This is a genomic window from Acidiphilium sp. 34-64-41 (genome assembly GCF_002282635.1).
GTDB classification, from domain to species: domain Bacteria; phylum Pseudomonadota; class Alphaproteobacteria; order Acetobacterales; family Acetobacteraceae; genus Acidiphilium; species Acidiphilium rubrum.
On sequence record NZ_NCJX01000015.1, the window covers coordinates 1 to 56,667 of the forward strand.

Annotated in this window: 52 protein-coding genes and 2 pseudogenes (1 of these 54 only partly in view); 35 read left to right on the top strand and 19 right to left on the bottom strand. The window is 63.4% G+C overall.

The annotated features are described in order from the left end of the window. Positions 1–298, top strand: a pseudogene (locus B7X49_RS04540) (hypothetical protein); the annotation flags it as partial. Positions 299–748: 450 nt separating this feature from the next. Continuing rightward, positions 749–1,957 carry a Hint domain-containing protein gene (locus tag B7X49_RS04545; protein WP_286703998.1) on the top strand — a complete coding sequence of 403 codons (1,209 nt, stop codon included), beginning with the start codon at positions 749–751 and terminating at the stop codon, positions 1,955–1,957. Positions 1,958–1,973: 16 nt separating this feature from the next. On the opposite strand, the gene B7X49_RS04550 is transcribed toward B7X49_RS04545, so the two are convergent. Continuing rightward, positions 1,974–3,638, bottom strand: a complete 1,665-nt coding sequence (locus B7X49_RS04550; RefSeq protein WP_286703999.1) for an NAD+ synthase — start codon at positions 3,636–3,638, stop codon at positions 1,974–1,976. A 171-nt stretch (positions 3,639–3,809) separates the two neighbouring features. On the opposite strand from B7X49_RS04550, the gene B7X49_RS04555 reads away from it, so the two are divergent. The 4 genes from B7X49_RS04555 to B7X49_RS04570 all read left to right on the top strand — a co-directional run bounded on the left by B7X49_RS04555 (position 3,810) and on the right by B7X49_RS04570 (position 5,761). Next, the gene (locus B7X49_RS04555; RefSeq protein ID WP_286704000.1) at positions 3,810–4,133 is read left to right on the top strand and encodes a hypothetical protein; all 324 of its coding nucleotides are present in this window, start codon (positions 3,810–3,812) and stop codon (positions 4,131–4,133) included. Between the two features lie 82 nt (positions 4,134–4,215). Continuing rightward, positions 4,216–4,584 carry a YidB family protein gene (locus tag B7X49_RS04560; protein ID WP_286704001.1) on the top strand — a complete coding sequence of 123 codons (369 nt, stop codon included), beginning with the start codon at positions 4,216–4,218 and terminating at the stop codon, positions 4,582–4,584. Between the two features lie 5 nt (positions 4,585–4,589). Further along, positions 4,590–5,144 carry an NADPH-dependent FMN reductase gene (locus tag B7X49_RS04565; protein ID WP_286704002.1) on the top strand — a complete coding sequence of 185 codons (555 nt, stop codon included), beginning with the start codon at positions 4,590–4,592 and terminating at the stop codon, positions 5,142–5,144. Between the two features lie 224 nt (positions 5,145–5,368). Then, positions 5,369–5,761: a hypothetical protein gene (locus tag B7X49_RS04570; RefSeq protein ID WP_286838425.1), complete on the top strand. Its 393-nt coding sequence runs from the start codon at positions 5,369–5,371 to the stop codon at positions 5,759–5,761. Between the two features lie 151 nt (positions 5,762–5,912). On the opposite strand, the gene B7X49_RS04575 is transcribed toward B7X49_RS04570, so the two are convergent. From B7X49_RS04575 to B7X49_RS04595, 5 genes and pseudogenes are all read right to left on the bottom strand, one after another. Beyond that, a complete protein-coding gene (locus B7X49_RS04575; protein WP_286704004.1) occupies positions 5,913–6,293 on the bottom strand; it encodes a hypothetical protein in 381 nt (126 codons plus the stop codon). Further along, positions 6,290–7,390 (bottom strand): nicotinate phosphoribosyltransferase, encoded by a 1,101-nt coding sequence (locus B7X49_RS04580; protein WP_286838461.1) that lies wholly within the window; start codon positions 7,388–7,390, stop codon positions 6,290–6,292. The genes B7X49_RS04575 and B7X49_RS04580 overlap by 4 nt, the downstream gene beginning before the upstream one ends. 57 nt (positions 7,391–7,447) lie before the next feature. Then, positions 7,448–8,812 (bottom strand): annotated as a pseudogene (locus B7X49_RS04585) (class II 3-deoxy-7-phosphoheptulonate synthase); the annotation flags it as partial. Between the two features lie 48 nt (positions 8,813–8,860). Further along, positions 8,861–10,234 carry a glutathione-disulfide reductase gene (gene gorA / locus B7X49_RS04590; protein WP_286838428.1) on the bottom strand — a complete coding sequence of 458 codons (1,374 nt, stop codon included), beginning with the start codon at positions 10,232–10,234 and terminating at the stop codon, positions 8,861–8,863. Between the two features lie 180 nt (positions 10,235–10,414). Continuing rightward, entirely contained in the window at positions 10,415–11,416 is a 1,002-nt protein-coding gene (locus tag B7X49_RS04595; RefSeq protein ID WP_286704007.1) for an SDR family oxidoreductase, read from the bottom strand. 153 nt (positions 11,417–11,569) lie between these two features. On the opposite strand from B7X49_RS04595, the gene B7X49_RS04600 reads away from it, so the two are divergent. Next, entirely contained in the window at positions 11,570–13,339 is a 1,770-nt protein-coding gene (locus tag B7X49_RS04600; RefSeq protein ID WP_286704008.1) for a monovalent cation:proton antiporter-2 (CPA2) family protein, read from the top strand. 67 nt (positions 13,340–13,406) lie between these two features. Further along, a complete protein-coding gene (locus B7X49_RS04605; RefSeq protein ID WP_029311694.1) occupies positions 13,407–14,075 on the top strand; it encodes a glutathione S-transferase family protein in 669 nt (222 codons plus the stop codon). A 160-nt stretch (positions 14,076–14,235) separates the two neighbouring features. Here the strand turns inward: B7X49_RS04605 and B7X49_RS04610 are convergent, their stop codons facing one another. Genes B7X49_RS04610 through B7X49_RS04620 form a run of 3 tightly spaced genes read right to left on the bottom strand, consistent with a single transcriptional unit; the run spans position 14,236 to position 17,089 of the window. Beyond that, on the bottom strand, positions 14,236–15,243 hold the full coding sequence (locus B7X49_RS04610; RefSeq protein WP_029311693.1) for a substrate-binding domain-containing protein: 1,008 nt from the start codon (positions 15,241–15,243) through the stop codon (positions 14,236–14,238). A 29-nt stretch (positions 15,244–15,272) separates the two neighbouring features. After that, entirely contained in the window at positions 15,273–16,298 is a 1,026-nt protein-coding gene (locus B7X49_RS04615; protein ID WP_286704009.1) for an ABC transporter permease, read from the bottom strand. Beyond that, positions 16,295–17,089 carry an ATP-binding cassette domain-containing protein gene (locus tag B7X49_RS04620; protein ID WP_286704010.1) on the bottom strand — a complete coding sequence of 265 codons (795 nt, stop codon included), beginning with the start codon at positions 17,087–17,089 and terminating at the stop codon, positions 16,295–16,297. Before B7X49_RS04620 ends, B7X49_RS04615 begins: the two co-directional genes overlap by 4 nt. Positions 17,090–17,337: 248 nt before the next feature. Between B7X49_RS04620 and B7X49_RS04625 the strand changes: the two genes are divergently transcribed. The 3 genes from B7X49_RS04625 (at position 17,338) to B7X49_RS04635 (ending at position 20,236) form a co-directional block, all read left to right on the top strand. Further along, positions 17,338–19,110, top strand: a complete 1,773-nt coding sequence (locus tag B7X49_RS04625; RefSeq protein ID WP_286704011.1) for a cytochrome c — start codon at positions 17,338–17,340, stop codon at positions 19,108–19,110. An 11-nt stretch (positions 19,111–19,121) separates the two neighbouring features. After that, positions 19,122–19,418, top strand: a complete 297-nt coding sequence (locus B7X49_RS04630; RefSeq protein WP_139334100.1) for a high-potential iron-sulfur protein — start codon at positions 19,122–19,124, stop codon at positions 19,416–19,418. Positions 19,419–19,543: 125 nt separating this feature from the next. Next, positions 19,544–20,236: a YoaK family protein gene (locus B7X49_RS04635; protein ID WP_286704012.1), complete on the top strand. Its 693-nt coding sequence runs from the start codon at positions 19,544–19,546 to the stop codon at positions 20,234–20,236. Between the two features lie 30 nt (positions 20,237–20,266). Here the strand turns inward: B7X49_RS04635 and B7X49_RS04640 are convergent, their stop codons facing one another. Continuing rightward, positions 20,267–21,133 carry an NUDIX hydrolase family protein gene (locus tag B7X49_RS04640; protein ID WP_286704013.1) on the bottom strand — a complete coding sequence of 289 codons (867 nt, stop codon included), beginning with the start codon at positions 21,131–21,133 and terminating at the stop codon, positions 20,267–20,269. A 34-nt stretch (positions 21,134–21,167) separates the two neighbouring features. Here B7X49_RS04640 and B7X49_RS04645 point away from each other — a divergent pair, with 34 nt between their 5' ends. The 9 genes from B7X49_RS04645 (at position 21,168) to B7X49_RS04685 (ending at position 28,858) form a co-directional block, all read left to right on the top strand. Beyond that, positions 21,168–23,030: an ABC transporter ATP-binding protein/permease gene (locus tag B7X49_RS04645; RefSeq protein WP_286704014.1), complete on the top strand. Its 1,863-nt coding sequence runs from the start codon at positions 21,168–21,170 to the stop codon at positions 23,028–23,030. Positions 23,031–23,115: 85 nt separating this feature from the next. Further along, on the top strand, positions 23,116–23,355 hold the full coding sequence (locus B7X49_RS04650) for a hypothetical protein (RefSeq protein WP_029311686.1): 240 nt from the start codon (positions 23,116–23,118) through the stop codon (positions 23,353–23,355). Between the two features lie 299 nt (positions 23,356–23,654). Beyond that, entirely contained in the window at positions 23,655–24,764 is a 1,110-nt protein-coding gene (locus B7X49_RS04655; RefSeq protein WP_286704015.1) for a sugar ABC transporter substrate-binding protein, read from the top strand. A gap of 61 nt (positions 24,765–24,825) precedes the next feature. Beyond that, the gene (locus B7X49_RS04660; protein WP_029311684.1) at positions 24,826–25,647 is read left to right on the top strand and encodes an ATP-binding cassette domain-containing protein; all 822 of its coding nucleotides are present in this window, start codon (positions 24,826–24,828) and stop codon (positions 25,645–25,647) included. Beyond that, complete coding sequence (locus B7X49_RS04665; protein ID WP_286704016.1) at positions 25,644–26,840, top strand: sugar ABC transporter permease; 1,197 nt, start codon at positions 25,644–25,646, stop codon at positions 26,838–26,840. The genes B7X49_RS04660 and B7X49_RS04665 overlap by 4 nt, the downstream gene beginning before the upstream one ends. 57 nt (positions 26,841–26,897) lie before the next feature. Continuing rightward, positions 26,898–27,110 carry a hypothetical protein gene (locus tag B7X49_RS04670; protein ID WP_029311682.1) on the top strand — a complete coding sequence of 71 codons (213 nt, stop codon included), beginning with the start codon at positions 26,898–26,900 and terminating at the stop codon, positions 27,108–27,110. A gap of 86 nt (positions 27,111–27,196) precedes the next feature. Then, entirely contained in the window at positions 27,197–27,415 is a 219-nt protein-coding gene (locus B7X49_RS04675; RefSeq protein ID WP_286704017.1) for a type II toxin-antitoxin system PrlF family antitoxin, read from the top strand. Further along, complete coding sequence (locus tag B7X49_RS04680) at positions 27,402–27,752, top strand: type II toxin-antitoxin system PemK/MazF family toxin (RefSeq protein WP_286704018.1); 351 nt, start codon at positions 27,402–27,404, stop codon at positions 27,750–27,752. Before B7X49_RS04675 ends, B7X49_RS04680 begins: the two co-directional genes overlap by 14 nt. Before the next feature lie 74 nt (positions 27,753–27,826). After that, positions 27,827–28,858, top strand: coding sequence for a magnesium transporter CorA family protein (locus B7X49_RS04685; RefSeq protein WP_286838438.1), 1,032 nt, complete (start codon positions 27,827–27,829; stop codon positions 28,856–28,858). Positions 28,859–28,900: 42 nt separating this feature from the next. Here B7X49_RS04685 and B7X49_RS04690 read toward each other — a convergent pair whose 3' ends face one another. Then, the gene (locus B7X49_RS04690; RefSeq protein ID WP_286704021.1) at positions 28,901–30,007 is read right to left on the bottom strand and encodes an FAD-dependent oxidoreductase; all 1,107 of its coding nucleotides are present in this window, start codon (positions 30,005–30,007) and stop codon (positions 28,901–28,903) included. A 6-nt stretch (positions 30,008–30,013) separates the two neighbouring features. Continuing rightward, positions 30,014–30,691: a cupin domain-containing protein gene (locus tag B7X49_RS04695; RefSeq protein WP_286704022.1), complete on the bottom strand. Its 678-nt coding sequence runs from the start codon at positions 30,689–30,691 to the stop codon at positions 30,014–30,016. Positions 30,692–30,829: 138 nt separating this feature from the next. Here B7X49_RS04695 and B7X49_RS04700 point away from each other — a divergent pair, with 138 nt between their 5' ends. The 5 genes from B7X49_RS04700 to B7X49_RS04720 all read left to right on the top strand — a co-directional run bounded on the left by B7X49_RS04700 (position 30,830) and on the right by B7X49_RS04720 (position 36,509). Continuing rightward, positions 30,830–33,139, top strand: coding sequence for a xanthine dehydrogenase family protein molybdopterin-binding subunit (locus tag B7X49_RS04700; RefSeq protein ID WP_029311676.1), 2,310 nt, complete (start codon positions 30,830–30,832; stop codon positions 33,137–33,139). Then, positions 33,103–33,558: a DUF1489 family protein gene (locus tag B7X49_RS04705; RefSeq protein ID WP_286704023.1), complete on the top strand. Its 456-nt coding sequence runs from the start codon at positions 33,103–33,105 to the stop codon at positions 33,556–33,558. Before B7X49_RS04700 ends, B7X49_RS04705 begins: the two co-directional genes overlap by 37 nt. A gap of 13 nt (positions 33,559–33,571) precedes the next feature. Continuing rightward, on the top strand, positions 33,572–34,399 hold the full coding sequence (locus B7X49_RS04710; protein WP_286704024.1) for a S49 family peptidase: 828 nt from the start codon (positions 33,572–33,574) through the stop codon (positions 34,397–34,399). A gap of 12 nt (positions 34,400–34,411) precedes the next feature. Further along, positions 34,412–34,879 (top strand): GNAT family N-acetyltransferase, encoded by a 468-nt coding sequence (locus tag B7X49_RS04715; protein ID WP_286704025.1) that lies wholly within the window; start codon positions 34,412–34,414, stop codon positions 34,877–34,879. 88 nt (positions 34,880–34,967) lie between these two features. Further along, a complete protein-coding gene (locus B7X49_RS04720; protein WP_051657310.1) occupies positions 34,968–36,509 on the top strand; it encodes a protease pro-enzyme activation domain-containing protein in 1,542 nt (513 codons plus the stop codon). 50 nt (positions 36,510–36,559) lie between these two features. Here B7X49_RS04720 and cydC read toward each other — a convergent pair whose 3' ends face one another. After that, on the bottom strand, positions 36,560–38,197 hold the full coding sequence (gene cydC / locus B7X49_RS04725) for a thiol reductant ABC exporter subunit CydC (RefSeq protein ID WP_286704026.1): 1,638 nt from the start codon (positions 38,195–38,197) through the stop codon (positions 36,560–36,562). After that, positions 38,197–39,882, bottom strand: a complete 1,686-nt coding sequence (gene cydD, locus B7X49_RS04730) for a thiol reductant ABC exporter subunit CydD (protein WP_408735572.1) — start codon at positions 39,880–39,882, stop codon at positions 38,197–38,199. The genes cydC and cydD overlap by 1 nt, the downstream gene beginning before the upstream one ends. Before the next feature lie 255 nt (positions 39,883–40,137). Between cydD and panC the strand changes: the two genes are divergently transcribed. The 9 genes from panC (at position 40,138) to B7X49_RS04775 (ending at position 50,621) form a co-directional block, all read left to right on the top strand. Further along, the gene (panC, locus tag B7X49_RS04735; RefSeq protein ID WP_286704028.1) at positions 40,138–40,974 is read left to right on the top strand and encodes a pantoate--beta-alanine ligase; all 837 of its coding nucleotides are present in this window, start codon (positions 40,138–40,140) and stop codon (positions 40,972–40,974) included. A 134-nt stretch (positions 40,975–41,108) separates the two neighbouring features. Then, positions 41,109–42,029, top strand: a complete 921-nt coding sequence (locus B7X49_RS04740) for an EAL domain-containing protein (protein WP_286704029.1) — start codon at positions 41,109–41,111, stop codon at positions 42,027–42,029. A 129-nt stretch (positions 42,030–42,158) separates the two neighbouring features. Continuing rightward, positions 42,159–42,449, top strand: a complete 291-nt coding sequence (locus tag B7X49_RS04745) for a DUF3253 domain-containing protein (RefSeq protein WP_286704030.1) — start codon at positions 42,159–42,161, stop codon at positions 42,447–42,449. After that, a complete protein-coding gene (locus B7X49_RS04750; RefSeq protein WP_286704031.1) occupies positions 42,446–42,937 on the top strand; it encodes a DUF1499 domain-containing protein in 492 nt (163 codons plus the stop codon). Before B7X49_RS04745 ends, B7X49_RS04750 begins: the two co-directional genes overlap by 4 nt. After that, a complete protein-coding gene (locus B7X49_RS04755; RefSeq protein ID WP_029311666.1) occupies positions 42,934–44,712 on the top strand; it encodes an ABC transporter ATP-binding protein/permease in 1,779 nt (592 codons plus the stop codon). The genes B7X49_RS04750 and B7X49_RS04755 overlap by 4 nt, the downstream gene beginning before the upstream one ends. Further along, positions 44,709–45,659, top strand: coding sequence for a glycerophosphodiester phosphodiesterase family protein (locus B7X49_RS04760; RefSeq protein ID WP_286704032.1), 951 nt, complete (start codon positions 44,709–44,711; stop codon positions 45,657–45,659). Before B7X49_RS04755 ends, B7X49_RS04760 begins: the two co-directional genes overlap by 4 nt. A gap of 795 nt (positions 45,660–46,454) precedes the next feature. After that, positions 46,455–47,501, top strand: a complete 1,047-nt coding sequence (locus tag B7X49_RS04765) for an HlyD family secretion protein (protein ID WP_286704033.1) — start codon at positions 46,455–46,457, stop codon at positions 47,499–47,501. After that, positions 47,498–49,063: a DHA2 family efflux MFS transporter permease subunit gene (locus B7X49_RS04770; RefSeq protein WP_286704034.1), complete on the top strand. Its 1,566-nt coding sequence runs from the start codon at positions 47,498–47,500 to the stop codon at positions 49,061–49,063. Before B7X49_RS04765 ends, B7X49_RS04770 begins: the two co-directional genes overlap by 4 nt. Beyond that, positions 49,053–50,621: an efflux transporter outer membrane subunit gene (locus B7X49_RS04775; RefSeq protein ID WP_286704035.1), complete on the top strand. Its 1,569-nt coding sequence runs from the start codon at positions 49,053–49,055 to the stop codon at positions 50,619–50,621. Before B7X49_RS04770 ends, B7X49_RS04775 begins: the two co-directional genes overlap by 11 nt. Positions 50,622–50,691: 70 nt before the next feature. Here the strand turns inward: B7X49_RS04775 and B7X49_RS04780 are convergent, their stop codons facing one another. The 3 genes from B7X49_RS04780 to B7X49_RS04790 all read right to left on the bottom strand — a co-directional run bounded on the left by B7X49_RS04780 (position 50,692) and on the right by B7X49_RS04790 (position 53,849). Further along, on the bottom strand, positions 50,692–51,357 hold the full coding sequence (locus B7X49_RS04780) for a PEP-CTERM sorting domain-containing protein (RefSeq protein WP_286704036.1): 666 nt from the start codon (positions 51,355–51,357) through the stop codon (positions 50,692–50,694). A 196-nt stretch (positions 51,358–51,553) separates the two neighbouring features. After that, positions 51,554–52,564: an LLM class flavin-dependent oxidoreductase gene (locus B7X49_RS04785; RefSeq protein ID WP_286704037.1), complete on the bottom strand. Its 1,011-nt coding sequence runs from the start codon at positions 52,562–52,564 to the stop codon at positions 51,554–51,556. A 55-nt stretch (positions 52,565–52,619) separates the two neighbouring features. Beyond that, on the bottom strand, positions 52,620–53,849 hold the full coding sequence (locus B7X49_RS04790; RefSeq protein WP_029311658.1) for an NADP-dependent isocitrate dehydrogenase: 1,230 nt from the start codon (positions 53,847–53,849) through the stop codon (positions 52,620–52,622). A gap of 138 nt (positions 53,850–53,987) precedes the next feature. Between B7X49_RS04790 and B7X49_RS04795 the strand changes: the two genes are divergently transcribed. Beyond that, positions 53,988–54,716, top strand: a complete 729-nt coding sequence (locus tag B7X49_RS04795; protein ID WP_029311657.1) for an orotate phosphoribosyltransferase — start codon at positions 53,988–53,990, stop codon at positions 54,714–54,716. Here B7X49_RS04795 and B7X49_RS04800 read toward each other — a convergent pair whose 3' ends face one another. Both B7X49_RS04800 and B7X49_RS04805 read right to left on the bottom strand, forming a co-directional pair. Beyond that, on the bottom strand, positions 54,717–56,450 hold the full coding sequence (locus tag B7X49_RS04800; protein WP_286704038.1) for a TadE/TadG family type IV pilus assembly protein: 1,734 nt from the start codon (positions 56,448–56,450) through the stop codon (positions 54,717–54,719). Further along, a protein-coding gene (locus tag B7X49_RS04805) for a TadE/TadG family type IV pilus assembly protein (protein ID WP_286838453.1) crosses the window boundary here: on the bottom strand, positions 56,447–56,667 show its 3' portion. It continues 586 nt past the right edge of the window; only the last 221 of its 807 coding nucleotides appear in the window; its start codon lies off the right edge, out of view — the gene reads right to left on this strand; the stop codon is at positions 56,447–56,449. Before B7X49_RS04805 ends, B7X49_RS04800 begins: the two co-directional genes overlap by 4 nt.

A 56,667-nucleotide genomic window follows, 5' to 3' on the forward strand; every position in this document is an offset into this window, starting at 1 on the left:
CCTGCCGCGCCGGGAATCCTGGCTCTACCGTCTGCTCCCCGAAACCGGCTTCGCCCGCTTCAGCCTGCAACACCTCCTCGGCGACCCCGAATTCGCAGGCCTCCTGCAGGCCAACCCAAAACTCATCCGCATCCTCGCCCCGCTCTACAACGCCATGGGCATCGACCTGCCGTCCGAGCCCCCCTTCGGCCCCGACCCACCGCCAGACTCCCGGCGCCACATCCTCTTCGGCGCGCCGGAACCCAGCCACGACGACGCCCCAAACCCACCCCCCGATTTCAAAATGCGACCCGCCTGAACCCCCAATCGTCGCACGTCCATAACGTTACGATATAGCAACGAAAAGAATGAATTCCCGTCGGAGCCCCCGTCCTCGTGCAAGCAATCTAACGCTGACTGTTATGTCCAATACCTCCGGCCGCTGAACAAGGATCGATTGCAGGCCCTCATCCCCCGACCAGCAACAGCGGCGTCGATACCATTTTCTAACCGGATCACCGCGCCGATCCCGCCATCCAAAACCACAACGAAATATAGGGTATCGATAAACGCTTGATATAACGTATTTATATGGCCACTAATTAGCGGGCTGATCTCGAATGCAATAACAAGCCAATTATTTTATAGATATCTCTATAAATAAATTACTTGCTAAAAGTTAGCATTAACAAAAATTAAAAAGATTGAAACCGATTCGTGTTACTGGTACGTATTCCTGATACTCGTTAACACATTCCAGGAGCGCGCCATGAGCGGGACCACGTTAACAACGGTAGCGGCACCCGGAACCGGTACGGTCGACACCTCGGGTAGCTATAATGTCGATACCGGGCTTGCCTCCACCGCAGATATTCAGGATTCATCGACTACACCAATCACGGTATCAGTCAACGAGGCTGTCGGTGTCGATCTTACCGTCTGCTTCCTCGAAGGGACCCGCCTGCTTGGCCTGTACGGCGATATCGCGGTCGAGGACATGGAACCCGGCGACCGCCTGATCACCGACAGCGGCGCCATGCGCCCGGTCAAATGGGTCGGCCGCCGCACCATCGATGCCACCCGCCACCCCCGCCCGGAAACCGTCTGGCCCATCCGCATCGAAGCCGGTGCCATTGATCACGGCCTGCCGGACCGTACCCTCTACCTGTCACCCGACCACGCCTTGTTCATCGACGGCTGCCTGATCCCCGCCAAAATCCTGATCAACGGGCGCTCGATCGTTCAGGAACCGCGTGACCGGATCAGCTATTTCCACGTCGAACTCGAAACTCACGATATCCTGCTCGCCGAATCCCTCCCCGTGGAATCCTACCTCGAAACCGGCAACCGCAACTTCTTCGAAAACAGCGGCGCCGCCATGGTCCTGCACCCCCACATGGCGCAGGCCCAACGCCGGGCCGAAGGCTGTGCGCCCTTCCTCGAATCGGGCGATGTCGTCACCCGAATCCGCGACCGCCTGCTCGATCGCCTGTCCAAACTGCGCCAGACCCAGGATTACCGCCTCGGTGCCGTGACCGACCAGGGCGCCCTGCCGGTCACAATGGTCGACAGCCGGACCTACCGGATCGATCTGATCCAGCCGGGCGCCAATGTCGTGCTGATCTCCAGCGCCATGGTCCCCGCCGAGCACGATGCCGCCTCGCGTGACCGCCGCCGCCTCGGCCTCGACATCGCGTCCCTCGAAGTCGAAACCGCCGGCGGCAGCCGGACCATCAAGCTCGACGAACCGAATTTGCGCTCCGGCTGGCACAACGACGAGGATACCCACCGCTGGACCAACGGCGAGGCCCTGATCCCATCCAGCCTGCTGGAAGGCGGCCAAGCCCTCGTCATCCGCCTGAACGCCGTCGTCCCCTACGCCGCAGACCCAGCCGCCGAGCGCGATGCCGCGCGCGTAGCCGACCTCGTCATGGTCCGCCAGATGTCCGCGCTGCGCCGCCTCGGCCTGCTGGAATGACCAACATCCGGCGCGATCAGGTCACCAGCGTGGTAAACCCGTTGGTGATCGGATAGCGCCGGTCGCGGCCGAACGCCCTGGGGGTGATCTTCACCCCCGGCGGCGCTTGGCGCCGCTTGTATTCAGCCCGGTCGAGCAGCCGCCACACCCGCGCAACCGTCGCCCGGTCGTACCCCGAAGCCACCACATCCTCGATTGCAGCCTCGCCCTCGATCAGCGCCGCCAGAATCGCATCGAGCACCTCATAGGGCGGCAGGCTGTCCTGGTCGGTCTGATTGTCGCGCAACTCCGCACTCGGCGGCTTGCTGATCACCCGCTCCGGCATCACCATCCCCGCCGGCCCCAGCGCATTGTCCGGCCGATGCGCATTCCGCCAGCGGCACAAATCAAACACGGTGGTCTTGTAGACATCCTTGAGCACCGAATACCCGCCGCACATGTCACCATACAGCGTGGCGTAGCCGACCGACATTTCCGATTTATTCCCCGTCGTCAGCACCATAGCACCCAGTTTGTTCGACAGCGCCATCAAAATCAGTCCTCGCGCGCGTGACTGGATGTTCTCCTCGGTAATATCCGGCGCAAGCCCCTCGAACAGCGGCGTCAGCACCGCCTCGAACGCGCCGGTCGCCGCGCCGATCGGCACGGTATCGCAGCGTATCCCCAGCAGCGCCGCGCAGGCCGCGGCATCCTCCAGACTATGCGCGCTGGTGTACCGGCTCGGCATCATTACCGCCCGCACCCGGTCGGCCCCCAGCGCATCGACCGCGACGGTCGCGGAAATCGCACTGTCGATCCCGCCCGAGAGCCCCAGAATCACCCCCGGAAAGCCGTTCTTGTTCACATAATCCGCAAGCCCCATCACCATCGCCCGGTATACCAGGTCGAGCCGCTCGGGATCGGGCGGGATCGCATGCGGCGCACACACCAGCCCGGCATTGCCGCGCCGCCACTGCGTCACCGCCAGCCCGGCCTCGAAATGCGCCATCCGCAGCGCGATCGAACGATCCGCATTGAGCGCGAACGAAGCGCCATCGAACACGATCTCGTCCTGCCCGCCGGTCAGCGCCGCAAAAATGAACGGCAACCCGGTTTCGACCACCCGGTTGAGCGCCAGCTGAATCCGCCGCCCCTGCTTGCCGTCCTCGAACGGCGAGGCATTGGTCGAAATCAGAATCTCCGCCCCGGATTCCGCCAAGGTCTCCGGCACCGCCGGAAACCACCAATCCTCGCAGATCAGCACGCCGAGCCGAAACCCGCGAAACGGCACCGGCCCCGGCGCCGGCCCGGCCACGAACACCCGCTTTTCGTCGAACACGCCGTAATTCGGCAGTTCATGCTTGGCCCGCCGCGCAATGATCGCGCCGCCATCCATCACGAATGCCGCATTATGCAGCGCCCCGTCGGCCAGCCAGGGCAGGCCGGCCACAATGCCCGGCCCGCCATCGGCGGTATCGGCCGCCAGCGCCTCGGCCGCCGCATGACAGGCGGCGATGAACGCCGGTTTCAGCACCAGGTCCTCGGGCGGATACCCGGCGATGCTGAGCTCCGGCGTTACCAGCAGATCGGCCCCGGCCAGTGCGGCTTGCGCGCGGGCCGCCCTGATCGCGGCCAGATTTTTGTCGATCGCGCCGACGTGCAGGTCGAGCTGGGCAATCGCGATGGTGAGCGTTTCGGTCATGCGACAATGATAGGCGGAAATCGTGGCTTCGTCATGATCGTCGGCGGAGAGCCGCCTTGTTTTAGCCGCAACGCGGCGGTAATGCGGCTCACGCGCTCGTGAGGTCCCAACGATCCGGGCGCGCGGCGTCCAATCCTGCTCGGCTTCACGCAACTCACGGAGATTATCCCTATGACGATCACCAAAATCCTACGGGCAACGGTGCCTGCCCTGGCACTCGCCTTCACCATGGGTGCCATCGGCACCGCCCATGCCAGCACCAAAAAGAAGACCACCGAGAGCCACATGAGCCACATGAGCCACACCAAGCTGCCCGGTTACAAAACCGAAGCCGAGGCCAAGGCCGCTTGCGGCATGGGCGGCGTCGTGTGGCACGCCACCGGCAGCAAGGCCTACCACACCGCGAAATCGAAATATTTCGGCAAGACCAAGCACGGCGCCTACGTGTGCGAAAAAGCGGCGATGGAAGACCATCTGCACGCCGCCAAAAATTAATTACGACATCCGTCGCGTTTGTTGACTCGCGACCGGATTTGCCTGTCTGATCCGGTCGCGATTTCATTCAAGGGGGGGTATCATGGGCTTGTTCGATCAGATTTCCGGCATGGTCAGTTCCGCACTCGGCGGCGGCGATGCCCCAGCCGGCGATGCCCCGGGCGGCGACGTCCAGGCCCAGGTGATGAGTGTGCTGCAACAGCACGGCATCGATGGCATGTCCGGCGTGATGCAGCAGTTCGAGCAATCGGGCATGGGTGCCCACGTCGCCTCATGGATCGGCAACGGCCAGAACCTGCCCATCTCGGCGGATCAGGTGCAGCAAGCACTCGGCAGCCCGGTCATCGCCTCGATCGCCGAGCGATTCGGCATCGATCCCAGCACGGCCGCCAACCTGCTCGCCCAACACCTGCCAGCCGCGGTCGATCAGGCCACGCCGGACGCATCGTAATACCCATGGCCGTGTTCAATATCCTGGGTCTGTGCGGCAGTCTGCGGCAGGGATCGCTCAACATGGCCGCCCTTCGCGCGGCAGCCGACCTAGTGCCCGAAGGTGTCGCGATCGAGATTGCCACCATCGCCGACATCCCCCTCTATAACGATGACATCCGCGCCATCGGCATGCCCGCGCCGGTCCTCGCCCTCGCCAGCCAAATCGCCGCGGCGGATGCGGTGCTGATCGCAACCCCGGAATATAATTATTCGATTCCCGGCGTACTTAAAAACTCCATCGACTGGCTGTCCCGCTGCGACCCCCAGCCGTTTCGCGGCAAGCCAGTCGCGATCATGGGGGCCAGCCCCGGCATGATCGGCACCGCTCGCGCTCAGTACGATCTGCGCAAAGTGTTCGTCTTTCTTGATGCGCATGTGCTGAACAAGCCGGAAATCATGGTCGGCGGCGCCGGTCAGAAATTCGACGGCGCCGGCATGCTGACCGATGCGACGACGCGCCAGTTCATCGCCCAGCAGATATCGGCATTGCGCGACTGGTCGCTGCGTCTGCGCGACTGAAACGGCAATCGCCCGAACCGCGGGGCGGCTCGGGCGATCGGGTCGAGACTTTATGCTTGGCGCGGCGATCCCACCGATCCGCCTTTACCGCCCGCTCGACGCGGGTTTTCGCGACTTTCGGGCGATAGAGCGGATTGGTCAGCAAATCCCGCGCCATGGGGTTGCGTTTGCGTGCCATGACGAAGCTCCTGCGTGGTCGGTGCCGATAGGGCCGATGTCACCTGATGGTCAAGATGGTCTGGCGAGCCGCGCGGCGCCGGCGCCACCAAGTACCGAGCAGCACGAACGTGATCGTGCCGCCAAGCAGTATGACGCTCGCCGATGACACGTTCGGCAGCCTGAGCGAAACCGGCATCGTTGCGGCCGCATCATTTTGTGCGGGACTGCTGAGTGTGGCGGTGAGCAGGAAATTGGTCTGTACTGGCATCACGCCTGGCTCCGGTTCATTGAATGTCTGCGGCACGGCGCGCGCCTACGTTGTGCCCGGCTGCAGAGAAGCAAATTCCGTGCCGCTGTTTGAATTCAATATGTTAGCCGGCCATCCGGCGACAAATGTAAAATTTTCTGACACCATCGTAACGTCGGGCACATCATTGCGCCGGTGTTGGCATCGCTAGGCGGTACCGCCAGCTTTCACCACCGCCGAACGCCGCCGGCTAGACGACGCTCTCGATCAGCCTGCCGCCGTTGCGCAGAATCACCTGTTGCGAGGCGCTGTTGGCAGGATCGGTCGTGATATCGACATGGCGCAATCCGACCAGCGCCGCCTCATGCACAGTGCTGCGGTCGCAATCCCAAGGCCACGTTGCGTGGCGACAATATTGTAGCCGATATGGCCAAGCACATGCGGCGGCAGGGCTTCGGTGCCGGGCTGCCAGCGCAGGCTGATGCTGCCGCGAAATCCGGTCCGAAAATCCAGCGCCAGAAACCGGGCAGGCGAGGGGCAAGCGTGCCGCGGGGCAGGCGGATCGGTGGTCTTTTGGCTGCGGGATCATCCAGGCTCGCGACGAACCCGGCCGCATCGGCCTCGATCTGCGCGATTTCGTGGCGGAAATGCTCCGGGTCCAGATTATTCGGTGAATATCCGGCCTCAAGCGCGCGGCGATCCTGCGGCAAATCGGCCAGAGTCGGTTTGCGCAGCGTGATCATGCCCGATCGCGCAGCAGGAACTCCCGGCCGATCTTCACCCGCGGTTCACCGTCATACGCAACGATATCGGCGGTCGCGTAGGTCTCGCCCCAGGTCTCGGGGATGAAACTGCCGGTGCCGACCACGTCGATCGGCGTATGGGCATCCGCCAGCACGCTGCATTTCTCGACGCCGAACCCCGATGACGCGACGATTTTCACCCGGATGAACCCGGCGTCGTCGAGCGTCTCGCGCATCCGCCAGATCGCGGCGGCCGATACGCCGGTGCCGATCAGATAGCGTAGCTCATTATGGCTGCGATAGCGGCGGATCGCCCCCGGCGCATGGCGTTCCATCACGGCGTAGCTGGCTTGCGGATCGAGCCCTTCGAGAAACCGCCCGCCATGGGTATCGAGCCGCACCGACAGCCGGCCCGCCGCCGCCAGATCGGGAAAGCGCTGGCAGACCGCCAGCGCATCGGTGATTTCCATGCCAAAATAATCAGTCAGCACCGTCAGATCGGTGTCGGGGAAGGTTTCGCGGAACATTTCAGCGGCGCGCAGCGTCGAGCCGGCATAGCCGATCAAGGCGTGCGGCATGGTGCCATACCCGTGCGGCGCGCCGAAATAATGCGCGGTCGCATCATTGGCATTCCCAATAAAGCCGCGCGCGCCCTCGGCCTGCGCGGCACGCGAGCCGACCGAGGCGGCATAGGCCATCATCTCCTGCATCTCCGCCCCGGCGCAATGGCGCGCCTCCATCGCGAGAAAGGCGGATTTCGGCAGCGCCGCACACATTTGATAGGCGTTATGCGCGGCGACACAGGCGGGGCCGAGTTTCTGCAGCAAAATAGTCTCGAGATCGACCAGCGTGATGAGACTGCCCGTGATATAAGCGATCGGCTCGCCCGCGCCGACCCAGGCGCCTTCGGGGTGCGGTAGTTCGATATCGACGGTCTCGCCCCGCGCCGCCACGACCTCGTTCAACCAGCGCAGCATCAAGGCCGGGGCGGACACCACCGGGCGGCGCAGAAAATACGCGTAGGTCACCCGGCTATCGCCGAATTTCTCGACGATCGCTTTGGTGCGGTTGAAATATGCATCGGTCCGCGCCACGATCGCAGCATCGAGATCGGCCCGTGTGCCTGTGGTCGCAGCGCTCCGGCGGGTGACCCGGCTCAGCTCCGCCGCGATCAGGAAGGCGAGTTCGAGCGATTGCTCGGCGTTCAACCGCGGGTCGCAGAAGGTTTCGTAGCGCGCAGACAAATCCGCCTCCGACAGCTGGCGCGCACCGCCGACGCATTCCGTGACGTCCTGGCCGGTCATCTCGACATGCACGCCGCCGGGGATCGTGCCTTCGGCCTCGTGAATATCGAAAAACCCGCGCACTTCCGACAGGATCGCATCGAACCGCCTGGTCTTGATCCGCCCGGCGGTGGTGATCGTGTTGCCGTGCATCGGGTCGCACAGCCAGGCGTTGCGGCGCCCCTCACGCTTGGCAGCGCGCAGCAGTTTCGGCAGTTTCGCCGCGACGTGATCGGCCCCCATGCGGGCGATCAGGGTCAGCCGGCCCGGTTCATTGTCAGGGTCGAGCCGGTCGATCAGGCGGAGCATGTCGTCTTCCTCCATGCTCGGCCCGACCTTCATGCCGATCGGGTTCTTCACACCGCGCATGAATTCGACATGCGCGCCATCGAGCTGGCGGGTGCGATCGCCGATCCACAGGAAATGCGCCGAACAGGCATAATGCTCGCCGGTGGTGGAATCGATGCGGGTCAGCGCCTGCTCATAGGGCAGCAGCAGGGATTCGTGGCTGGTGTAGAATTCGGTCTCGTGGATCTGCGGCGTCGACTGGCTGGTCATGCCGCAGGCGGCCATGAACTGCAGGGTTTCGTCGATCCGCGAGGACAGATCGCGGTAACGTTCCGCGAGCGGCGAGCGGCGCACGAAATCGAGGTTCCAGCGATGCACCTGATGCAGATCGGCATAGCCGCCGGAGGCGAAGGCGCGCAGCAGGTTGAGCGTGCCGGCGGATTGGAAATAGCCGAACTCCATCCGCGCCGGGTCGGGAATGCGCGCTTCGGGGCTGAAATCCGGGCCGTTGACAATATCGCCGCGGTAGGAGGGCAGGGTGACCCCGCCGATCGTCTCGGTGTCGGAACTGCGCGGCTTGGCGAACTGCCCGGCCATCCGGCCGAGTTTCACCACCGGCACCGAACCGCCATAGGTCAGTACCACGGCCATCTGCAGCAGGACGCGAAACGTGTCGCGGATGATATTGGCCGTGAAATCGCCGAAGCTTTCCGCGCAATCGCCGCCGTGCAGCACGAAGGCGCGCCCTTCGGCGGCGAGGCCGAGGGCGGTTTTCAGCCGGCGCGCTTCCCCCGCGAACACCAGCGGCGGAAACCGGTGCAGCCGTGCTTCCATCGCGGCGAGCTTGTCCGGGTCCGGATAGCTCGGAACCTGCAAAATCGGCTTCGCGCGCCACGAATCGGGCGTCCAGGGTCCAAGAGCGGCGGTATTCACGGTCGTTGCTGTCATGGCGATCTCCTCGAAGGCATCGCTATAATCCGGAAACGCCGCAACATGCTACTCCGCTGCTTTCGCATCGGCCGTGCCGACCAGGCGGGTCTCGGTCCGCAGGGTGACGAATTCCTCAGCGGCGGTCGGGTGGATGCCGATGGTCCGGTCGAAATCGGCCTTGGTCGCCCCGGCGGTGATGGCGATCGCGATGCCCTGCATGATCTCGGCGGCATCTTCGCCCAGCATATGCGCGCCGATCACCCGGTCGGTCTTGCCATCGACGATCAGTTTCATCAGCGTCTTGCGCGACCGGCCGCTGAGCGCGTGGCGCATGGCGGTGAACCTCGTCAGGAAAATACGCGACCCCGGCGGGGCTTCGTCCTCGGTGACCCCGATGGTCGCGAGCGGCGGGATGGAAAACACAGCGCTCGCGACGTTTTTCAGCGAGACCCCCCGTGGGCTGTTGCCGAACAACGTGTCGGCCAGCGCATGGCCTTCGGCGGTAGCAACGGGGGTAAGGTTGAGCCGGTCGGTGACGTCGCCGAGGGCGAAAATATGCGGGATATTGGTGTGAAACCCGTCATCGATCGGGATGGCACCGCTCGGCGCGAGCGTGACGCCGGCCCGTTCGAGGCCGAGGCCCGCGGTGTTTGGCGTGCGGCCGGTCGCGAAAAAGATACAATCCGCATCGATATGCTGCCCGTTCGACAGATGCAGCCGCCTGGCCTCGCCTCGATCCTCGATCCGCAGAGGGAACTGACCCGGATGGAGGGTGATGCCGTTGGTATCGAGCGCTTCGGCCAGGCTGTAGCGCAGGTCGGGATCGAAGCCGCGTAGCGGCAGCGGCTGGCGGTAGACCAGATCGACCTTCGAGCCGAGTCCATTGAAAATACCCGCGAATTCGACGCCGATATAGCCGCCGCCGATCATGACGACCCGGTTGGGGCGTTCGGGCAGATAGAACGCATCGTCGGAAATGATGCCGAGTTCGCCACCGGGAATATCCGGGCGGATCGGATGGCCGCCGGTGGCGATGGCGATGCGCGCGGCGGTTTGCGGCGTGCCGCCGACATCGATCGTATGGGCGTCCAGCATGGTGGCGCGGGCGTTGAAAATCGTGGCGCCGGCGCGTTCGAGCAGCCCGGTATAGGCCCCGTTGAGTCGGGCGATCTCGCTATTTTTGGCGCTGAGAAACCGGGGCCAGTCGTGATCGCCCTTGGTCATGCGCCAGCCGAAACCGGCCGCATCATCCGCGGCATGGCCATATTCCGAGGCCATCACCATCAGTTTTTTCGGCACGCAGCCGATGTTGACGCAGGTACCGCCCCAGAACCGATCCTCGGCAATGGCAACTTTGGCACCATGCCCGGCGGCGATCCGTGCCAAGCGGACACCGGCCGAGCCCCCGCCGATCACGAACAGGTCGAAATCATAGGTCATGCGATCACAATGCTCCTGAAAACTTAATATTGTGTTTCGCATGGGAGCGGCGGGAAAGAAATAAACGATGATGCACAACGGCCGATATCTGTGCGGGTGCGCCCGGACCGGCGCCCTAAACGACCAACGGTTTTTTGCTGCTTTTTTGCAAAAAAGAAGGCCTTCCTTAACCTTTATCGCCTAGAAATCATACTTCTTGGCAAGCTGATGCAACCCGGTGATCGCTGCGGCGCCGGCAACCGCAAGGAGGGTAAGGGCAGCGGCTTTATGACGGTCGGTGAACATTTCCAGGCTGCCGCGGCGCGAGCGGTCGGTGAAGCGACCGCGGGCACCGCGCCGGCCGGGCACCGGTTCGAACAAATTGGCGGGCGCATCCGCCGGCAGCGGTTGGTTCGACATCTGGGTCGAATAGCCATGGGTGGCGAGGTATCGGTCTGCAAACCCGGGCGCGATGCGGTTGGCCATGATGGCGACCACGGTCGGCATGCCGACCCAGATTTCGCGGCGATGATTGAACGCCGCGAACACGATCGCCTTGGCCGGCACCTCGGGGTCGTAGATCGGCGGCACCGGCTGGGCGCGGCGGCCCATTTTGTTGAGCGCCCAGTCGAATTGCGGCGTGTTCACCGCCGGCAGGTGGACCATGCTCAGTTTGATCGCGCTACGGTCATGGATGAGTTCGCTGCGGAGACTGTCGGTAAACCCCTTGATCGCGGCTTTCGCGCCGCAATAGGGCGATTGCAGCGGCACCGAGCGGTAGGCGAGGGCGGAGCCGACATTGATGATGGTGCCCTGATCGCGCCGTTTCATGGCGCGCAGGGCGGTCATGACACCGTGCACGGTGCCCAGGTAAGTCGCCTCGGTCGCGCGCTTGAATTCGGCAGGCGTGATATCCGAAACCGGTGCGAAAATCGTCGCCATCGCGTTGTTCACCCAGATATCGATCGGGCCCAGCGCGGCCTCGATGGTATCGGCGGCGTGGTCGACGGCTTCGGCATCCGCCATGTCGGCCGGGGCGACGCAGGCGCGTACGCCGAGTGTGCGCAATTCGGCGGCGGCGGTTTCCAGCCGGTCGCGATCGCGCCCGATCAGACCGATGTCGCAGCCGGCGTGGGCGAATTGCTGCGCGGTAGCGCGGCCGACGCCGGCGCCGGCGCCGGTGATGACGACAACTTTGCTCATGATGATTCTCCCTGATGATCTGAGCGGATGTTGGAACGCCGGCGGCCCGATAGCAGGGTGGTGCAGATGACGATGTGTCCATCCGGCGCAATCCGCTTGACAGGCGCAGGCTCGCGCTGGTCGTGTGCCCGTTCACAAACAGGACAGTGACCGATGATCGAGACGCTGGTGGCCTTGCTGGCCGCGACGGTGATTATGGTGCCGATTGCCCGGCGCCTCGGCGTCGGCAGTATCGTGGGCTATCTGGTCGCCGGCCTCGCGATCGGGCCGGACGGGTTGCGGCTGGTCACCGGGGTATCGCAGATCCAGAACATCTCGGAACTCGGTGTGATCATGCTGCTGTTCCTGATCGGGCTGGAAATCAGGCCGCACCGGCTGTGGATTCTGCGCAAGACCATCCTGGGGCTGGGCTTCGGCCAGATGGTGCCGAGTGCGGCATTGCTGGCGGTGCTGGCGCATTGGGTCGGGTTGAGCTGGACGGCCGCGGCACTCGTCGGGCTGGGTCTCGCGCTGTCGTCTACCGCGATCGTGCTGCCGATGCTCGGTGAGCGGAGTTTGCTGAGTGCAGCGTCCGGGCGGGATGCGTTCGCGGTGCTGCTGTTTCAGGACATGGCGTTCATTCCTTTAGTCGCGCTGGTGCCGCTGTTCGCGAGCGGGCATCTGCCGAACCATCTGCCCACCCATGTGCCTTGGTTTGCGGTCGGCCGGGCACTGGTCGCGGTCGTCGCAATTCTGGCCGGCGGCATCTATCTGGTGGAGCGGATTTTCCGCCTGGTCGGCGGCACGCGCACGCCGGAAGTGTTCACCGCGATGACGCTGCTGATCGTGGTCGGCACGGCGGCGCTGGCGCATTGGGCCGGGCTGTCCGCCTCGCTGGGCGCGTTCATGGCCGGGGCGCTGCTGTCGGATTCCGAGTTTCGCCATGCGATTCAGGCTGATGTCGAGCCGTTCGAGGGGTTGCTGCTCGGGTTCTTTTTCATCTCGGTCGGCATGTCGGTCGATTTTGCGCTGCTGCTGGCCCAGCCCCTGACCATTTTGGCGGCGGTGGCGGCGACGTTGGCGGTGAAAATCGCGGTCGGGTTCGTCGTGTCGTTCATCAAGCGGCGGAGTGCGGCGACGGCGCTGCGGTTCGCGGTGGCCCTGCCGGAGGGCAGCGAGTTTAGTTTCGTGCTGTTCGGCGCCGCGGTGACGGCCGGCGCCCTGTCGAAAACTGAGGCGGGGCTGGCGACGCTGACCGTGGCGCTGTCGATGCTGGTGGTGCCGCTGCTGTTCGCCGGGATCGAGCGATTCGCCATCCCGCGCATGAACAAGCGCCAGGTCGCCTCGGCGGCGATCGCGCCGGACCGGGGGACGCCGGTGCTGATCTGCGGCTTCGGGCGGGTCGGGCAGATCGTGGGTCGGCTGCTTTCGGTGCGGCATATCGCCTTCACCGCGCTCGATCAGAATGCCGAACATGTCGCCTTCGTGCGCCGGTTCGGTGCGCGCGCCTATTTTGGCGATCCGACGCGGATCACGGTGTTGCGCGCGGCCGGGGCGGAGGCCGCCAAGGTGCTGGTGATCGCGCTCGACGATGCCGAGGCGGCCCTGAAACTGGCCGAGGTGGCGCGGCGGCATCTGCCGCATCTGACGATCCTGGCGCGCGCCCGCAACCGGCGGCACGCCCAGTTGCTGATGGATCTCGGCGTCACGCTGATCGTGCGCGAGACGCTGATGTCGAGCCTGAAGCTGGGCGAGATGGCGCTGACCGCGCTCGATGTCGCACCCGATGAGGCGGCGCGGACCATTACGGCGTTCGCGGCGCGCGACGAGGCGTTATTGACCGAGACGCTGGGTTTTGCCGGCGATGAACCCCGGGTGATCGCGAGTTTGCAGCAGAGCGTGACCGAGTTGCAGGAATTGTTCGAAGCGGACCGGGCCGGTTGATCCGGCGGCGATCCGCGCTGTGAGCGATCGGCTTGCGCGATCGAATGCAGATGCCATAAGGCGGTTCATGCGTATTTTATATCATCTGCCGCTGTCGCCTTATGCCCGCAAAGTCAGGCTGGTGCTTGCTGAAAAACGCCTGCCGTTCGAATTGCGGCTCGAAAAGACCTGGGAGCGGCGGCCCGAATATCTAGCCCTCAACCCAGCCGGCACGGTGCCGACGCTGACCGAGGAGAACGGGTTGGTGATCCCGCATTCCAACACGATCTGCGAATATCTCGACGAGGCGTATCCCGATATCTCGCTGGTCGGGCGGACGCTGGGTGAGCGGGTCGAAATCCGCGCCGTGACCGCCTGGTTCGATGAGCGGTTCGCCGCCGAAGTGTCACGCAATTTATTGTACGAAAAGACCATGAAGCCGGTGGCCAAGCGGGGTGCGCCGGATGCGGCGCGGCTGCGCGAAGGATACGCGGCGTTGCGGCTGCACATGAACTACATCGGCCACCTGGCGGAGACGCGGAAATATCTCGCCGGGGCCAATCTGTCGCTGGCCGATTTCGCCGCGGCCGCGCATTTATCCGCGCTCGATTTCATCGGCGATGTCGATTGGGCGGCGGCGCCGGCGGCGAAGGAATGGTACGCGCGGATCAAATCGCGCCCCTCGTTTCGCGCGCTGCTGGCCGATCGGGTTTCGGGGTTCAACCCGCCGCCGCATTATGCCGATCTGGATTTCTGAGGGAGAAATAGGGAAGGCTTCTTTTTTGTAAAAAAGAAGCAAAAAACTTTTTGATTCTGGGGCACGGGCGTTGGAAGCGGCGTAGTCCCAAACTAACAAAGTTTTTTTTGCTTCTTTTTTGTTCACAAAAAAGAAGACCTTCCCCTTTCCTTGTCTACCCTCAGTAAATCCCCTTCTTGATCAACGGCAGCATCTTCTCCACCATCGCGCCACTGTCGGTCCCGGCCGCGGTATTGGTATTCATGCCTTCAAGACCAAATTTCTTGGTGAGCACGCACTGCATGACCGGCAGAAAGCCCTGCAGGTAGAGTTGCTGGTTGAGAGTGACGGTGATGTAGTTGCTCTTCAGCCCGGCGATGGTCGCGGGCGCGAGATCGATGCCACCGACCGTGATCTGCCCGGGTTTCTTGCCGGCTTCCTTCAGCGCCTGCGGAATGAACGAGGTGACCAGGCCTTGTTGCGTGCCGATCGCCTTGATGTCGGGGTGGCGCTCGATGAAGGCGACCATGATCGGCACGGCGAGGGCGGGGTCGGCGTTGACCTGATCGGAGATGTTGAGCGTATAGACCTTCAATCCGGCCTTTTTCAGCCCGTGGGCGAGGCCTTTGTCCGATAGACCGCGAATGCCTTCGGCGAACACGCCGTATTCGAGCGCGACATCGCCCTTTTTCAGATTGCCCGCCTTGATCATGGCGGCCGCGGTGGTCTCGCCGCCCTTGAACAGATAGGTGCCGGCATAGCCGAAGCCGTTGGCGCGATACAGGTCTTCGAGTTTCGGCAGCGGCACGTTGCCGGCGGTGACCACGATGCCTTGCTTCTCAGCCTCGGCGACCAGCGGCATGAACGGCTTATTGCCGGGATGGCCCATGATTTCGATGCAGTCGGGCTTGGCGGCGAGCGCCTGGCGGAACTGGGTCACCATGGTTTCGGGCTGCCAATTGGAATATTGCTCGATCAGCTTGATGCCGAGCGCCTTGGCGGCGTCCTTGGCGCCGATTTCGCGCGGCAGGGTGGACCCATCGCCCGGGCTGCCGCCCATCTGGAAATACATGGTCAGGCCGGCACCGAGCTTGTCGCTGCTCGGCGCCGCGATCGCGGCGGTGGTGGCCAAGGCCAGCAGGGCCGAGATGGCGATGCTGCCGGTGAGGGTGGATTTCAGTCGTTGCATGGTTGATTTCTCCCTATCATGTTGATTTTTCAGGCTTTGGAAAACAGGCGGCGCTGCAACTGGCGGATCCGGGCCGGATCATCGATGCCGATATGCAAGACCACCGCCGAGACGAACACGAGGCCGACGATCACCTCGACCCAGAAGCCGGCAACGCCGGTCGCGACGATGCCGGCATCGAGCATGCCGATGATCAGGGCACCGAAAAAACTGCCGACCACGGTCGCGGTGCCGCCGAACACCGAAGTACCGCCGATGAACACGGCGGCGAGGGCCGAGAGCAGCATGCCCTGGCCCTGGGTCGGGAAATAGCTGAGGTTTTCCAACGTCAGCAGCACTGCGGCGAAGCCGCCAAGCGCGCCCATCAGGGTGAACAGCTTGATCCGCTCGCGCAGCGTGTTGATGCCGACGACGCGCGCGACCTCACGGCTGTCACCGATGAATAATAGATGCTCCCCGAAGCGATGGCGGTTGAGGATGAACCACACCACCACGGCCACGCCGAGCGCCCAGAACGCCTCGCTCGGAATGCCGAGCACTGTGCCGGACAATATGCCGTTGATCGCAGTGCCGGTCAGGCGTTCCAGCGTGTAGGACATGCCGCCTGACAGCACGGTGGCGATGCCGGACCAGAAAAACGAGGTGCCGATGGTGATGATGATCGAGGGTATGCCGATCACCGCGATCAGGAACCCGTTCACCACGCCGATCAACGCGCCACCGGCGATCGCCGCGAGCAGGCCGAGCCAGGGTGCATCGTAGGTGCGGGTGACATAGGCGAACAAAAATCCTGATAGCGCGATGACGGCGGGGAACGACAGGTCGATCTCGCCGGCAGCGATCACCAGCGTGAGACCCAGCGACAGGATCATCATCGGCGGGATGGTGACCAGGAAGGAATTGTAGATCGGCCAATGCAGGAAGACCGTGGGCGCGAAACCGACGAACAGGCCGATCAGCACGAAGAACACGATGATGATCGGCAGGCCCTCGAGCTTCACGGTGGCGCGCGGGTTGAGGGCGGGGGCGGGTTGTTTCAGGGGGGTGTCGCTCATGCTGCGGCGCCGATCTTGGTTTTCTGCAAATCGATCAGGAACAGGGTGAGGTCGGCGAGGCTCATGTCGGCCGGGCGGATGTTCGCGACGATCCGGCCGCGATCGAGCACCACCAGCCGGTCGGCCAGAGCGTGCACATGGGCGAGATTGTGCTCGATATAGATGGCGGCGCGGCCGGAGGTTTTGATCCGGCGCACGAAATCGAGCACTTTCTGGACCTCCTTGATCGCGAGCGCGGTGGTCGGTTCGTCGAGAATGATCAGGTCGGCATCGAAATGCATCGCGCGGCCGATCGCGATGCCCTGGCGCTCGCCGCCCGAGAGTTTGGCGACGGTGGAATCGGCATCGATCCCGACGCCGCGAAAGCCGAGTTGGCGTTGCAGGATTTCATTGGCGATGCGGCGTTGCTCGCGTACCTTGATGAAACCGAAGCGGTTGGTAATCTGGCGGCCCACGAAAAAATTGCGCCAAAGTGGCTGTTTCTCGCCGAGCGATTTTTCCTGATAGACGGTTTCGAACCGCAGATCATGGGCGCGCCGGACCGAGAAATTCGCCCAGTCCACCGGTTGGTCACGGATGAACAGATGGCCGGATGTCGGCGGGATGACGCCAGTGAGGGTTTTTATAAGCGTCGATTTGCCGGCGCCATTATCGCCGATCAGGCCGACGATTTCGTTGCGCCCGATTGCCAGATCGATATCGGACAGGGCGCGCACCTTGCCGAAGGCGACCGACAGTTTATCGGCGCGGACGATATGCTCATAGGTGCGGTTCGGATTGGTGTCCGCCATTGTTTCCCCCGGGATTGCACCGCGTTGTCGTTCGGTGTCGTGATTTTTGTTTTTTATCGAGTGAAGACACGCGTAAGTCAATTGGTATTTTGGTTTATCTGGGAATTCGTTTTGTATCGCGGAACTGATCGGGTTGAATTGGTTATCACGTTATCGGCATGAGCGCGTGCATGGGACACTATCGTCGTGCGCGATGGTTGAAATCGAGACCACGGCCCTCTTTCTAATTAAGCCTGGAGGTGTGGCCGATGTTTGGAAAGCGTGAAAAAAAATTCAGGAAGCTGCAAGGAATTCTGCTAGCCGGTGTTGCTTCGGTCGCGGTGCTACTTGGTGGCTTTGCCGTGATGCATCTGGTGCAGGATGCGCAGGCCGATGCGAAAGCCTCCACCGCTGCCGGCGTGACCAATTGGTCGGACGCTGAGACCACCGTGGCCGCTAAGCCGAAAGTCGGTGGTGTAGGTTGGGATATTCCCAAGCCGCTGAACGTGCCGAGTGACCCGAAGCAGGCGGCGCTGGTCAAGAAAGGGATGTTCCTGACCGTGGCGGGGGACTGCCTGCCGTGCCACAGCGTGGCCGGCGAGCCGGCCCTTGCCGGTGGGCGCGCGGTGGGGACACCGTTCGGTACGGTGTTTTCCACCAATCTGACGCCGAGCAAGCGCTACGGCATCGGCAACATGACCGATAAGCAGTTCTACGCAGCGGTACATGGCGGTATCGAACCGGGCAGTTCGCTGCTGGTGTTTCCGAAATACGAATATCCGGTGATGCCCTACACCTCCTATTCGAAACTGACCTATCCGGATGTCATGGCGATCAAGGCGTATCTGGACAGTCTGGCGCCGGTGGCGATCAAGAACCGGCCGGACACGATGTTCTTCCCGACCGATCTGCGGGCCGGCATGTTGGCATGGCGCTTGCTGTTTTTTAACCCGCATCCGGTCCACTACAAGGCGGGTTGGAGCCAGAATGTGCGGCATGGGGCCTATCTCGTGCAGGCGCTGGCACATTGCAACGAATGCCACACGCCGCGTAATATCGCGATGGCCTCGATCCACTCGCGATTCCTTGCGGGTGGGCATATTATCGACCAGGCATGGTACGCGCCGAACATCACGAATTCCAAAGGCGAGGGGCTGGGATCGTGGAGCGATCACGCAATTCTTACGTATCTGCACCACGGCGGCGATATGAAACAGGGTGCGGCGTTCGGCAAGATGAAGTCGGTGGTCGATGACAGTCTGAGCCGCCTGCCGAAGGCGGATGTGCAGGACATCGTCGACTATCTGCGGACGGTGAAGCCACTCAAGACCCATTTCCCGCCAACACTGGCCTCGGCCGGTTCGGTGGCTGCGGGTAAGGTGCTGTACAATAATGAATGCGCCCGGTGCCATATGAAGGACGGCGAGGGTACCAAGAACAATATTCCCAACCTCGCGCATAATCAGGCGGTGTGGAACGGCAAGCCGATCGACCTGATCGGCATGATGCTGGGGGGGTTCGAACCCTGGAACAAGGATCAGACCGCGATGCCGATGTTCGGCGCCACGCTGACCGATGGGCAGATCGCCGACATCACCAACTATGTTCGCACCGCCTGGGGCAATCGCGGCAAGCCGGATGCGACCGCGAATACCGTTGCGTCTCTGCGCTCGCAGGCGACGATGGAGGTCGATCTGGATACCGGGAGCACGGTTGCGAGCCTGAGCGAGGGCGGCAAGACCCGCAAATTCGACGATATCTCGGGGCGCGTCTGGGTGAACGGCAACCGTACCGACTGCCGGATGAAGGCGGATTTTTCGAACCAATACGGTAAAAACCCGGTGCTGCTCGGCGGGGCGTGCGCCTCGCAGGGTAACGAGTTCATCGGGCGCGCGACGATCGGTGGCAAGGTCACGCCGGTACTGCTGGGGGTCCGCCAGGTCATTGAGGGTGGGCATGTCGTCGGGCTGGATCTGAGCGGGGATATCGGCGGCGGACGGATGCTCGATGAGCAGATCGCGCTCAAGACGGTCAATTACTGAGGGAGATGATGATGACCAATCCGATCAAGCGGCGCACCATCATCAACCTTGGTAGCATGGCGGCGGTGGCTGGTAGCGTGGCGGCGGCACGGGCGGCGGCACGTCCGACTGCGGCGCAGTTGCAGACCATGGTGCCGAGTGTTTCGAAGGCGGCGGTCGGCTATCGCGACATTCCGTGGCACGGCAGGGTGTGTGGCGCCTGCGTCTGGTTCAAACCGCCTGACGCCGGGACCACCGTGAGCCACTGCCATCTGGTCGCCGGCCCGATCAGCGCGGCGGGGTGGTGCCAGGCGTGGATGAAGCCTTAGACGATCGGAATTTTACTCCACCCTGAACTTTCAACAGGTCTTGAAGTCGCCGAAATGCTGGCAAGGATTACCATCTGCCCGTACTTTGGAGCATCGTCTATGTTCCGGTGTGACGCTCCACAGCGATGAGTGCCGGTCAGCACAACGTCGGCGCGGGCGCGGCGGTTACCCTGATGTGCTTGACCTCGGGCGCGACCGACGTTCTCTCTTATTTGACGTTGGGTCATATTTTTACCTCGTCGATGACCGGCGTCACGGCCCTTCTCATCATCGCGTTGGCAGTGGGAAAGCGTCCGACCGCCATCCGCGCGGGCATCTCGATCGCGAGTTATCTGGTCGGGGGCGCGCTCGCGGCGATGTTGCGGCCGCCGAAGCACGCGCCGGACAGCGCACGGCGGTCCGTTCGTCGCCTGCTGATCGTCGAGGCGATGTTGCTTGCAGTGTATTGTGTCATCGCGGCGAGCGCGCCGCATCCGGTGACCGGCGCTCTGCGCGACATCCTGATCGTTCTGTCGGCGATGACCATGGGCATCCAGTCGGTCGCCGCCCGCCAGACCCATGAACAGGGGATCACGACGGTCGTGCTTAACACTACGATGACCAGCGTCGTGGTTGCGTTGACCGAACGCGGGTCGGGTCGAAGATCCCAGCCGCTTTCGGCCCATTTCGGACTGAAAATCATTGCGATCGCTGGTTATGTGACGGGCGCAGCCGTGGTCGCGGCGGCGCTGGTGAACCACTGGTTCGCGGCCGATCTGGTGCCGCTCGCCGCCACTTGTGTTGCCTTAACGCTCTATCTGCGTCGGTCCGAGGGATGACTTCGCGAGGAAGGGCGGGAGTTCCTCACTTCAACTCACGCCCAGCGCCCGCCGAAGCGCCCCGGTCAAATCGTCGATCACCCCATGCCGCAGCAGAAAATCGATCAACACCAGATTGACGTTGAATTTCACGGCATCGCCGGCGGTCATGATCGCCGGCAGTGCGGCGGCGGGCATTAAAATGAACGCCTCGACCTCGCCGTCGGCGGCCTGGGGCGTGAAATCGTCGGATAGTTCGAGGTCGTAGCAATAGAGTACGTCGCGCCGGAGGCCTTCGGGGCGTTCCATATCGTAGGCGATGCGGGCGGTCTCGGTCGCGCGGGCGGCGAGGGTGGCGGGCATCGCGGCTTCTTCGGCGGCTTCCTTGAGCAGGGTTTCGAACGGCGTCATGCCGGCGGAGACGCCGCCGCCCACGATATTGTCGAGCTTGCCGGGATCGAGTTTTTTGGTCGCACTGCGCCGCGCGATCCAGAGATGGATGCCATCGGATCGGCGGACGTAGCCGTTGAGGTGCACGCCCTGGCCGATGATGCCGAAGGCGGGGAGCGCGCCGCGATCGAGCTGGGTGAGCACCGGACTGTCCGGCGCGTGGCGCACATCGAAATCCTCGCCGCGGGTGCGATAGCCGAATTGTGCGGCGAGCGAGGTGGCGATCGGGTTGAGGCGATCGGCTTCGGCGGGATCGATCGTGGCGGTACGGCCCTCGATGGTCACGAAACTGCCCAAGGCGGTCGCGAGCGCGGGCGCGATGTAGCCGACGTGCGCGGCGCCGATCGCGAGCGTGAGGCGCTCACCTGGCAGGATGGCGTTGTGGCATTGGGTGATCAGGGCGAGCAGGGCAGCGTCCAATGTTGCTGCGGAAGCGGCAGGGGGATGCTGATCCTCGCCGTTACCCATTTGCAATCCGGTGCCTGCATGCCATGTCCTGCAGATGGCCCATACCGTTGATATTGCCAAGAGCGACAGTTCCTGGACGACCGTGAAATCCCTGCTGCCGTATTTGTGGCCGAAGGGCGAGCTTGGGCTGCGGGTGCGGGTGGTGCTGGCGGCGGCGGCGCTGATTCTGGCTAAGGTCGCGACGGTGATCGTGCCGATTATTTATTCCCATGCGGTCAACGCGCTCTCGCCCAAGGCCGGGCCGTTGATGGTGCCGGCGGCGCTGATCGTGGCGTATGGGTTGGTGCGCATGGCATCCGCCGGGTTCAACGAATTGCGCGACGCCTTGTTCGCCGCCGTGCAGCAGCGGGCGGCGCGCTCGGTCGGGCGCGAGACGTTCGAGCATCTGCACGCGCTGTCGATGCGGTATCACCTGGATCGGCAGACAGGCGGCCTATCGCGGGTGATTTTGCGCGGCACGACGGGGATTCAGAACGTCCTGCGGCTGACCACGTTCAACGTGTTCCCGACGCTGTTCGAATTGTTCCTGACGATGGGGATTTTATGGACGCTGTTCGACTGGCGCTACGCCGCGGTGACGCTGGTGGCGGTGGGCGGTTACATGGCGTTCACGTTTTCGTTCACGGCGTGGCGGATCAAGTTTCGCCGACAGATGAACGAAACCGACAATGCGGCCCAGACCAAGGCGATCGACAGCCTGCTGAATTTCGAGACCGTGAAGTATTTCGGCAATGAGCAGCACGAGGCGAAACGGTTCGACGAAAGTCTGGCCGCCTATGAACAGGCGGCGGTGAAATCGCAGGTTTCGCTCAATGCGCTGAACCTTGGCCAGGCGATCATCATCGCGGCCGGGTTGGCGGTGATGATGCTGATGGCGGCGCAGGGCATCGTTGCCGGCAAGCTCAACATCGGGCAGTTCGTGCTGGTCAACACCTATCTGATCCAGCTGTACCAGCCGCTGAACTTCCTTGGCGTGGTCTATCGCGAGGTCAAGCAGGGGCTGATCGACATGGAGCAGATGTTCGCGCTGCTGCGCACGCCCCAGGAAATCACCGATCGGGCCGATGCGAAAACCATCGCGCCGCAGGGGGCCGCCGTATCGGTCGAATTCCGTGACGTCCGGTTCGGCTATAGCCCTGACCGCGAGATTTTGCACGGTGTGTCGTTCCGCGCCGCACCCGGGCAGAAGATTGCGTTGGTCGGCCCGACCGGATCGGGCAAATCGACCACCTCGCGGCTGTTGTTCCGCTTTTATGACGTGACCGAGGGGGCGGTACTGGTCGATGGGATCGATGTGCGCGATCTGGCGCAGCAGGCTCTGCGCGCGGCCATCGGCGTGGTGCCTCAGGATACCGTGCTGTTCAACGATTCGATCCGCTACAACATTGCCTACGGCAGGCCGGGCGCGACCCAGGCGGAGGTGGAGCAGGCGGCGAAGTTCGCCCAGATCCATGATTTTGTGATGTCGCTGCCGCAGGGCTATGAAACACGCGTGGGTGAGCGCGGTCTGAAACTGTCGGGTGGGGAGAAGCAGCGGGTGGCGATTGCGCGCACCATGCTGAAAAATCCGCGGATTCTGGTGCTCGATGAAGCGACCAGCGCCCTCGATACCGCGACCGAGCAGGAAATTGGCGCCTCGCTGCGCCAGGTGGCGCGCGACCGGACCACGCTGGTGATCGCGCATCGGCTATCCACCGTGATCGATGCCGATGAGATCCTGGTGCTGCGCGACGGTGACATCGCGGAGCGCGGCACGCATGCGGCACTGCTGGCGATGGATGGCGTTTACGCCGCGATGTGGGCGGCGCAATCGGAAATGGCGGAAGCCGAGGATACCGAGGCCGCGCTGGCGACCGGCCCGAGCGTGCGCCAAATGGCGGCGCATCCCGCGGAATAATCGCGTCAAGCGCTTTATTTCAGCACCGCCGATCATTAGGTCATCTGTCAAGACTTTTACATCTGGAGCGCCCGACGTGACGGACATGGACGATTTTGCGACCGAGGAACAGATCATGCAGGCCGGATCGATGATCGATCGGCTGGTGAAACACATGATCGAACAAAAACTGCCGCCGATCGCGGTGGCGTCCGCCTTGCTCGGTGGGGCGCTTAACGTGCTGAGTGCGTCGCTGCCGGATGAGGCGATCCTGCGGATCTTGCACAATGCGGTGGAGAGCGTGGAGTCGGGTGAGTTGCGTGAGATCGATGAGACCAGGCAGTGACGCGCGCAGGTAGGGAAGCAAGCGCTTCTTTTTTGTAAAAAAGAAGCAAAAAACTTTCTGGCTCTGGGGCACGGACGTTGGAACCGGCACGGGCTCAAATTATCAAAGTTTTTTTTGCTTCTTTTTTGTTCACAAAAAAGAAGACGCTTCCCCTGCCTCACGCTTCCTGTTCGTCGTTGCTTATTGCTTGACAATCGCCCGCGTTTAACGATAACGACCGATTTACTACAAGGGTCAAATTAATTTGGTGCGCTGCGAAACCGGCGCACGCCTCTTTGCGTCAAACCAGGGGAAACACCATGAAAATCAGCTTCAGGACTCTCATTGCGGGCGGTGCGCTCGCTGTTGCGGCGTTCGGCATCCAGGCCGCGCATGCCGATGCCATCAGCAAGCCCACGCCGGTCAAGATCAGCAGCAAGAAGACCACGATCGCGTTTCTGCTGCCGGAAAACTCCTCGCCGCGGTATGAGCAGGTCGATCGGCCGTGGTTCATCAAGATGGCGAAGGCGGCCGATCCCAACGCCAAGCTGATCGTCAGCAACGCCAATTCCAGCCCGGATACCCAGCTCAACCAGGCCGAATCCGCGATTTCAAACGGGGCCGACGTGCTCGTGGTCGATCCGGTGGATGGCAAGGCGGGTGCGGCGATCGTGAATTATGCCGCGCGCAACCATGTGAAGGTCATTTCCTATGACCGGCTGATCCAGGATTCCAAGCCGGATTACTATGTCTCGTTCGACAACGTGAAGGTCGGCGAATTGCAGGGCAAGTATATCGCGGCACACACCAAGGCCGGCGGCCAGGTGATGATGATCAACGGCGCGCCGACCGATCCCAACGCGTTCGATTTCCGCAAGGGGGCGATGAATGTGCTCGGCCCGCTGTTCAAATCGGGCAAATTGCATCTCGCCTATACGGTGATGACGCCGGATTGGAGCCCGCAGAACGCGTTCGAGGAAAGCCAGCAGGCGCTGACCCGGCTGCACAACAATGTGAACGCCGTGCTCGCGGCGAACGATGGCACCGGTTCGGGTGCGATCCGGGCGTTGCAGGCGGTCGGGCTCGCCGGCAAGGTGCCGGTGACCGGGCAGGATGCCACCAACGGCGGCCTCACCTTCATTCTGGAAGGTCTGCAGTCGATGACCGTGTTCAAATACGTGCCGGCCGAAGCGGCCGCGGCGGCCGAGCTTGCGGTGGCGGTGGCGACCGATAGCAAGCCGCCGGCCGGGCTGCTGAACGGCAAGACCAACAACAAGATGATCGACGTGCCCTCGGTCCTGCTGACGCCGGTGGTGGTGACCAAGGCGAATGTTGCCGACACGGTGATCAAATCGGGCTATACCACCTGGAAAGCGATCTGCGTCGGCCCCGCGGCCGATGGCAAGATCTGCAAGGCAAACGGCCAGTAATCGGCCGGGTCGACGGCGGGCGCCTGACGTGCCCGCCGCATTCCCTCGGGAGGGGTCGAGTATGAGCGCGGTTATCAACCCAGTCGCGACCGGTATGCCGTTGTTGACGGTGCGGGGATTGCAGAAACGCTATGGCGCCGTGGTGGCGTTGCGCGATGTGAGTTTTTCGGTCGCCCGCGGCGAGGTGACGGCTCTGCTCGGTGACAATGGTGCCGGCAAATCGACCACCATCAAGGCGATCGCCGGGGTTGCGCCGATCGATGAGGGCGAGATCCTGCTCGAGGGTAAGCCGGTCTCGATCCGCCATCCGTCCGAGGCAAACGCGCTTGGGATTCAGACCGTTTATCAGGACCTGGCGCTGTGCGATAACCTTGGCATTTGCGCCAATCTGTATCTGGGCCGGGAACTGGTCTCCAAGCCGACGCCGTTCGGCCCGCACGTGTTGCGCGATGTCGATATGGAAGCCGAGGCGCGCAAGGTGCTGAAAACCCTGCGGATCAATTTGCCGTCGCTCGATACGCCGGTCGCTTCGTTGTCGGGCGGGCAGCGCCAGGCGGTTGCGATCGCGCGGGCGGTGCTGTGGGATTCCAAGCTGGTGATCATGGACGAACCGACGGCTGCGCTGGGTGTGGCGCAGACCGCCGAGGTGCTGCGGCTGGTGCGCGACTTGGCGGGGCAGGGCTACGGCGTCATTCTAATCACGCATAATATGCAGAATGTGTTTCAGGTCGCCGACAACATCGCTGTGCTCCGCCTTGGCGCGACGGTGATGGAACGGCGCCGCGCCGATCTGACACCGGAACAGGTGGTCGGCGCGATCACCGGCACGCTTGCGATTCCTGGCGCTATTCCCGGAACCACCGCCGCAGGAGCCGTGGCATGAGCACGACGACGCAAATCGCCCCGCAATCGCCGTTCAAGCGTTGGCTGTCAGGCGTTACTAATTCGTCCGACCTCGGCATGTTGCCGGTGATCGCGGCGCTGATCCTGATCTGGATCGTATTCGAGGTTTTGAACGCGAATTTCCTGACGCCGCGCAATCTGTCGAATCTGGCGGCGCAGATCGTGGTGACCGGCACGCTGGCGCTGGCGGAGATTTATATCATTCTGCTCGGGATGATCGATCTGTCGATTGGGTGGAACTCGGTGCTGGCGGCGTCGATTTTTTCGCTCAGCACGGTGTTTTTCCATCTGCCGGTCGCGGCCGGGCTGGTGCTGGGGGTGGCGTGCGCCACCGGCATAGGGTTTTTGCAGGGGATGCTGGTCTCGCGGGTCGGTGTGCCGAGCTTCGTGGTCACGTTGGGCGGTGCGATGGTCGCCGAGGGTGTCACGCTTGGTATTCTGACGCCCCATGGCGGTTCGGTGCCACTGGCGGATGATCTGACCACGGCGATCGGGACACTCAACCTCGATCCGGTGTGGAGTTGGGCGGCCAGCATCGTGCTGTTCGGCGCCTACGCTGGGCTGACGCTCAATAGTATACGCAAGCGCAAGGCGGGCGGCAGCGAGGGCGGGTATGCCGCGGTGATGCGGTTGGTCGGGGTGGGCGTGATGCTGTTCGCCGCGGTATTCATGCTGAACGCTTATCGCGGCGTGCCGTTCCTGCTGATGATTTTTCTGATCGCATTGTTCGCCTCGGCGTTCGTCACCAAATCGACTCAGTTCGGCCGGCATCTCTACGCCGTCGGCGGCAATGCCGAGGCGGCGCGGCGGGCGGGGATTTCGGTCAAAGGGATCCAGCTCGCGGTGTTCGTGATCGCGGGATTCCTGGTCGGGCTGGCCGGATATCTGGATGCGGCACGCCTCGGCGTCGCTTCGGCCTCAGTCGGCAATGGCGACATCATGCTCAATGCGGTGGCGGCGGCGGTGATCGGCGGGACGTCGTTGTTCGGGGGGCGGGGCAGTGTTTATGGCGCGCTGTTCGGGGCGTTGGTGATCGAGAGCGTGAGCAATGGGATGAACCTGCTGGGTGCTGCGTCATCGGTGCGGTTTATTGTCGAGGGCGGTATATTGCTGGCGGCAATCACGATCGACACGGTGTTGCGGATGAAGCGGATGCGGAGCGGCCGGGCATGATTGCGTTGACGATCTGATTTCCGCGCGACAACAGTCTTATTATATCGGGGGGTCGCTATGACGCGGATTATGCTCAGCATTCTGGTCATGATCACGCTGGCCTCCTGCGCTTCAGGCGGTAGTTGCGATCGGTCCGACGCTAACCGCACAAACCTGAACAGTGCCGACGGCCAGCAACAGGTCGGCACTTCAGGTGCCGGCGCGGTGTTCGATATCGGTGTTGCTGCGACCATGTATGGCGTTTGCAAACTCTCCAACTCTGCTGCGTGATTATCCTCGTCGCCGTTCCGCCGATGACCTGCGAGGCGATCGATCAGGACTTGCAGGCGGCAAGGAAATTCCTTACTAGTTGAGCCATGATCGTCAGCAGGCTCACGAGCAAAGCGCAGACCACCATTCCCCAGGCCGTGCGGGTCGCGCTTGGCCTGCGTGAGGGGGATCAGCTAGCCTATGTGATCGAGGACGGCCGGGCTGTATTGACGCGCTATGACGCATCTTGCGTATCGGACGAGCCGTTCGCTGCTTTTTCCGAATGGGCTAGCGACGCGGACGCGCGGGCTTTTGGCCGACTTTAACCGTTGGGACATCGTCAGCGTCCCGTTTCCCTATACCAACCGGCCGGTCGAGCAACGGCGCCCCGCTCTGGTGATCGGGCAGCATCGCACTGAAGGATCGCCGCATTTGTTGTGGGTCCTGATGATCACCAGCGCCAGTCATCGTCAGTGGTATGGCGATGTCCTGGTGTCGGATCGGGTCGAAGCGGGTCTGCCGGCGGAGTCGCTGGTGCGAACCGCAAAAATCGCGACGATCGAAGCTGCCGATGCACGCCGGATCGGTGTCCTGCCACCGGTCGACCGGGTTGGGGTACAGACATTCATCCGATCCAATTTATCCGAATCGGTGGTCGGTTAGGTCGGCTTTCGGACCCTGCGGGCGGCTCGGCAGCATGACTTGACGGTGATTGAAAACGTCCCCACGCTCTCTGGATGAGCCTCGGCAGCCCGTCCCATTGCATGATCCGTTCGGTGGTTCGGCGCGATGGCGGGATGGCCAAACTCGAAGACGCGCCCGCACGGGCCAGTCTGGGCGAGGCAATCTGGATTGATCTGCTCAACCCGACCGATGCGGATGTGGCGCTGGTGACCGCGGCGACCGGGCTTGCGGTGCCGACCGAGGCTGATCTGATGGAGATCGAATCCTCGAGCCGGCTATCGGCATCGACCGATGCGCCGGGCGGTGCGGTGCTGACCATGTCGATGCCGATGATGTATTCCGGCAGTGACGGCTTGTTGCCGGCGCCGTTCGGCATTGTGCTCGCGCCTGATCGGCTGGTCACGATCCGGTTCGCGCCCAGCCAGGCGTTTCAGGCGTTCTGGTCCCGGTTGAGTGCTACGGCCGAGCCGCCGAGCGCGGATATCCTAATCGGGTTGCTGGAGGCGCTGGTTGATCGTCAGGCGGATGCGTTGGAGCAAATGCGCGGCCAGATCGATCGGTTGTCGCATCAGATTTTCCACATCAAGCTCTCGCCGGACGGTAGGCACGCCGGCGCCAAGCGCCGCCAGCAGGAGGGCGAGTTGCGCGAGATGGTTTCGACGCTGGGGCAGCTTTATAACGCGGTCTCGCTGGTGCGGGATTCCCAGCTCGGCATCGGCCGGATCGTGCCCTATATGGCCTCGGTCGCCGGTTGGGTGCCGGACACGATGGCCGCCCGGCTGGGCACCATCACCCAGGATGTCGCTTCGCTGAATGAGTTCATCACGCATCTGACCGACAAGATCCAGTTCGTGCTCGATGCTACGCTGGGCTTGATCAATATCGCGCAGAGCGACTTGATGAAGGTGCTGACCATCGTTTCGGTGATCGGCATTCCGCCGACCTTGATTGCGGGCATCTATGGCATGAATTTCGTGCGGATGCCGGAGCTGCACTGGGCGTTCGGCTATGCGTATGGGCTGACGTTGATCGTGGTCACCGGTGTCGCGCCGCTGTTCTGGTTCCGCAAGAAAGGCTGGCTGTAACGCCGCCAGAAGCCCCGATAAAAAAAGTTTTTTGCTTCTTTTTTACAAAAAAGAAGTGCTTGCCTTAACCTGCCCAGACGTGCCCGGCATAAGACGATCGGCCACCGCCGCAGCGGCGACCAACGCGCCTTCGAGATAGCCGCCGAAATCGGGCGCACTCTCAGACCCGCAGGGCAGGGCGATGTCGTGCCAGGGCGCGGGCAGCGGTGTGGGGGCGTAGTGCGGGTGCTGGGCCGGGCCGGTGTGGTCGGACTGGGTTGCGGTGAAAGTCTCCTCGGCCCAGTCCTGGATGATGAGGTGGCGCGGCGTGGCGGCCGCGGGGCCGAAGAGAGTGGCGAGTTGCGCTGTCACCAGTGCCTGCAATTGGGCCCGGCGGTTGGCGCGTATGGCGGCGGGCCAGGCGAAAAATCCGAAGATCGCGGCTTCGTCGGTGACGCCGGGCAGGCTCGCGTCGTGCAGTTCGGCCAGCGGGCCGACATGGCTGATCGCGGCGCCGGAGAGGCCGGTTCGGCGCCAGAATGCATCGTCGTAGAGGGCGAGCGCCTTGGCGTGGCCGGCCATCCAGGTCGGTATGCCGGCGAGGTGTTGGCGGGTGGCGGCGGGCAGGGCGGGGGTGAAACCGAGTGAGGCGATCAGGCGGGGCGGCATGGCGAGCGCGATGCGGGCGGCGCTGAACCGGGCGGGTCCGGCTTCGGTCATGCAGTCGAGCGTGACGCCGCCCGGCGTGGCGGTGAGGGCGGTGATTTTGTGGCCGAGCCTGATGGTGCCGGGCGGCAGGGCGTGGGCGGTGTGGCGGACCAGCGCGCCGATGCCGCCGGCGATGCGCATGCTGGGCGGGTCCTGCTCGAAGCCATGGGGCAGGCGTTGCACGGCGCCGGTGCGGTCCTGGAACAGGAAGCCGCCGTGATCGTCCTGCGCATCGATGGCGAGACCTGCTGTGGTGATGGCGGCGGCGATGGATGGTTGCATCGCGGGCCAGATCCAGGCGGGGCCCAGGTCGTAGGTGCCGTGCGGGGTGATATGACTGAGCACGCGGCCGCCGATCCGCGCCCGCGCTTCCAGCACCAGGATGTCGGCACCGGCAGACGCCATGCGGCGCGCGAGTGTGAGTCCGGCGAGACCGGCGCCGACGATGATCAGATCATGCATGGTGGGTCATGGCGCGGCCGCGGCTGGTGGCGGCGGCAGGTGGCCGGTCTTGCGATAGATCAGGGCACCGTTGGCGCTGGCCAGCGCCAGCGTGCTGCCGGCCGGGAAGCGCAGCCAGGTGCCTTGCCTATGGGTGCTGCCGTCGATCGTGATATAGCCTTCGATGATGAATAATTCGAGACCGCCGGCGTAGCTGTGCGCCGGCGTGTGGTGGCCGGCGGGCCAGCGCAGCAGATCGACCTGTTCCCAGGGTGCGGCGAACAGCGAGGCCACGCGGCTGCCATCCGCGGCCTGATGCCAGAGCGCGGGATCGGCGGTGTCGAGCCGGACGGTTTCGGTTTCTGCGTCAGGCATCTGGCGCAGCTTGACCAAAATCACCGCGCCGGGGGCGCTGGCCGGCGTGTGGCGCGAGCCGGGCGGGTTGCGGATGTACCAGTGGCGCGGAAAATCGCCGGTTTCATCGGAAAACACCCCATCGAGCACCAAAAACTCCTCGCCCGCATCATGGCGGTGCGGGCTGAACGCCGAGCCGGGGGCGTAGCGCACCAGCGAGGTGGCGCGCGCGACTTCCACGCCGTCGCGCTCCAGCATCCGCCGTTCGACGCCGGCGATCGGCGATGCGACCCAATCCAGCGCCGTCGAGTCGACGATGGCTTGACGCGTGAGGTCGGCATTGATCAGCATGCGGGTATCTCCTGAGGCGGAACCACGGTCGCACCGGTCTATTGTATTTTTGCGACCGCGTCATATCCTGCAAGAAGCAGCGCCGCGCCATACCGTGCGGTGGCAATTCGAGCATCAACAAGAAACGGGGTCCTGATCATGGTGAAATTTGGCGTGGCGCAACCGGTCAAGCGGGTCGAGGATTCACGGCTGCTGCGGGGTGCAGGGCAATATACCGATGACGTGCCGGCCGATGGCGCGCTGATCGTGCAGGTGGTCCGCTCGCCCCATGCGGCGGCGACGATCACGGCGATCGATGTTGCGGCGGCGCGCGCGATGCCCGGCGTGGTCGGTGTGTTCACCGGCGCCGATCTGGCGGCCGACGGCATTGGCGCCATTCCGTGCATGGTGCCGATCAAGAATCAGGACGGCTCGCCGCGCGCGCAGGCCGACCGGCCGGTATTGGCTGGTGACGCGGTGCGCCATGTGGGTGAGGCGGTGGCCTTCGTCGTTGCGGAAACCGCGCAGGCGGCGCGCGATGCGGCCGAAGCCGTTGATATCACCTACGACATGAAGCAATCGGTCACCAATCTGGCAACCGCGATGGACGCCGGTGTCGCACAGGTGTGGGACGATGCGCCGCATAACCAGGTGTTCGACTGGGCGGTGGGCGACGCTGCGGCGGTCGATGCGCTGTTCGCCAAGGCCGCGCATGTCACGAAGCTGCGCGTGGTGAACAACCGCATCGTGGTCAATTCGATGGAGCCGCGCGCCGCCCGCGCCAGTTTCGAGGATGACCGCTGGACGCTGACCACCAACACTCAGGGTGGCTGGATGGTGAAGGGCTGCCTCGCGCAGGCAGTGTTCAAGGTCGAGCCGGACCGGTTCCGGGTGATCACGCCGGATGTCGGCGGCGGCTTCGGGATGAAGCTGTTCGTCTACCCCGAGCATGTCATGGTCTGCTACGCCGCGCGCAAGCTGGGCCGCGCCGTGAAATGGAATTCCGAGCGCGGCGAGGCATTCCTGTCGGATACGCATGGCCGCGACAATGTGGCCGAGGCGGAGCTGGCGATCGACGCCGATCATCGTTTCCTTGCGATGAAAGTGCGCAACATCGCCAATATGGGCGCGTATCTGTCGAATTTCGGCCCGTTCATCCCGACCATGGCGGGCACCAAGGTGCTGGCCGGGGTTTATGGCTTCCAGGCGATCCATGCGCAGGTACTGGGCGTGTTCACCAATACCGTGCCGGTCGATGCCTATCGCGGCGCCGGGCGGCCGGAGAGCAATTACCTCGTCGAACGGCTGATCGATGCCGCGGCGCGTGAACTCGGCATGGACCGCGCACAGCTGCGCCGGCTGAATTTCGTGCCGGCGAGCGCCATGCCCTATCGTTCGGCGATGAACCAGCCCTATGATTCGGGTGACTTCCATCAGGTGCTGGAGCGCGCGCTCGACATCATGGATTGGGAAGGCTTCGCGACGCGGCGGGCGAAATCGGTCGCGGCCGGCAAGCGGCGCGGCATCGGCATGGCCTATTACCTCGAGGCGACCGGCGGCGCGCCGGAGGAGCGGGCGGAAATTCGCTTCACCCGCGATGGTTTCGTGGATGTCTTCGTCGGCACCCAGTCGACCGGTCAGGGGCATGAGACGGCCTATGTGCAGCTGGTCGGCGACCGGCTCGGCATCGACCCGGACCGCATCCGCGTGCGCCAGGGCGATACCGACACCATTCCGCAGGGCGGCGGCACCGGCGGTGCGCGCAGCCTGTATTCGGAGGGGCAGGCGATCGCACTGACCACCACCAGTATCATCGAGAAGGGCCGCAAGGCCGCCGCCGATCATCTGGAGGCCGCGATGGCCGATATCGTGTTCGAAGAGGGTAAGTTTACCATCGTCGGCACGGATCGCTCGATCGACATCGTCTCGCTCGCCGAAACGCTGCACGCCGAGGGCGGCAACCCGCTCGACACCGCCGAGATCGCCAAGATCGACAAGCACACCTTCCCGAACGGCTGCCATATCGCCGAAGTCGAGATCGATCCGGAGACCGGCGTGGTCTCGGTGGTGCGCTATCTGGTGTGCGACGATGTCGGCACGATCGTGAATCCGATGATCGTGCGCGGCCAGGTGCATGGCGGCGTGGCGCAGGGTATGGGCCAGGCGCTGCTCGAAAACACTGCCTATGATGACGAGACCGGCCAGCTGATTTCCGGCAGCATGATGGACTATGCGCTGCCGCGCGCGGATGATCTGCCGGATATCGAGGTCGAATTCGTCGAAATTCCGTGCGCTTCGAACCCGCTGGGCGTGAAAGGCGCGGGTGAGGCGGGTGCGGTCGGCTCGCCGCCGGCGCTGATCAATGCGGTGATCGACGCTCTGGCCGATGACGGTGTCCGCAGCATCGACATGCCGGCGACCCCGGAGCGCGTGTGGGAAGCGATCGCGCAGGGCCGCCGCGCCGCGTGATCCATCTGCTCAAGCTCGCGGTCGGCGTGAAGGATATCGGCCATCTGGCCGATATCCAGCGCCGCCGCGCGCTGGCCGACCCGCCGCTGCGCCACCAGACGCGCAGTTTTCCCAAGCGCGCCGATGAACTGCGCGAAGGCGGCTCGATCTATTGGGTGATCACCGGTGCCATCCTGGTGCGCCAGCGCGTGCTCGACGTGGTCGAGGATGTGTGGGACGACGGGTTGCGTTGCGCCGGTCTGGTGCTCGACCCATCTCTGGTGCGGGTCGGGGCACGGCCGATGCGGCCGTTTCAGGGGTGGCGCTATCTGACCCCGGAGGATGCACCGATGGATATTTCAGACGATCAGGCCCGGATCAGCGACGAGCTGCCGCCGGAATTGCAGCGCAGCCTGCGCGCGTTGGCGCTGCTGCCATGATGGAACTCATATGATGGCGTTGGCCGATCTGCGTAAAAAACTGCCCGCGCGGCTGCCGTGGTCGCCGCGCCTTGTGCCGGTTATCCGCATGTCCGGCATCATTGCCGCGCGCGAGGGCGCGATCAACCTCGACCGGTTTGCCGCCCCGCTGACGCGCGGGTTCGACCGGGCGAAATCGGGCGAGAAACTGCTGATTCTGGCGATTGAGAGCCCCGGTGGCTCGCCGGTGCAGTCGGACCTGATCGGCCAGTTCATCCGCCGCAAGGCCGCTGAAACCGGCGTGCGGGTGGTGGCGATCATCGGGGATGTCGGCGCTTCCGGCGGCTACTGGATCGCCTGCGCGGCCGATGAAATTCTGGCCAATAAAATGAGTATCGTCGGCTCGATCGGGGTGATCGGCGGTGGCTTCGGCGTGCATCAGTTGATCCGGCGCTACGGCATCGAGCGCCGGGTGATCACCGCCGGGGCGAACAAGCTGCGCAACGACCCGTTTTCGCCGGAGCGCGAGGAAGATGCGGTGTTCAATCGCGGTCTGGTCGATGATATCCACAACGCGTTCAAATCCTGGGTCCGCAACCGGCGCGGCAGCGCGATCGAGGGGCATGAGGCGGATATTTTCGATGGCTCCTACATGCTCGGCGAGGTGGCGAGATCGCGCGGCCTGATCGATGGGTTCGGCGATGTGCGCAGCGTGATCAACGAGCGCGCCGGCGAGAGCGCGAAGCCGGAGTTCATCGGCCCGAAAAAGAAGTTCAGCCTGATGCGCCTGCTCGGGCGCGACGCCGGCGCTGCGCTGCTCAACGCGATCGAGGCGGAGACCCTGCGTGCGCGCCTGCAATAAGCGCCGCAGCCGATGAGCGAGGCTACCACCCGACTGGATGCCGCGCTCGCGGTGCCCGACGAACATACCGCCGTGCTCGACATGGCGCGGGCCTTTCACATCGAGGATGGGCACCCGATGGACGCCGCGGCCGAAGCTGCGATGCTGGCCAGCATTCGTGGTGACGCCGCCGCGGCCCTGGCACCGACCTATGTGCTGCGGCTTGACGGCGTGATCGTGGGGTTTTTCGTACTCTCGCTCGGCTACAGCCCGGAACACGGCGGCATGGATGCGTTCATCGACGATATCTATCTGCTGCCCGCGGTGCGCGGCCAAGGCCTCGGCCGCGAGGCGGTGTCATGCGCGGTTGCCGCCGCGCGTGCGCGCGGCGTGCGGGTGATGATGCTCGAAGTCGAGAAACATAACGACCGCGCCTATCGACTTTACGCTGCGATGGGATTCGTGGACACCCAGCGTCGGCTCATGCGTCGTTATTTATAGAAACATTAACTCTGATTCAACTAACGGTTTGCGCTTGCCCACCCACCGTGGTCTGCGGCATGGTCGGGGCATCAATCAGGAGTGACCCATGGCCGACCTGCACTACCACGCCTTCCCCGAAAGTCACCATAACGCGCCGAAACACGCCCATCGCCATGAAAAACTGGCCGATGACGAGCGGGTGGAAGCGAGCGTCTACGTCAAGCCACATCCGGTCGCGACCGTGTTCACCTCGCATGAAGCCGTCCTGGCCGATCGGGCAAAGCGCCACGATCCGGACATCGCGATCATCCGGCAATTCGCGGCCGATCATGGGCTCACGGTGATCGAGGCCGATGCCCGGCGCCGCCTGGTGCGGCTGGCCGGCACCGCGAAAGCGATGGGCGAGGCCTTCAAGGTCGAACTGAACTGGTACGGCGCGGAGGGCGCGCGGTTTCGCGGCTATACCGGCGCCCTGCAGTTGCGTTCGGATATCGCCGGCATCGTGGAATCCGTGCTCGGGCTCGATACCAGGCCGGTGGCACAGCCGCGCCTGATCAAATCCGCGCAGGCGGCAGCCACCGCCTATCTGCCCAATCAGATCGGTGCGCTTTATGGCATTCCCACCCATGAAACCGGTGCGGGTCAGTGCATCGCCATCATCGAACTCGGCGGCGGCTACCATGAGAGCGACATCACCGCCTCGTTCGGCGCCATGGGGCTGACCCCGCCGACCGTGGTGGCCGTGAGCGTCGATGGGGCGAGCAATGCACCCACCACCGCGAACTCGGCGGATGGCGAGGTCGGGCTCGACATCCAGGTCGCCGGCGCCATCGCGCCCGGCGCGAAACTCGCCGTGTATTTCACGCCCAACACCGACGCCGGCTTTGCCGATGCGGTGACGGCGGCCGCCACCGATACCACCAATACACCATCGGTCATGTCGATCAGCTGGGGCGGGCCGGAATCGGGCTATTCGACCCAGGGCTTGAATACGCTGAATTCGGCCCTGCGCGATGCCGCGAGCGCAGGCGTCACCGTTACCGTCGCCTCGGGCGACAATCTCGCGACCGATGGCCAGACCGATGGCGCCGTGCATGTCGATTTTCCGGCATCTAGCCCCTATGTCGTCGGCTGCGGCGGTACCAGCATCACCGTGTCGGGTGGTGCCATCGTCGCCGAATCGGTCTGGAACAGCGGCACCAGCGGCGGTGGTGGCGGCATTTCCACCGTGTTCCCGATCCCCTCGTTCCAATCCGGCGTCACCCTGCCGGCCAATGTGAGCACCGGTGGCACCGGGCGAGGTGTGCCGGACGTCGCGGGTGACGCCGATCCCGCCACCGGCTATCAGGTGACAGTCGATGGCCAGACCTTCGCGGTCGGGGGCACCAGCGCCGTGGCACCGCTCTGGGCCGGCTATTTCGCGCTGATCAACCAGGCGCGCGGCAGCCGCCTGGGCTTCGTCAATCCGGCGCTCTATGCCCATGCGGCGGATTTCCGCGAAATCACCAACGGCAACAACATCCCCAGCGGCACGTCGCTGGGATATGACGCGGGACCCGGCTGGAACGCCTGCACCGGCCTCGGCGTCATGCGCGGCGCCGCCTTGTTCACGGCACTCAAATCAGCCGCAACGTCGCCCGTCGTCTGAGACCGGCTGGGGTAGTGCGCGGTGCGCGCGCCACCCCAGCCCGGTTCGCCTCAGCGCGTCGCCGCCGTGAGTTTGCCGTTCTGAAGGCGGAAGACGCGGTCGAGTTTTTCCACGCCGGTCAGGCGGTGGGTGATCAGCAGCAGGGTACGGCCGGCGAGGCTTTCGTTGATCGTGCTCATGAATGCCTGTTCGGTCTCGAGGTCGAGACCGGCGCAAGGTTCATCGAGGATCAGGATCGGGGCGGGGCTCAGTATGGCGCGGGCCAGCGCGAGCCGCCTGCCCTGGCCGCCTGAGAACCGACCGCCGGATTCGCCGACCCAGGCATCGAGTTGGTCGGGTCGGGCGCGCACCGTGTCGCCGATCCGCGCGGCATCGAGTGCCGACCAGAGCATCGGCTCGTCGGCGTCGGGGCGGGCCAGCAGCAGATTGTTGCGGATGGTATCGGCGAACAAATGGGTCGCCTGCGAGAGCCAGGTGATGCGGGTGTGGACATCCTGGGCGCGCAGGCGCGCGATATCGGTGCCGCCGAGGCGGATTTCACCGGCTTCGGGGGCGGCGAGTTTCAACGCCAGCGCGGCGAGGGTCGATTTGCCGGCGCCGGACGGGCCGAGCACCGCGATGCGCGCGCCGGCCGGGATTTGCAGCGAAAGATCGTCGAACACGGTGTGGCCGTCGGTGGTCCAGCGAAACCGGATGTGATCGAAGGTGAGGCTGGTGGCGGTGGGCAGCGCTGCCGCGGTTGCGGGGTCGGCGACGCGGGGCGGGGTTTCGGCGGCGGCGATCACGCGCGTGGCGGCGGCGGCGGCGCGGCCGGCGATGACGCCGGCGCGCGGCATGAAGCCCACGGTTTCGAACGCCGCGATCACGACGAAGGCGGCGATCACGATGGCGACCGGGTGGGCGCCGTGGATCAGCAGCACGGTGAGCAGGGCGCCCTGGGTGGCGAAAAACGCGGCGGCCTGCATGGCGCCGGTTTGGGCGGCGAGGCTGCGTTCGGCGGTGAACAGGCGCGATTCCTGGGACTGGACATGCGCCAGCATCCGCCCTTCGGCGCCGAACACCTTGATTTCGCGGAGCCCGGCCAGCGCATCGAGCGTCGCGGTGCGCAGGGCGCCGCCGGCTTCGGCTTCGGCTGCGGCGGATGCCCGTGCCTGCCCCATCGCGCGGATCGGCAGGGCGACGGCGGCGATCAGGAACAGGGCGAGCACGATGATGGCGGCGGCGATATCTTCGCGGCCGATCGCGACCAGCAGGATCGGTACGATCAGCACGGCGCTCAGCGCGGGGATCAGGATACGCAGAAAAACGCCGTCGAGTGCTTCGACGTCGTTGACCAGCCGCGCCAGGACATCGCCGGCGTTGCGAAAGCCGAGTCCGCCGCCCGCGCTGCGGGCGAGGTTGCCGAAGAACCAGATGCGGAGTGCCGCGAGCGCGCGGAACGTACCGTCATGCGTGATCAGCCGTTCCAGGTAGCGCAGCACGACGCGCGCGACGCCAATGATTGCGAGCGATGCGGGAACCGCCAGCGCGAGTCCGATCGCGTCCGCCCCGATCAGGTCGCCGGCGCCGGCCATCAGCGCGATTCCGGCAGCGAGCGAGGCGAGGGCAGCGATCGTGCCGATAATGAGCACCGGCCACTGGGCGCGCCAGAGGGTAATGATCCGCAGGATCGGCGCGATATCGGTCATCAGGCGACGCCTTCGAGTCGGTTGCTGCGGGTGGCGCCGAGGTCGAGTTTGCGGCCGGCAAATTCATGGGCGAAGGCGGCGTGGCTGGCGAGGATGACGGTGCGGCCGATCGCGAGGCGCTTCAGACTGTCGAGCACGTCGCGTTCGGTGGCGGGGTCGAGTTGGGCGGTTGGTTCGTCCAGCAGCAGGAGTTTGGCGTCCTTCAGAAAGGCCCGCGCGATCGCGATGCGCTGGGCTTGGCCGCCGGAAAGACCGTAGCCACCATCGCCGATGCGGGTGGCGAGCCCCATCGGCAGCATGTCCGAAAACTCGGCGACGCGGGCGAGGCGGATGGCTTCGCGCAGGTCGGCATCGCTCGCTTCGGGGCGGCCGAGCCTGATGTTGTCCTCGATCGATCCGGCGAACAGGAAGGGTTTCTGGCCGATGATCGCGGTCATGCGCGCGAGGGCGGCGGGCACCAGGCTTTCGATCGGCGCGCCGTTGATGGTGATGCGGCCGGATTGGGGGCGCGCGAAGCCGAGCAGCAATTCCAGAATGGTTGATTTACCCGACCCGGAAGGGCCGACCAGCATCATGGTTTCATTGGCGGGCAGGCGGAAGCTCAGCCCGTGCAGAACCGGGCCGCGCGCCTCGTCCCAGGTGAAGGAGACGTCTTCGAAGGCGATGGTGACGCCCTGTGCCGGCACCGTGCGGATGGCGGCGGCTGCCGGCAGGCTGGGTTGTGGCTGCGGCAGGGCCACGATGTCTTCGGCGGCGGTCTGTGCGGTCATGCGGTCCTGGTAGACCGCCGAGAAAGCGCGGATCGGCGCGAAGAACTCGGGCACCAGCAGGATGCAGAACAGCGCGGTGGGGGCCAGGGCGATGTCGCCGGCGAGCAGCGGGGCGGCGAAGCGGACGGCGATGAGCACGAGCGCCGCGGCGGCGAGCAGGTCGATCATGGTGGAGTTGAGGAAGGCGACCCGCAGGATGCGCATGGTGCGGTGGCGCAGATCATCGGCGGCGACACCGAGTGCTTCGGCTTCCGCTTCGGCACGGCCGGCGAGCACAATGGTGGCGATGCCACGGATACGGTCGAGAAACCGGGTCTGCAATCGGGTCATCGCGCTGAATTGTTTGCGCGCCGCGATGCCGGTGCTGCGGCCGGTGACGGCCATGGCGACCGGCACGAGCAGGGCGGTGACCAGCAGGATCAAGCCGCTGCGCCAGTCGGCGATCAGGGCAGCGAGGATGATCAGGCCCGGGCCAAGGCTGGCGAGGCTGGTGGCGGGAATCCAGCTCCTATAGAGCCCGTCAAGTGCTTCGATCCGGTCGATCACGATGCCGGCAAGCTCGCCGGAATGGCGGTTGCGCAGGGCGGCGGGGCCGAGTGTCATGAGCGTATCGAGCGTGGCGCTGCGCAGGCGGCGGCGCGCCGTGATGCCGAGCCGGCTGGCCTGATGCTCCTGCACGACGATCAGCAGGGTACGGATGAGTGCGGCGAGCGCGAAGCCGGCGGCCGGCAGAACAATGGCACCGGCGGTGGCGTGGGTGATGGCGGCGTCGAGCAGGCTGGCGGTGCACAGGGTCTGCAAAATGGCGAGTAGAACGCCCAGCACCCCGAGAGCGATGATCGGCATGGCTCGTCGTCGGCCGTCTTTGATTTCGTGCTGAATCCAGAGTTTCGCGGGTGAACCACTGCCTGCCATGGGTGAGACATATAAAGAATATCCGGAAACTCCAACAGGGGTGACAGCGATGCCGGGAATCGTGACGCCTGAACAATAATCCGTGATCAGGGCGTGAATCTAACGAGAACATTACCGGAATATGAAAGCAATGTACATATTATCTGAGAACAGATCAGGAAAAACTCCGCCCATGATGGACGACGACGGCGGATTGGCCCAGAACCCGCTCGATCGAACGTCACGAACCAGTCACACAGCCTCAACGGAGGACCTATGGAGATCGCCCGCACTCCGGTGCAGTTGCGCGCCGCGCGCGCAGCGCTTGCCGCCGCCGGCCGGCCGGGCCTTGCGCTGGTGCCAACCATGGGGGCGCTGCACGAAGGCCATTTGTCGCTGATCCGCGCCGCGCGCGCGCATGGTGACGCGGTCGCCGCCTCGATTTTCGTCAATCCCACCCAATTCGCGCCCGACGAGGATTTTGCACGCTATCCGCGCGATGAGGCCGCCGACTGCGCGATGCTGGCCGCGGCGGGGTGCGATCTGGTCTGGCTGCCGGATGTCACCACGATGTATCCGCCGGGCGATGCCACGATCATCGAGGTCGCCGGCCCGGCGCTGCTGTGGGAGGGCGCGGCGCGACCGGGGCATTTTCGGGGGGTCGCGACCGTGGTGGCGAAATTGTTCGGCCAGGTAAGGCCGGATGCCGCGTGTTTTGGCGAAAAGGACTGGCAGCAGGTGCAGGTAATCCGCCGCATGGTCGAAGATCTGGGGCTACCCGTCGATATCATTGCGGCACCGACCTGGCGAGAGGCGAGCGGCCTAGCGATGTCGTCGCGCAACCGTTACCTGGCGGCGACCGAGCGCGCGGCCGCACCGGCTTTGTTTGCGGCCCTGACCGGCGCGCGTGATGCCATATGCTCCGGGGCACCGCTGGGGCGGAGCATCGCAGAAGGCGAGGCGGCGCTGGTCGCGGCTGGTTTCACGGTGGACTACTTTGCCCTGGTCGATGCAAGGACCCTGGAACCGCTGAACGATCGCGCGGGTGCGGCACGACTGATCGCCGCGGCGCGGTTGGGGGCGACCCGACTGCTCGACAATATCGCGGTCTGAAAATCAGCGTCTGTCGCGGCAGTCGTGATTTTGTTTAGATTTTTGAGCCGGCGCTAACGCGATTTTTACTTCCTTGCGGCATCATCATGCTCACGATGGTCCAGGTTCGGCCAGACCAAGATGGAGCAAAGTGCGTGAGCGTAATCGATTCAGGCGGTTATCAGGGGTCCGACGCAGTTGTGGCGGAGACGTCCAGCACGACGACGGATCGGCGAACCCGTGCCTCGTTGCGGCGTCTGGTCGCGGGGGAGCAACGCAAACGGGCGATGCGGCTGACTGAAGCGCTGCGCGACGATGCATTTTGCCTGCGGTTCCTGCCGCGTCAACGCCTCGCACCGACGGGGCATGCAACCGCTGGCACCGGGCTCGTGGAGTCGGACCGGATCGAGGGAGCTGAGTTATGGCTGGGCCTGCCCAATCGCCGGCGCGGACTGGTTTCGGTCACGCCGCTGCTGCGCGATCTGGACCGGCCGGTGCTGCGCGAGGACATGCTGCGCTTCACGCTCGATGCCGCGGCGGCCGAGGTCGCGATCTGGCCGGCGCATTGGCGCATCGCCGTGCCGGTGCCCAGCCGGATTCTGGTGGATGGTGGGGTGTGCGACATCGTGCTGGGGGCGCTCGCGCAGGCCGGGGTCGGCGCCGAGCGGATCGATTTCCAGATCGATGAATCAGAACTGGTCGAGGGGGGTATGGCGCTGCATCATGCCATCGGCGCGTTGCGCGAATATGGGGTCGGCGTCACCCTCGAAGGCTTTGGTGCGATTTTCGGCAGCCTCGCCTTGTTGCCGCGCCTGCCGCTGACCGGGCTCAAGCTCGATCGGCGATTGGCCCATGCGACCATGCCGGGCGATGCGGTCGATGAAACCATCCTGATCCGCGCCGCGGTCGAAATCGCGCATCGTCAGGGCGTGCTCGTCACGATCGACGGCGTTGAGACCGCGGCGGAAACCGAGCGGATCCGTGGGCTCGGGGTCGATCTGGTGCAGGGACCGTGGATTGGTCCCGCGATGCCGGCGGAAGCCATTCGGGCACGGGCGCGCGTTTCAGGTTTATGAGCCTGGCGGCAGGTCGGTAAGGCAGGGTAGGTCTTCTTTTTTGTGAACAAAAAAGAAGCAAAAAAAACTTTGTTAATTTGGGCCCGTGCCGCTTCAAACGCCCGTGCCCCAGGGTCAGAAAGTTTTTTGATGATCCCACCCGACGCCGCGGCGACCGCCGCGATCCTCGACCTCGTGACCGCGCGCGGTCACCTTAAATCGATCTGCCCGACCGATGCCGCCCGCGCTCTGGCCGACTCGGTCCCGGATCGATCGACTGACCCCGAGGCGTGGCGGCGGTTTCTGCCGCAGGTGCGCGCGGCTGCAGTGCATCTTGCGCAATCCGGCCAGATCGACATTTTGCGCAAGGGTAAGAGAATCGCGCCGGAGGCGATGCATGGCGTCGTGCGGTTCCGGCTCACGACCAATCAGGAGGAATGACGATGGGTGTTGGGCTGTTGCCGCTGCTGTTGAGCTTGGTGTTTCCCGCCTGCGGCAAAATGGGGGCGCAGGGTGTCGCGCCACCGGGCGTGGTCGATTTCGCTCATCTGACCCTGCCGAAGACGCCAAACAAAGCGCTGGCGGCGCCGTCCGGGTTCACCCCGGGTCCGAACATCGTGACGCCGCATTATAAAGTGTCGCCGACTGCGTTGTTCGCCATGGTCGGGCAGGTTGCAGCGGCGGAGCCACGGGTGTTCGCGCTCGACAGCCATCCCGCACATCTGCAGGCGGCCTGGGTCGCCCGCTCGGCCCGCGCAAATTTTCCGGATGTGATCGAGGTGGCGGTGCAGCCCGATCCCGCAGGCGGAAGTGCTTTGATCCTGTATTCCCACTCGATTTATGGCCAGTCCGATTTCGGCGTGAACGAAGCGCGGGTGAAATCCTGGCTCGGCGCCATCGCGGCGAAGGTGGCCGGCGCCCAACCATGAAATTTCTCCGCAACATCGGCCGTGCGATGGCGGATGCCTGGCGTCTCACCAAGCCCTATTTCAAATCCGAAGAAAAATTTGTCGCCTGGGGGCTGCTGGCCGCCATCATCGCGCTCAATCTGGTCTCGGTCTATCTGAACGTCCTGTATTCCTACTGGTACAAAATTTTTTACAACGCATTGCAGGCGAAGGACGAACCGGCGTTCTGGGGCTCGATCTTCACTTACCGGTTTATCAAGGGCTATCCTTGGTTCGTCCCGGGGTTTGCCGAGATTGCGGTGTTCAACATCCTGGTCGGGGTTTACGCGTTCTATTTGCAGCAGATGCTCGAGATCCGCTGGCGGCGCTGGATCACCGATAATTTCGTGAAGGACTGGCTCACCGGCCGCGCCCATTACCAGATCAGCCTGATGGCCGAAGCGGGCAGCCCGCTCGACAACCCCGATCAGCGAATCGCCGATGATCTACGCAGTTTCGTGTCGAACAACCTGTCGCTCGGCATCAGTTTCATCGCCAATATCGTCAATCTGCTCAGTTTCATCTTCGTCCTGTGGTTCCTGGTGCCGCCGCTGCATATTTTTGGCGCCGTGATCCCCGGCTATCTCGTCTGGACGGCGATCGTCTATTCGCTGATCGGCACCTATCTGACGCATGTGATCGGCTGGAAACTCATCCCGCTGAGCTTTCAGCAGCAGCAGGTCGACGCCGATTTCCGCTTCAATCTGATCCGCGTGCGCGAAAATACCGAGCAGATCGCGCTATACGGCGGCGAAGCCGAGGAAACCATTGGGCTGAAGCAGCGGTTTCATGCGATCTATCTGAACTGGTGGATGATCATGAAGCGCACCAAGGCGCTGAATTTTTTCACCATCGGCTTCAGCCAGGTGGCGATCATCTTTCCTATCCTGATTGCCGCACCGGGCTATTTCACCGGTCTTTTCACGCTTGGGTTGCTGCTTCAGATCAATAACATCTTCGGTAATGTGCAGGGCTCGTTCTCGTGGTTCGTCGGCGCCTATCCGCAGATCGTCGGATGGCGCGCGACGGTGCAACGACTCGATGGGTTCGAGCGGGCGGTGGTCGCGGCGCATGTGCAGCAGAATGCCGCCCCTGGCGGCGAGCCAGGCACTATGTTGCGCGCCGATGATCTGGCGATCGACCTGCCGGATGGCCGCAAGCTGTTCGCCCAGTCGCATCTCGCGATCGCGCGCGGTGAGCCGATGGCGATTACCGGTGCATCGGGGTCGGGCAAATCGACGTTGTTTCGGATGTTCGCGGGCATCTGGCCGTTCGGCAAGGGGCGGGTATCGCGACCGGTCGGGCGCTCGATGTTTCTGCCGCAACGCCCGTATTTCCCGCTCGGCTCGCTCAAGCGGGCGGTCGCCTATCCTTGCCAGGAATACGACGTCGCGGATCAGGATGTGCGGGCGGCGTTGGAGGATGTTGGCCTGGGATCGCTCGCGGCGCGGCTGGAGCAGGTCGATAACTGGACACTTCGGCTTTCGGGGGGTGAACAGCAGCGCCTCGCGCTGGCGCGCGCCTTGATCGTGAAACCCGATTGGCTGTTCATGGACGAGGCATTGTCAGCGATCGATGAGGCGGCGATTGGCGATCTGTTCGCGCTGCTACGCGCCCGGCTGCCGGAGACGCAGATTATTTCCATCGCGCATCAGGACAGCGTGATCAGCCTGCATGCCCGGCGCGCCCGGCTGACGCGGGGCGCTGACGGTGCGATGGAACTGATCACCGACGCCGAAAAGCTCGTCGGCGAATGAGGACCATTGCGGTTTTCGGCCATCGTGGCGCGCGTGGCCTGGCACCGGAAAACACGATCGGCGGGTTTGCCGTGGCGCGTGCCAGCGGCGTGACGGGGGTTGAGTTCGATGTCGGCCTGACCGCGGACAACTTCGCCGTGGTGCATCACGATCCAAGACTGAACGCCGCGATCGCGCGGGATGCGGCGGGTCATTATGTCGGGGCGGATGCGCCGTTGCTGCGCGGCCTCAGTCTTGCCCAACTCGCGGGCTATGATGTCGGCCGTTTGCGCGCCGGATCGGAGTATGCTGCGCGCTATCCCGATCAGGTCGCCTGCGATGGTGCGGCAATTCCGAGCCTCACTGCGGTGCTCGCCGCGCTGCGGGAGCTTGATCTGTTGATCGAGGTCAAGACGGTGCCGGATCGTCCAGCCGATACCGCGACACCTGCCGCCATGGCGACCGCGGTGATCGAGGCGCTCCGCGCGGCGGATGCGATCGAGCACGCCGTGCTGTTCGCGTTCGACTGGCGGGTGCTCCGCGAAGCGTCGGCGATCGAGCCGACGCTTCGGCGCTGCTGCCTCACCGAACCCGATACCGTCGCTCAGGGCGGATTATGGCTCGATGGGGCCGATCTAGGCGCATTCGACGGTAAGATAATCCAGGCCGTCGCCGCGACGGGGGCTGCGTGCTGGGCGCCGTTTCATGCGACCCTCGAGGAGGCCGATGTCCGCGAGGCCCAGTCGCTCGGCCTCCTTGTTCTGCCGTGGACGGTCAATGCGCCCGAGGCGCTTGATCGTATGATCGGGTTTGGTGTTGATGGGATAATCTCCGATTGGCCGGACCGGGCTCGGCTTGCCGTCGAGCACGCCGGGTGCCGGGTTGCCGCGCCAGGGTTCATTGCAGGTGTAGGCCGCCTTGTCCCAGAAATTGGCGCGCCGGGCGGCGTGGAACAGAAACTGCCGTAGCGCGGGCGCCTGCCAGCCGGCTTCATCGATCAGAACATCAATCGGCGCAAATAATTCATGCGCATGGGCAATGTTATGCGCGGCGAACTCGTCGAATTGGCGCGGTTTTAGCGCGTAGAGCACCCGCATGTCGCGCACCGGCAGAGCGACCGTGGCTTCCGGTTCGCGCTCGAACAGGCCGATGGTGCGCCAGCGCGGGATATCGTCCTGCTCCGCAACCGCGCGTTTCAGCCAAACCGCCGGGCAGGAAATCAGCAGCGAATGCAGGCTCGGCGTGTAGCGGGATCGTTTGTCGAGCAGATTCTGCAGGCTGCCACACACTTCGATTGCGAAAATATCGACGAACGGGTCAGCCGCCGTGCCGCCGAACCAGAGCCACAGCCCGTCCGGAAAGGTGCGCATGCGCGCAGCACCGGGAATTTTCAGGGAAGGTGCATCATTTTCCGAAGCCGGTCCCGGTCGGGCTTTCAGCCAGACGCCATGACCCCTTGCGTCGGCGGCCTCGAGGCCAGGGGGGGTTTGCGGCCAGGCCCGGATGCGTTCGCGTACGAAGCCGTCGAGTGTCTGAAAACCCATTATTTTGATCCATTTCTAATCGAGCCAAGGTGGTTGTGCTACCTTAGGTAGTATTCTGTAAACGGTTTCACTTGGCAAGGCGAATCCGCATCGTGCGTTGAAATTTATGAACAATCGTTCAGATAAGCTTGATGCGTCACGGAAACGTGCCTCCCTTGCGTTATCGCGCGACTTCATGACCTAATTGCCGGGAGCAGGTAGGGACGAGGTCGAACTCCAATGGATGGCATCAGTGAGCAGCAGGCGGCTGCGCGAGAGACCGCAACGCCGGCTGATGCACCGCAACGCGGGCGCAGCCGCCGGCCCTTCCTGATCCTGGCACTGGTGCTGCTCGTGCTGGTCGGTGCCGGCGTGATCTATTGGTTGCACGCGCGCAATTTCGCAACGACCGATGATGCCCAGGTCGATGGGCCGATTCATCGAATCGCCGCGCGGATCTCGGGGCAGGTCGAGTCCGTGCCGGTCCATCAGAACGAACATGTTGAAAAGGGGCAGGTCCTTGTCGTGCTCGATTCCGGGACCGAACGCGTCGCGGTCGACCGCGCGCTAGCCAAGCGCGCTCAGGCTGAAGCCGATGTCGGCACCAGGCGGGCGGATGTCGCGCAGGCGGCCGCGAATGCCGAGGTCGCTCAGGCCAATCTGCTCAAGGCGCGCCAGGATGCCGCGCGCTACCGCCGGGTCGACCCGCAGGCGATCACCAGAACCAATCTGGATGCCGCCAATGCCGCACTCCAGGCCGCGCAAGCCAAGGTCGGCGCCGCGCAACAACAGGTCACCGGCGCTAAGGCGGGGCTGGTCGCCGTCCAGGCCGCGCTGCGGGCGGCGGATGTCGGGGTCGAGAACGCCAAATTGCAGATAGGCTACACCATTATTCGCGCGCCCGCCGCCGGGTTCATTGCCGAACGCACGGTGCGAACCGGTAATGTGGTTTCGCCCGGCAACGGTCTGATGGCGCTGGTGGGTGACCGCTACTGGGTGACCGCGAACTACAAGGAGACCGAACTGGGCCGGATCAGGCCGGGCCAGCATGTCCGGGTCTATCTCGACGCAGTGCCGGGCATCGGGTTTCATGGTGTGGTCACCAGCATCCAGCGCGGCACCGGCAGCGTGTTCTCGCTGCTGCCGGCGGAGAACGCGACGGGCAATTACGTCAAGATCGTCCAGCGCGTGCCGGTGCGGATCAGTTTCGATGACAAGCGGTTGGCGCATTACGCGATTGCGCCTGGCATGTCAGCCGAACCGTATATCCGTATTCGTGCCAAATGAGTTTTCTCTATGCCAGCCGGCCGGCTCTGCCGCGCTCGGCGGCCGGTGTTTACAACCCGTGGCTGATCGTTGCGATGATCGCGCTGGCACCCTTCATGGAGGTGCTGGATACCACCATCGCCAACGTCGCCCTGACCCATATCGCCGGCTCGCTCGCGGTCAGTCCAGAGGAAAGCACCTGGGTGCTCACCTCCTATCTGGTGTCGAACAGCATGATCCTGCCGATCACCGGCTGGCTCGCCGCGGTGCTCGGGCGCAAGCGCTTGTTTTTGATCTGTATTGCGCTGTTCACGGCAAGCTCGGTGCTTTGCGCGTTTTCAACCTCGCTGACCATGCTGATCGTGGCGCGCGTGTTGCAGGGGCTGGGCGGCGGTGGGTTACAACCGATCACGCAGTCGATGTTTGCCGACACCTTTCCGATCGAAAAACGCGCGCAGGTGTTTGCGGTCTATGGCGTGGTTATCATTGTCGCCCCCGCGACGGGTCCGATTCTCGGTGGTTGGCTGACCGATCATCTGTCATGGCACTGGGTGTTTTTGATCAACCTGCCGGTCGGGCTGATCGCATTCACCTTGATCGCTATTTTCGTCAACGAACCCGCCGTGCTGGTGCGCGAGCGCGCGGCGCGACTGGCGGCGAAGCTGCGGTTCGACTGGTTCGGGCTCATTCTGGTCGCCACCGGCTTCGGCGCGTTGCAGATATTTCTCGACAAATTCTCGCTCGATGATGGTTTCGGTTCCACCTTCATCTGCGAATTATTCGTGGTCTGGACCGTCTCGCTGGTCACGCTCGGCGTGTGGGAATGGGGGCACCCCGAGCCGGTGGTAAACGTGCGGATGTTCAAATACCGCAATTTCTCGATCTCCTGCATCATCATGTTCGTGATCGGATTCATCTTGCTCAGCACCACGCAATTGCTGCCACAACTGACGCAGACACTGCTGGGCTACTCATCCCAGACGTCAGGTTTTGCGCTGGCGCTCGGCGGTTTGGCGACGATCGGGTTGATGCCGGTGGCCGGCATCGTGACCGGGCGGTTCATTTCGGCCAAGGTGTTGCTGATCGGCGGGTTGGTGGAAACCGGCATCGCGCTGATGCTGCAGTCGCATCTGGCGCCCGATGTTTCGTTCTACACCATTTCGCTCGACCGTGTGCTGCAGGTGATTGCGCTGCCGTTCCTGTTCATTCCGATCTCGGCGTTGTCCTATGTCGGCGTGCCGCCGGCGCGCAATGGCGATGCCTCGGCGATCATCAACCAGGTCCGCAACATCGGCGGCAGCATCGGCATTTCCTACGTCACGACGATGCTCGCGATCCGCACCCAGTTTCATCATGCCAGGCTCGCCGATGCGATCACACCGTATGTCAGCCTGCACGGCCAGACACTTCCCCAGATCACTGCTGCCGTGCAACATGAGGCAGCATTTATGAGCTATCTCGATTTGTTCCATAGTCTCGGCCTGGTCGCGTTGCTGATCTGGCCGATCATTCTGTTGCTCGGCGCGCCCGCCAAGGCCGGCCGTGGCAAGGGGCCTGCGAAAGGAGTGTCGTATGAGGTTTGAATCTGTCCGTCACCGGTTGCGATGGGGAACTGTCCTGGGGGCGGGGCTGCTCGCCGCATCGACGCTCGGTGGCTGTGAGTTGGGGCCGAACTTCCATAATCCCCATCCGCACACAGCCGCATCGTTTCTCGACAATCGGCCGGCGATTACCGCGCCCAACGGTGTCAGCCAAGGGAAGGTCGATCTCGCATGGTGGCGGAGCTTCGGCGATCCCGCGCTGACCAACCTGGAGACCCAGGCGATCCAGCAGAATCTGGACGTGCGGATCGCAACCCAACGTCTGGCCGAGGCACAGGCGCAGGCGCAGATCGAGGGGGCGACGCTCTATCCCAACCTGAATTTCGCCGGTTCGTTCACGCGTGAGGGGCCGAGCAAGAAGGGCGTGTTTACCGCGCTCAGCGGTTCGGGTTCCAACACCAGCACGAGCACCAATGCCGGCTCGACCGCTGGCGGCTCTGCAAGTTCGATCGGCGGCGGCGGCATTCCGGGCTCGGCGATCCAGCCATTCAACCTGTTCCAGTACGGGTTTTCCTCGGTGTTCGATTTCGACCTGTGGGGCAAGAATCGCCGGGCGGTTGAAGCCTCGCTCGCCGCCGTGCAGGCCTCGCGCGATGCGCGCCGCGCCGTGCTGCTAAATACCGAGGCCGAGGTGGCGCAGACCTATGTCAATCTGCGTGCCGAACAGACCGTGATGCAAATCACGAAAGACAATTTGAAGAGTGCTGACCATATCGCGGGCCTGACCGGTCAGCGCGCGCAGGCCGGGCTTGCCAATGCGCTCGATGTTGCGGATGCCCGGGCGCAGGCGGCCTCAATCCGGTCGAAACTTCCTGCGCTCGAAACCGCGATCGATGCGGATATCAACCAGTTGAGCCTGCTGCTTGGGCGCGGCCCGGAGGCGTTGCGCGCGGAATTGATCACCGCGGCACCGGTGCCTGCGGTGCCGCCCGTGGTGCCAATCGGCCTGCCCTCCGCGTTGTTGCAGCGCCGGCCGGACGTGCGCGAGGCTTCGGCCAAACTGCATGAGGCGACCGCGGAAATCGGCGTTGCCAAGGCGGATTTCTTTCCGGATGTCTCGCTCTCCGGCTCGGTCTCGCTGCAGGCGCTGCAGTTCTCCAACCTCAACCAGTTGGCGGCGGTGACCTATGCGATCGGGCCGCAGATTACCCTGCCGCTGTTCGAGGGTGGCAAGCTGAACGGCCAGTTGCATCTGCGCACCGCCGAGCAGAAGGCTGCCGCGATCGATTACGCCAAGACCGTGCTCACGGCGTTCCATCAGGTCGATAATGCGCTGACCGCGTATGATCAGGAGCAGAACACCTTCGCGGCGTTGAAGACCGATGTCGCGGAGAGCCAGCGCGCGCTTGGCTTGGCGCAGGAGCGCTACCGGGAGGGCCTGGCCGATTACCTGCAGGTGTTGACGGCGCAGCAGAGCGAGTTGGCGGCGAGCCAGTCCGAGGCCGAGAGCCTGGCTCAGGTTTCGACCGATCTGGTCAAGCTGTATCAGGCGTTGGGCGGCGGGTGGGAGCAGACCTATCCGGCGGCGCCCAGGTCTTAAATCCGGTGGAGCGAAAACGGCTCCGGAATATCCCGGAGCCGTCGACGCACGATGAATCGTTTGGTCTGTGTCAGACCGACTTCCGGCGGCGGCGCGCCACCAGTCCAAGACCAAGCAGCCCGGTCCCCAGCAGCATAAGGCTGCCAGGCTCCGGCACGTTGACGCTCAGAACGGCAGGCAGGCCGTTCGCTTCGACGTAGTAGAGGTCGTAGGCACCGGCGGTTGCCGGCGGCGCCAAGCTGCTGAGCGTCTGCGATGTCGGCGCAGAGTCGCTCGTCGGTAGTAGATCGTTTGACGTGTTGCCGGCCGCATACAGGCTCACGCCATCATCATGCGTAATGCCGGTTACAGTATTGGCGCTGTTAAACGTGATCTTCATGAAGGTCGTATCGCCAAATCCGCTGCTGCTCAGGTCTGCGGAGAGCGCCCCCACATTTCCGGTCGTGAAGTTGGTCAGCGTGCCGCCGCCTGATGTAAAAAAATTGTCAATAGTGTTGGTGGTGGCGTCAAAATTTAGAGCGCCGGTGTATGTAAAGGCGGCGAGCGGGGCCGTCGCGCCCAGCGGGTTGGTCGGCAAAGCCTGCTGAGACGAGGCCCCTGAGTTGTTGGTTGCGGTGTGCGTCAAGTGATAGATTGTTACCTGAAACGACCCATCAAGCAACCCGGCATTCGCTGTACCGATAAAGCCAAGTGCTGCAACGGTACCCGCCAGTAACAATGTTCGAAATTTTGTCATTTTACCCTCCCACACAATGAGAAAGATGCTTCCTCTACGGAATCACCGCGCATCCAACCCGGAGCGCATAAAAGTCGTTGCACAAAACGTGCCATGTGAGACGATCAGGAATTTCAAGTATTTGTAGCATCTCAATTAGTGAGATGTAAAAGACTCCGACAGGAAATCATCTTCATTCAATTTACAATTGTAAACTTTAGGCGGCAATGCACTGTTTACGTGTAATGGCTACTTCGCTAACGATTTCATAACTGCGACGTCGTGCGCCATGATCGTGGATCTGCGCAGTGATCATCAATTCATCGGGACGGAATTCGGTAATGAACCGGCCGAGGCCCGCGCTGATTGTGTCCGGCGCACCGACGATGGAGTGAACCAGCGCGTGGTCGAGCTGGGCCTTCTCCATCGGGGACCAGATGTCCTGCATCACGGCGGGGGCGGGCAGTTTTCCGGGCCGACCGCGACGTAGGTTGATGAAAGCCTGTTGCAACGATGTGAAGAGATGGGCTGCCCGTGCATCGGTTTCAGCGGCGATCACATTCAGGCCCAGCATCGCGTACGGCCGCGCCAACTGGGCAGAGGGCTGAAAGCGGGTGCGATAGATCTGCAGCGCCTGGCGCAGCAAATCGGGCGCGAAATGCGAGGCGAACGCAAACGGCAAGCCGAGTGCCGCCGCGAGTTCAGCACTGTAGGTCGATGATCCCAGCAGCCAAATCGGCACATCGAGCCCGGCGCCCGGCACCGCGCGCACGGCTTGGTCGGGCGGGGCAGGGCGGAAATAGCTTTGCAGTTCGATCACATCATCGGCGAATCTGGTTTCGCTGCCCGCCAGGTCGCGCCGCAGGGCGCGCGCCGTGCGCTGGTCGGTTCCAGGCGCACGGCCGAGGCCCAGATCGATTCGGCCGGGATGCAGGGCGGCCAGCGTGCCGAACTGCTCGGCAATCACCAGCGGTGCATGGTTCGGCAACATGACGCCGCCGGAGCCGACGCGGATGGTGCTGGTGGCTGCGGCAACATGCGCGATGACCACCGCGGTAGCCGCACTGGCGATACCCGGCATGTTGTGGTGCTCGGCCAGCCAATAGCGGTTAAAACCCAGCCGCTCGGCGTGACCGGCGAGGTCTGCGCTGTTGCGCAGGGCATCTCCCGCGGTTGACCCTTCAGGGACCGGGGCGAGGTCGAGGACGGAAAACGGGATCGGACTCATAGCTTACACATAGGCCGGAGTCCGTCCCGCCGTCAGGCATAAAAATGTATAAGCCTCATGCCGCTTTGCGATGAACCATGGCCGTTTGCAGGTTTTCATCGAGTTTCGCGAGGAAATCCTGAGTGGTCATCCAAGGCTGATCCTTGCTGATCAGGCTCGCCAGATCCTTCGTCATGAAACCAGCTTCAACGGTTTCAACGCAAACCCGCTCCAGCGTTTCAGCAAATTCCGTCACATCCGGTGTCTCGTCGAACTTGCCGCGATAGGCGAGTCCGCGCGTCCAGGCGAAAATGCTGGCGATCGGATTGGTGCTGGTCGGCCGGCCTTTCTGGTGCTCGCGATAGTGCCGGGTTACGGTGCCATGGGCGGCCTCGCTTTCGATCGTCTTGCCATCCGGGCTCATCAGCACCGATGTCATCAGGCCAAGGCTGCCGAACCCCTGTGCGACGATGTCGCTCTGCACGTCGCCATCATAGTTCTTGCAGGCCCATAGATAGCCACCGTTCCATTTCAGCGCGGAGGCGACCATGTCGTCGATCAGGCGGTGTTCATAGGTCAGGCCATGCTTGTCGAACTCGGCCTTGAATTCGGCATCGAAGATCTCCTGGAACACGTCCTTGAACATGCCGTCATAGGCTTTCAGAATCGTGTTTTTGGTCGAGAGGTAGACCGGGTAGTTGCGCAGCAGGCCATAATTGAAGCTGGCGCGGGCGAACCCTTCGATCGAGGCCTTGGTATTGTGCATGCCCATGGCGACGCCGGGGCCTTTGAAATCATGCACATCGAGAATCATCGGCTTGCCGCCATCGGCGGGGATATACGACAACTGTACCTTGCCGGGCCCAGGGATTTTGGTTTCGACCGCGCGGTAGATATCGCCGTAAGCGTGGCGGCCGATCACGATCGGCTCGGACCAGTGCGGCACCAGGCGGGGGACGTTGCGGCAGATGATCGGCTCGCGGAAAATCGTGCCGTCGAGAATGTTGCGGATCGTGCCGTTCGGGCTGCGCCACATCTGCTTCAGGCCGAATTCCGCCACGCGTGCTTCATCGGGCGTGATGGTGGCGCATTTGACCGCGACGCCGAATTCCTTGGTCGCATGGGCGGACTCGACCGTCACCTTGTCATCCGTCGCGTCGCGATGCTCGATGCCGAGATCGTAATATTTCAGATCGATATCGAGATACGGGAGGATCAGTTTTTCCTTGATGAACCCCCAGATGATCCGGGTCATTTCATCACCGTCCATCTCGACGATCGGGTTCTTTACCTTGATCTTTGCCATGTCTCGCTCCTTGCCCGGCCCTGGGCTGCCGATGGAATCATTCGATTGGCGTTCTCTATCACCGATTGAGGGCCGGGCAAGCTAGTGGACGGCAGATCAGGGGTGTTTTACCAACGGCGCAGATTTGGAGGGTTTGATATGGCTGCGAGCATGGGTCACGCGAGCGACTGGGATCGGGATGCGGCATTGACTGCCGCACGGATATTGCTGGAGATCAAGGCGGTGAATTTCCGCCCAGAGGAGGCTTATACCTTCACCTCGGGCTGGAAGGCGCCGGTTTATATCGATTGCCGCAAGATCATCTATTTTCCACGCGCGCGGGCAAAAATCTGCGAACTGGCGGTTGAAAAACTGACGCGGCAGATCGGATTCGAAACGATCGAGGCAGTGGCCGGCGGCGAGACGGCGGGGATTCCCTACGCGGCCTGGATTGCCGACCGGATGGCATTACCGATGGCCTATGTCCGCAAGAAGCCAAAGGGGTTCGGCCGGAATGCGCTGATCGAGGGTGATGTGCCGGAGGGGAAGAATACGCTGCTTGTGGAAGACCTGACCACGGACGGCGGGTCGAAAATCCAGTTCGCCAACGCGCTGCGCGACGCCGGAGCAATCTGTGATCATGTGTTCGTCGTATTTTTCTACGGCGTGTTTCCCGGCAGTCTGAACAAGCTGGCAGAAATGGGTATTTCGCTGCATCACCTCTGCACTTGGTGGGATGTGCTGGAGGCCTGCCGCGGCGGCGATTACTTCCCCGAGGCGACATTGACCGGCGTGCGCAAATTTCTGGAAAACCCGGTCGCCTGGTCGGCCGCGCATGGCGGTGTCAGTAGCGCCGAAGAAGCGGCCGCCCATAAGGCGGCGAAGTGATTATTGCGTCAGGCGGATGGTGCTGCTGAGCGCGGATTTCAGCATGGCGTTCATCGCCGTGCTGATCGCGGCGGCATCATTGGCGATATAGAAGTCGGTGGGTGATGAGGCGCAGGCTTGCAGGGCCGCTTCATCGGGCGACATTGCGTTGGCTGACGGCGTGTTGCCATTGTTGGTCACAGCTGTAACCTGGGCGAAGTCTATCGGTGCCGGTGATGTCCAGCTTTGTGTAACGTGCGGAAAGTCTTCGGTGAAATATGGTGTCGGGTTTGGTACTACTTCGCCTGATTCTTTGCCCTCATACCATGTGTTCGGAACGGGATTATAGACGACATATAAGACGTAAACTGTAAAGCCGAGTTTCTTGAATTGTTTGCATACACCCGGGTTAGGCGTGATCGTATCGTTTTCGGCGGCGACACCGGTCATTTCACCAAGAACTCGAGGGTGTGAATCCGAGTTGTCTTCCATGCCGTCGCTGACGATAAAGATATCTTTTTGGGGGCTGGCGGCGGTGTTACCGGAGCCGGCCCGCGAGATTGCCGGGCCAAACGAGCCGCCGTTCGCGTAGGTGCCGCTCAGAAGGTCTTTGACTGACAGAACCAAGTCCGTGTTTCCATATTGCGCACTCGATTGGACCGGAGGTTCCACAGTCTCGCTTTTGTTCTTGTTCCAGTCGATCGCGTCGACCGCACCAAGTGCTCCCGACAGGTCGGTTGACGCTTCCTGCATAGTATTTGTGCCACTTGCCTGCGAGTTAGGAAACAGCGGTTCGATGTCGTTGTTGAATTGATAGATGCCGACCGCAAACTGGTCAGGCGCCTGCTCGTTGGCTTTCATCGAGGCGATGACGTTTTCGGCGGCGCTGAGTACAACATCAAGCCGAAGTTCGACGCCGAGGGACCGGGCTATCCCGTAATAATCCTGGGTGTTCGGATCGGAGTGGCAAGCAAAACCGCATGGGGCAAAGGGGGTGTGATTGTAGCCGCTGGCACATGAACCATTGAGGTTTGATGCAGAGCCACCTGAGTCGTAGTGATCCACTGTGTTCATATCGATATCGAGCGGACTGTTGTTATCGTAAGCGTTTGTGCTGTTTGCGCCCGTATTTGACCAACCACTCGGGATGCAGACGGTATTCCGTTCAAGCGTCGTGATGGCTTGCGGTGTGGCACCGATCAGCATCGACGATGAATTATCCAACAGCATCAGGATTTCGACATAGGAATAGGTCGATAGCGCACCCGCAGTACCTGTGATTTTCCAGTTGGCAGTGCTGGAGAACAGAGGATCGAAAAACGGCGGGTAGATGCCGGTGTAGGCGACGGTTGCGGTAAAACCGGCCGGGTTGGCGGGGGAGAGATTGGTGTTGGATTGCACGGTGACGTCCGGGTTGGTGGAACCGGTGACGCTGGCGGTCGGCAGCGTGCCGAGTTGGGCCCAGAACCACGCGGCACCAGCGGTTTCGCCGACCGCATCGGCATCAGCAATGGCGGTGTCGGCCGCAACCGGCGGGGTTTCGTTGATTTCGGTCGTGTAGGTTTCGGTGGCGGCCCGGATCGCATGGGTGGCGGCGGCATCGGCCGCGAGGCTGATCTGTGCCCGCGCCTGCACGTAGAACGAGAAATCGATCGACAGCGCCACCAGCATCGCCATCGGTACCAGCGAAAAACCGAAGATGATCGCGATTGCGCCGTGCCGGTCTCGCACGAAAAGGCGGATCGCCGCGATCATGTGCCTGGCTCCGCATAATTCGGATTGACGCAATATGATCCACTCGGCGCGTTCTGGAGCCCCGTAAGGGTCGTGTACTGCTGGTCCGCCAATAATGGCGTCGCGTTGCCGTTGGCGTCCACCGATGCAGCTTTCACGCTGCGTACCGGCCAGAAACCGATCGCCAGAAGGTAGAACGGCGTCTTCGTATAGGTGAGCAGAAGCGGCTGATATTTCA

Bases quoted from the DNA above. Each gene is read 5' to 3' on its own strand.
- panC (WP_286704028.1), top strand. From the start codon at position 40,138: ATGGAGATCGCCCGCACTCCGGTGCAGTTGCGCGCCGCGCGCGCAGCG.
- gorA (WP_286838428.1), bottom strand. From the start codon at position 10,234: ATGACCTATGATTTCGACCTGTTCGTGATCGGCGGGGGCTCGGCCGGT.
- B7X49_RS04550 (WP_286703999.1), bottom strand. From the start codon at position 3,638: ATGACCGAAACGCTCACCATCGCGATTGCCCAGCTCGACCTGCACGTC.
- B7X49_RS04545 (WP_286703998.1), top strand. From the start codon at position 749: ATGAGCGGGACCACGTTAACAACGGTAGCGGCACCCGGAACCGGTACG.
- B7X49_RS04755 (WP_029311666.1), top strand. From the start codon at position 42,934: ATGAAATTTCTCCGCAACATCGGCCGTGCGATGGCGGATGCCTGGCGT.
- B7X49_RS04570 (WP_286838425.1), top strand. From the start codon at position 5,369: ATGGTCAAGATGGTCTGGCGAGCCGCGCGGCGCCGGCGCCACCAAGTA.
- B7X49_RS04620 (WP_286704010.1), bottom strand. From the start codon at position 17,089: ATGGCGGACACCAATCCGAACCGCACCTATGAGCATATCGTCCGCGCC.
- B7X49_RS04750 (WP_286704031.1), top strand. From the start codon at position 42,446: ATGACGATGGGTGTTGGGCTGTTGCCGCTGCTGTTGAGCTTGGTGTTT.
- B7X49_RS04695 (WP_286704022.1), bottom strand. From the start codon at position 30,691: ATGCTGATCAATGCCGACCTCACGCGTCAAGCCATCGTCGACTCGACG.
- B7X49_RS04710 (WP_286704024.1), top strand. From the start codon at position 33,572: ATGGCGTTGGCCGATCTGCGTAAAAAACTGCCCGCGCGGCTGCCGTGG.
- B7X49_RS04675 (WP_286704017.1), top strand. From the start codon at position 27,197: ATGATCGTCAGCAGGCTCACGAGCAAAGCGCAGACCACCATTCCCCAG.
- B7X49_RS04770 (WP_286704034.1), top strand. From the start codon at position 47,498: ATGAGTTTTCTCTATGCCAGCCGGCCGGCTCTGCCGCGCTCGGCGGCC.
- B7X49_RS04555 (WP_286704000.1), top strand. From the start codon at position 3,810: ATGACGATCACCAAAATCCTACGGGCAACGGTGCCTGCCCTGGCACTC.
- B7X49_RS04595 (WP_286704007.1), bottom strand. From the start codon at position 11,416: ATGAGCAAAGTTGTCGTCATCACCGGCGCCGGCGCCGGCGTCGGCCGC.
- B7X49_RS04670 (WP_029311682.1), top strand. From the start codon at position 26,898: ATGACGCGGATTATGCTCAGCATTCTGGTCATGATCACGCTGGCCTCC.
- B7X49_RS04610 (WP_029311693.1), bottom strand. From the start codon at position 15,243: ATGCAACGACTGAAATCCACCCTCACCGGCAGCATCGCCATCTCGGCC.
- B7X49_RS04745 (WP_286704030.1), top strand. From the start codon at position 42,159: ATGATCCCACCCGACGCCGCGGCGACCGCCGCGATCCTCGACCTCGTG.
- B7X49_RS04615 (WP_286704009.1), bottom strand. From the start codon at position 16,298: ATGAGCGACACCCCCCTGAAACAACCCGCCCCCGCCCTCAACCCGCGC.
- cydD (WP_408735572.1), bottom strand. From the start codon at position 39,882: ATGGCAGGCAGTGGTTCACCCGCGAAACTCTGGATTCAGCACGAAATC.
- B7X49_RS04565 (WP_286704002.1), top strand. From the start codon at position 4,590: ATGGCCGTGTTCAATATCCTGGGTCTGTGCGGCAGTCTGCGGCAGGGA.
- B7X49_RS04650 (WP_029311686.1), top strand. From the start codon at position 23,116: ATGGACGATTTTGCGACCGAGGAACAGATCATGCAGGCCGGATCGATG.
- B7X49_RS04720 (WP_051657310.1), top strand. From the start codon at position 34,968: ATGGCCGACCTGCACTACCACGCCTTCCCCGAAAGTCACCATAACGCG.
- B7X49_RS04630 (WP_139334100.1), top strand. From the start codon at position 19,122: ATGACCAATCCGATCAAGCGGCGCACCATCATCAACCTTGGTAGCATG.
- B7X49_RS04560 (WP_286704001.1), top strand. From the start codon at position 4,216: ATGGGCTTGTTCGATCAGATTTCCGGCATGGTCAGTTCCGCACTCGGC.
- B7X49_RS04645 (WP_286704014.1), top strand. From the start codon at position 21,168: ATGGCCCATACCGTTGATATTGCCAAGAGCGACAGTTCCTGGACGACC.
- B7X49_RS04780 (WP_286704036.1), bottom strand. From the start codon at position 51,357: ATGACAAAATTTCGAACATTGTTACTGGCGGGTACCGTTGCAGCACTT.
- B7X49_RS04790 (WP_029311658.1), bottom strand. From the start codon at position 53,849: ATGGCAAAGATCAAGGTAAAGAACCCGATCGTCGAGATGGACGGTGAT.
- B7X49_RS04665 (WP_286704016.1), top strand. From the start codon at position 25,644: ATGAGCACGACGACGCAAATCGCCCCGCAATCGCCGTTCAAGCGTTGG.
- B7X49_RS04640 (WP_286704013.1), bottom strand. From the start codon at position 21,133: ATGGGTAACGGCGAGGATCAGCATCCCCCTGCCGCTTCCGCAGCAACA.
- B7X49_RS04655 (WP_286704015.1), top strand. From the start codon at position 23,655: ATGAAAATCAGCTTCAGGACTCTCATTGCGGGCGGTGCGCTCGCTGTT.
- B7X49_RS04765 (WP_286704033.1), top strand. From the start codon at position 46,455: ATGGATGGCATCAGTGAGCAGCAGGCGGCTGCGCGAGAGACCGCAACG.
- B7X49_RS04605 (WP_029311694.1), top strand. From the start codon at position 13,407: ATGCGTATTTTATATCATCTGCCGCTGTCGCCTTATGCCCGCAAAGTC.
- B7X49_RS04660 (WP_029311684.1), top strand. From the start codon at position 24,826: ATGAGCGCGGTTATCAACCCAGTCGCGACCGGTATGCCGTTGTTGACG.
- B7X49_RS04685 (WP_286838438.1), top strand. From the start codon at position 27,827: ATGAGCCTCGGCAGCCCGTCCCATTGCATGATCCGTTCGGTGGTTCGG.
- B7X49_RS04625 (WP_286704011.1), top strand. From the start codon at position 17,338: ATGTTTGGAAAGCGTGAAAAAAAATTCAGGAAGCTGCAAGGAATTCTG.
- B7X49_RS04795 (WP_029311657.1), top strand. From the start codon at position 53,988: ATGGCTGCGAGCATGGGTCACGCGAGCGACTGGGATCGGGATGCGGCA.
- B7X49_RS04800 (WP_286704038.1), bottom strand. From the start codon at position 56,450: ATGATCGCGGCGATCCGCCTTTTCGTGCGAGACCGGCACGGCGCAATC.
- B7X49_RS04785 (WP_286704037.1), bottom strand. From the start codon at position 52,564: ATGAGTCCGATCCCGTTTTCCGTCCTCGACCTCGCCCCGGTCCCTGAA.
- B7X49_RS04775 (WP_286704035.1), top strand. From the start codon at position 49,053: ATGAGGTTTGAATCTGTCCGTCACCGGTTGCGATGGGGAACTGTCCTG.
- B7X49_RS04700 (WP_029311676.1), top strand. From the start codon at position 30,830: ATGGTGAAATTTGGCGTGGCGCAACCGGTCAAGCGGGTCGAGGATTCA.
- B7X49_RS04690 (WP_286704021.1), bottom strand. From the start codon at position 30,007: ATGCATGATCTGATCATCGTCGGCGCCGGTCTCGCCGGACTCACACTC.
- B7X49_RS04600 (WP_286704008.1), top strand. From the start codon at position 11,570: ATGATCGAGACGCTGGTGGCCTTGCTGGCCGCGACGGTGATTATGGTG.
- B7X49_RS04715 (WP_286704025.1), top strand. From the start codon at position 34,412: ATGAGCGAGGCTACCACCCGACTGGATGCCGCGCTCGCGGTGCCCGAC.
- B7X49_RS04635 (WP_286704012.1), top strand. From the start codon at position 19,544: ATGAGTGCCGGTCAGCACAACGTCGGCGCGGGCGCGGCGGTTACCCTG.
- B7X49_RS04575 (WP_286704004.1), bottom strand. From the start codon at position 6,293: ATGATCACGCTGCGCAAACCGACTCTGGCCGATTTGCCGCAGGATCGC.
- cydC (WP_286704026.1), bottom strand. From the start codon at position 38,197: ATGACCGATATCGCGCCGATCCTGCGGATCATTACCCTCTGGCGCGCC.
- B7X49_RS04760 (WP_286704032.1), top strand. From the start codon at position 44,709: ATGAGGACCATTGCGGTTTTCGGCCATCGTGGCGCGCGTGGCCTGGCA.